The organism is Rhodococcus sp. 008 (genome assembly GCF_001682295.1).
GTDB classification, from domain to species: Bacteria; Actinomycetota; Actinomycetes; order Mycobacteriales; family Mycobacteriaceae; genus Rhodococcus_F; species Rhodococcus_F qingshengii.
The window spans coordinates 345,434-403,104 of sequence record NZ_CP015203.1; the positions used below are offsets into that span (position 1 = coordinate 345,434).

A 57,671-nucleotide genomic window follows, 5' to 3' on the forward strand; every position below is an offset into this window, starting at 1 on the left:
CATACAAACGGCACCGCTATCCTGCGGAGATCATCGCGCACTGCGTGTGGCTGTACTACAGGTTCACCTTGAGCTTTCGCGACGTCGAGGAGTTGATGCTAGCCCGCGGCATCGTCGCGCACGAGACGATCCGCACGTGGTGCGCGAAGTTCGGACCCGAATACGCGCGTGGCCTGCGCCGACGCGCTCCCGAACCTGGCGATACATGGTTTCTGGACGAGGTGTTCGTCAAGATCGGAGGCATCCGACACTACTCGTGGCGGGCGGTCGATCAAGACGGCAACGTCCTCGACGTCCTAGTCCAGTCACGACGCAATGCGAAGGCAGCGAAACGCTTCTTCGTCCGTGCTGATGCGCAAGCAGGCCCGGGCGCCGAGGGTGCTGGTGACCGACAAGCTCGCCAGTTACGTTGTGGCGCATCGGGAGTTGATACCATCGGTCGAACACCGGCGCTCGAAGTACCTCAACAACCGGGCCGAGAACTCGCACCAACCCACCAGACAGCGCGAACGCGCCATGAAGTTCTTCCGCTCACCTGGTGCCGCACAACGGCTCCTGGCGGTGTTCAGCGCGATCTCGCCGCACTTCCGACCCGGCCGACACAAGCTCACCGCGAGCGATTACCGCTCCGAAATGACCGACCGATTCGCCACCTGGAACGACGTCACCGGCGTACCCGCCGCCTGAACCTGGTTTCCCATCAACAGAATCCGCCCCAGTATGATCGAATGTTGTTGATTCCCAATTATGTTCAGTTAAGTTGACAGAGCCACCGCCAGTTCGCCCTGATTCTAGGGTCTATTCTCGAGCCCACCGAGCGAAAACACTACGCAAAGCTGCTTCACTGAGCTGCTCGTGCCTTCGCCGCTTCTCAGCGTGAACGCACGTGGCGTTCGCTCGATGACCGAGGGCGGGCACTGTCACGTTGTTGAACCCAGCAAGCTGGGAGAATGAGGCGTGAGCACCGCAATGCCGTCGTACAAAGGTCACCGCCACCCGGTCGAGATCATCAACCACTGCGTGTGGTTGTACTTCCGGTTCCCGCTCAGCTTCCGTGATGTCGAGGAGATGATGCTCGAACGCGGTGTCGTGGTCAGCTATGAGACGATCCGGCGGTGGTGCGCCAAGTTCGGGCAGGCCTATGCCAACCAGTTGCGCCGCCGACGCCCACAACCCGGTGACACATGGCACCTCGATGAGGTCTTCATCCGGATCAATGGCCGGCAACATTATCTGTGGCGCGCGGTCGACCTGCACGGCAACGTGCTCGATCTGCTGGTTCAGTCACGCCGAAATAGCAACGCCGCCAAGCGATTCTTCCGTAAGCTGCTCAAGGGCTTGCGCTATCTGCCGCGGGTGATCGTCACCGACAAACTCGGCAGCTACCAGGTCGCCCACCGCGAGATACTGGCCTCGGTCGAGCATCGCCGGTCGAAGTATTTGAACAACCGGGCCGAGAATTCTCATCAGCCGACCCGACAGCGGGAGCGGGCGATGAAACGGTTCACCTCGCCCGGGCACGCGCAACGATTCCTGTCCGCTTTCTCGGGTATCTCACCGCATTTCCGGTCCGGCCGACACAGACTCTCGGCGTCCGAATGGCGTGCTGAGATGGCCGACCGGTTCGCGGTCTGGCAGGAAGTCACCGCGACCGATGTTGCCGCCTGAAAGTGAACGGCCCAGCGGTGCCCTGTAATAGCCTGAACCAAACATGCTTCGCCGCTTAACTTTTCGATTAACGTGACAGTGCCGGAGCGATGGGTCAACATTGCGCCTTTGGGATATCCCGTGGTTCCAGAGGTGTACAGCTGCAAGAAACAGTCGTCCGGTGAGACCGCATGTGTCATGGCAACGTCTGGCGCATTCTGCAGCCAGCCTTCGTACTCGTCGGCATCTCCCCCCACCACGATGGTCTTCCGCAAATGCAGTAGTTCAGGCTTGATCAGCTCGAAAGTTTCGACGAACTCCGCACCGACAAAAACCAATTCGGCTTGGCTGTCGTTGAGGACGTATACAAGCTCTGATGGAGCCAGACGAAAGTTCACCACTGCGTTGACCGTTCCCACCAAAGCGCAAGCGAGGGTGGTTTCGAGACAGGCGGGATGATTTTTGTCGAGGAAAGCGACCCTGCCGCCGGCGGCCAGTCCGAGTGCCGACTGCGCAGCAGCGTTGCTGTGCACGCGATCTGAAAGTTGTTGCCATGTCCACGACTGGTTCTCGAATCGAACCGCCACTCGGGCGGGATCCTGCAGAGTCGAGTGCGAGATCGGTTCGAAGACATGGTGAATGGGTGAAGTCATCAGTCACCTCTCGATGTGATTGGTCCGTTCGTACCGGCCGAAATCAAAACTACCCGTACGCACGGTCAGTCAATCAGGGCGTGACCCGCGACACAAGGGTCCATCTCGAATTGCCCGACCGATCCACGTCCAAGCCTGGTCAGCTCACCGAAGAAACGTCCCTAAAACCGCATGTCAGCCAGCTTGAACAGCACTTCGACCAATATTGGCCCCGAAAGCGACACGAACTGGGGCGACGTCGCCGGCACGCTCGAACTTCGCGACCGGCGACGTCGCCCCGACGCCTCAGATGTCAATCAGCCCCACCAAATCTGCGGCGTCCTCCTGCCCGGCAATATTCGTGCGCACAAGGGTTGACACCCGACGGGCGACTACGCGCCCGCCCAGTGCGCTTGGCGCTTTTCGGCAAACGCGGTGGTGCCTTCCTTCGCGTCGGCACTGGACCGAACGGCGTCGAACTCCTCCGAGTTCATCGCCCAGAGTTGAGGGCCCCAGTCGGAACCGAACTCGCGCCGCCGGGCCATGACCCTTTTACTTGCTCGGACAGCCACAGGGGCGTTGGCCGCAATCGCGTGAGCTAGCCGAAGAGCTTCCGGCAGCACGTCATCCGGCGATGTGATCGCGTTGACCAGGCCCCATTGCAGTGCAGCGTCGGGAGAAATCGGCTCACCTGTGAAGACTGCGTGCGCGGCTACCTTGGGGGGAATCTGATCGGGAAGGCGCAGAACGCCACCGGCACCGGCGATGAGTCCTCGCGTGACTTCAGGCAAGCCGAGGCTGGCCTCGGCACTGATCACTGCCAGATCACATGCGAGGACTATTTCGGTGCCGCCGCCGAGAGCAAAACCGTTGACCGCCGCAATGAGGGGTTTGGTGACGTAGTGCTGCACGATGCCAGCGAAACCCCATTCCGGATGCTCGGTGGGAATGATCGATTTTCCAGCGGACAGCGCCTTGAGATCTGCGCCGGCGCAGAATGCACGACCGGCGCCGGTGATGATTCCGACACGCAAGTCAGGATCGTTGTCGAGGTCGCGAAGCGCAGACCCGAGCGCATCCGAAACATCCGAGTTCACGGCATTGAGCGCTTGTGGCCGATTGATGGTGATGATGCCGACGGGGCCGTCTCGATGGAACAGAACAATCTCATCGTCCTGAGAGTTGGTCATATGAGTCTCCTTCTTTCGGGTAGGGCTCAGCGCGCGGATGTCCACGTGAGATGGAACCGAACCTAGTATTGACCGCTCGTACGGTCAAGACTAGGTTGTTGTCTAGATCGCACTCGAGAACGAGGAAACTGATGCACATTCAGGCCGCTGTACTTCGGGCCAATGACGGCCCCTTCACGTTGGAGACCGTTGAAATGACGGCCCCACGGCGCCACGAGATTCTTGTTCGAATCGTGGGCACCGGTTTCTGCCACACCGACGTGCTTCCCCGAAACCCAGCGTTCCTGGCACAGCCGCCGATCATTCTCGGACACGAAGGCTCCGGCATTGTCGAATCCGTGGGCACGGACGTCACAGACTTCGCAGTGGGTGACCACGTTCTCGCGTCCTTCGACTCGTGCGGACGTTGCGAGAACTGTCGCCGGTCTCACCCTGCCTATTGCCGAGAGTTCTTCGCACGCAACCTCACTGGGCGGGCCGTCGACGGCATCGACACAGTGCACGACGCCGAGGGGACGGCCATTGCATCACGCTGGTTCGGGCAGTCGTCGTTCGCCTCTCATGTTCTGCTCACCGAGCGCAACGCAGTCAAAGTGGACAACAGTCTTCCCCTCGAACTCCTCGGCCCCCTGGGGTGCGGCATCCAGACCGGCGCCGGTTCGATCCTCGAAGCACTCAGGGTTGGCGCCGGAAGCACAGTTGCAGTCTTCGGCGCCGGAGGCGTCGGATTGTCCGCGGTCATGGCGGCACGGGTCGCCGGCGCCGCACGTATCGTCGCCGTAGACCTACACCCCAGCCGACTCGAGACCGCGCTCGAACTCGGCGCGACGGATGTCGTACTCGGATCGGATCCTGATGTTGCCAAACAGATCCGAAAGCTCACCGCCGGAGGTGCGCAGTTCGCACTCGATACCACTGCCGTTCCCGAAGTCGTGACGTCGGCATTGTCCGCACTACGAACAACCGGGACACTCGGCCTCGTCGGCGCCGGAGCTCGTCCCATCACGCTGGCACCGGACGCACTGTCTTCAGGCAAGAACATCATGGGGATCCTCGAAGGCGACGTGACACCGCAGATCTTCATCCCCCAACTGATCGAACTCTGGCAACAGCGCAGATTCCCATTCGATCGAATGATCACCACCTATCCGATGACGGAAATCAATGCAGCAGAGTCGGATTCCGCTAGCGGTGCAACCATCAAACCTGTCCTTGTGAACGTCTGAGAACCGGCCGGAGAACGAGAATGAACTACACACGATCTCAGCATTTCATCGGCGGAAAGTTCCAGGACTCCACCGGAAGCGACACGATCACGGTGGTGTCGCCAACGACCGAGGAGCCGATCGGGACGGCACCCGACACAACATCGGAGGACCTCGATCGAGCGGTTTACGCTGCTCGTCAAGCACTTTCGGATTCCACGTGGCGCGACATCTCGCCCGCCGAACGGGCCACACTACTCGACCGGTTCGCCGACTCGATCGAGTCACGCGCGCAAGAAACCGGCACTGTGGTCACCGCCGAGAACGGGATGCCCATTTCCCTGTCAGTAGTCGCCGAAGGACAGGGCCCGGCAACAACCCTGCGGTATTACGCCGACCTCGCTCGCAACACTCCGCAGGAATCCGAGCGCACCTCTGCCGACGGCCGATCGACGACCATCGTGCGACGTGAGCCCATCGGGGTCGTCGCAGCGATCATCCCCTGGAACTTCCCGCAATCACTGACGATGTTCAAGCTCGCCCCCGCTCTGGCCGCGGGCTGCAGCGTTGTGATCAAACCTGCCCCCGAAACAGTCCTCGATGCATTCCAACTTGCAGATGCCGCACAAGAGGCAGGACTACCCCCCGGAGTGATCAACGTCGTCACCGGTGGCCGTGAGATCGGCGCGGAATTGGTGGCCCATCCCGGCATCGACAAAGTGGCATTCACCGGTTCCACTGCCGCAGGCCGGGCCATCGGGGAGGTGTGTGGGCGCTTGCTGCGTCCGGTCACCCTCGAACTCGGAGGAAAGAGCGCCGCGATCGTCCTCGACGACGCCGATCTGACCAGCGTGGCGCGAGGACTGTCCTGGGCGAGTCTGCTCAACAACGGGCAGACCTGCTACTTGTCCTCCCGCATTCTTGCCCCGCGATCCCGATACCGGGAAGTTGTCGACGCGGTGGCGGATTTGGCCCGTTCGATGCCCGTCGGTGACCCGACTGATCCCGCGACGCGAGTCGGACCGTTGGTTTCGAGTGAGCAGCGTGACCGAGTGGAGTCCTACATTGCCACCGGGATTCGCGAAGGCGCCACGGTGGCCGCGGGTGGCGGGCGTCCCGCCGGCCTCGACCGTGGATGGTTCGTGGAACCGACGGTATTCGCCGACCTGGACAACAGCGCAACCGTGGCCAGGGAAGAGATCTTCGGACCCGTGCTCGCGGTGATTCCGTACGACACCGTCGACGACGCGGTCGCTATCGCCAACGACTCGGACTACGGACTCGGCGGAACGGTCTGGACCACAGACCCGGACCGTGGGCTCGACATCGCACGGCGCGTGCAGACAGGAAGCATCGGAATCAACTTCTTCAATCTCGACATCGGTGCGCCCTTCGGCGGCGTCAAGTCCAGTGGGCTCGGTAAGGAACTCGGCCCCGAAGGACTGAACGCGTACGTTTCGCTGAAGTCCGTCTACACACTCTGATATCTCAAAAACATCAACTGATACAACAACTCTGAAGGAGTCGATATCATGGCCGAATCACCAGTGACAGGTGGAATCGCCAACTGGATCACCCGTCGGGCCGAGCGCTCACCGAACCAGATCGCACTCATCGACGCTGAAACCGACGCGCGCGTCTCCTACGTCGACCTCCTGCAGCGCATCACGGATACTGCAGTGAAACTGAAAGATTCCGGCGTCCGGCGCGGTGACCGCGTTGTCATGGTAATGGACAACAGCATCGAGTTCGTCGAATACTTGTTCGCCACTGCTGCTCTCGGCGCCATTGTGGTTCCGGTGAATTTTCGTTTGGCAGCACCCGAGATCGCCTACATCCTCGACGATTGCCGACCCGAGATTGTCGTGCATTCGAATCGCCTCACCGAACTCACCTCGAGCGCCCTGCAATCGGCGACCATCGACGTTCGAACAATCGTCAATTCCGATGCCGCAGGCACAGTCGAGCGCCGGAATCCGTTCGCGCGCCTGGCATTCGAGCATGTCGGCGACGACGACGTGTGTATGCTCATGTACACGTCCGGGACGACGGGCCGCCCCAAGGGAGCGATGATCACACACGGTCACCTGCGCTGGAACGCAATCAACATGGCCATGGTCCACGGAGGCCTCAACAGTGACGACGTCACGGTCACCGTCGCTCCCCTGTTCCACATCGGCGCCCTCGGCCTGCTGACCACCCCGCTGCTGTACGTCGGTGGGTGCGTTGTCCTCGAAAAGTCGTTCTCGCCGAGTGCGCACCTCGCGACAATGGCGAAATACAAGGCGACCGTAGGGTTTCTCGTCCCGGCGATGTGGGCTGCACTGAGTCGAGTCGAGGACTTCGACGATCACGACGTGTCCTCCGTCCGATTCGTGATGAGCGGCGGCGCGCCGTGCCCGCTGCCCGTGATCCGGTTCTATCAGTCCAAGGGGTGGTCGTTCCTCGAGGGCTTCGGGATGACGGAATTCGGCCCGTCCGCCTTGCTGCTGGACAACGATCACATCCTTTCCCATGCGGGAACCGTCGGACGACCATTCCTGCACACCGACATCTCGGTCGTCGACGAGAACGATGCCCAAGTACCGACAGGCACTGTCGGGGAACTCGTTCTTCGCGGCCCAACGACATTTGCCGGCTACTGGGGACTACCTGAAGCGTCACGAGAAGCGCTGCGCGGCGGATGGTTCCATTCGGGCGATCTCGCACGTATCGACGAAGACGGATTTGTCACTCTCGTCGACCGTAAGAAGGACATGATCATCAGCGGCGGCGAGAACGTGTACCCGATCGAAGTCGAACGGGCACTCTTCGAACATCCCGCGGTAGCCGATGTCGCGGTGATCGGCGTGCCGGACGCACGTTGGGGTGAGTCGGTCACGGCAGTCGTCGTTCTCCGGCCCGACGAGAATGCCGACGAACAAACGCTCATCGAATTCAGTCGCACCCGCATCGCCCAATTCAAAGCACCCAAGCACGTGGTATTCGTCGAGGAACTCCCCCGAAACGCCACCGGAAAGCTTCTCAAGCGAACCTTGCGTGAGCAGTACACAGGAACAGCGGAGGCAGTTACCCGATGAACGCACCCACACCCCGCATCGCCGACTGGTCGACACCTGAGCGTGATGCGCTTCGCGACATGGTCGATCGTTTCACGAAGAAAGAGATCGTCCCGTTCCTGCCGCAGTGGGAGAAGGACGGCGCACTACCTCGAACCTTGCACAAGAAGGCTTCCGACCTCGGACTGCTCGAACTCGGGGTCGACGAAAAAGCTGGCGGCGTCGGCGATTTCATCGACTTCTTGATCGCCAACGAGCAGATTATTCTCTCCGGCGGCAGTAGCGGTTTGTGCTCGGCGTTGATGACCCACAGCATCAGCACACCCCACATCGTGGCCAGTGGAAACGCTCGACTGATCGACAAGTACGTCCGCCCGACCCTGGCCGGCGATCTGATCGGTTCTCTCGGCGTCACCGAACCCGGCACAGGGTCGGACGTCAGCGCGATCACCACCCGTGCAGTCCGCGACGGTGACGCCTACGTGGTTACCGGAGCGAAGACATTCATCACGTCCGGAACGCGAGCGGACTTCGTCACCACTGCTGTCCGAACCGGCGGAGACGGACACCGCGGGGTGTCACTGCTTGTGATCGACACAACCAGTGAAGGGTTCCGCGTCGCGTCGAAGCTGGACAAGATGGGCTGGTTATGTTCGGACACAGCTGAATTGACGTTCGACCAGGTACGGGTACCGGCGGAAAACCTCGTCGGGGACGAAGGAACCGGTTTCATCCAGATCATGCGCCGGTTCGAGTCCGAGCGCCTCCTGATGTCGGTCCAGGCCGTTGCGACAGCTCAGCGGAGCTTCGACTTGGCGGTGGACTGGGCACACAATCGCCATACGTTCGGCCAGCCACTCGATTCGCGCCAGGTCATTCGCCACCGACTGGCGGAGATGGCTCGACAGGTCCACAGCGCACGGGCATACGTCCGTGACGTGGTAGCCCGGTGGGCGAACGGCGAGGAGGTCGCCGCAGAAGTCGCGATGGCGAAGAACACCGCGGTGTACGCCTGCAATTTCGTGGTGGACGAAGCTGTGCAGATCCACGGCGGAATGGGATTCATGCGTGAATCCGAGGTGGAGCGGCACTACCGTGATGCCCGTGTGTTGGGAATCGGCGGCGGTACCAACGAGATGATGAACGAGATCATTGCCAAGAAGTTGCTTCACGGGTGACTTGTTCGGTCCAGCTGAGATATGACGAAGGCCGCCTGCTCAGCAGGCGGCCTTCGTCATATCGTTCGTGGAGAAGGTAAGTGCTAGTGCGCAAGTCGCACGTCGAGCTGGTCGGAGTCGTAGCTCTCGCGGACGCGGCGTTTGTCCAGCTTGCCGACGCTGGTCCTGGGGATCTGATCGATAAAGGTCCAACGCTCGGGGAACCACCACTTGGCGACTTTCCCGTCGAGGAACTCTCGGAGTTCGTCGACGGTGACGGTGCTGCCGTCCACCACCGTCACGCAGGCCAGTGGACGTTCTTCCCATTTGTCGTCCGGAACACCGATGACGGCAACCTCGGCGACCGCGGGATGTTCGAGGAGTGCATTTTCGAGTTCGACGGTCGAGATCCATTCGCCGCCACTCTTGATGCCGTCCTTGAGTCGGTCCTTGATCTGCACCCAACCCCCGGGATGGATGGCACCGAGATCGCCTGTGCGCAGCCATCCGTCGTGGAACTTGTCCGCGGCGTCCGCGCGGAAGTAGCTGCCCGTGATGGTGGCACCGCGCAGCTCGATTTCGCCGATCGCCGAACCGTCCTGTGGGAGTTCGTGTCCGGCGTCGTCGACGATCCTGGCCTGCACGCCGGGAACGATTCGCCCGGTCAAGCTGCTCCAGTACGCGATATCTGCCTCCGGCGTTCCCGCCGCAGGTCGCGAGAAGGTGAGGAGTGGGCTGGTTTCGGTCATTCCCCAGCCTTGGGTGAGGCGAACGCCGTGATCGTCGTAGAACGATCGTACGAGGGCGGCCGAGAGGGGCGATCCGCCGGACACTGCGAGCCTCACACTGCGGAAGTCCGTGTTGTGCTCGGTTCCGTAGGCACCCACACCGGTCCACACGGTGGGGACTGCGGCCACGGCGGTGACGCCGACCTCGGCAATCAGACGGGAAAGATGTTCCGGCTGTAGGTACTTGTCGGTCATCACGAGATCCGAGCCGTTCGTCCAGGCGGCATGCGGCCAGCCCCAAGCATTGGCGTGGAACATCGGAACGACGGGCATGACGCGGTCGGCATCGGTGAACGCGAACGCGCTGCCGGACGAAATCTGAAGACTATGAAGGTAAATCGAGCGGTGACTGTAGGCCACCCCTTTAGGATCACCGGTGGTGCCGGTCGTGTAACACAGGGCTGCTGCAGTGCGCTCGTCCAGCGCCGGCCACTCGAAATCGGGAGATCCGGTTGCGAGCAGATCTTCGTATCGGTGCAGACGTACTCCCTCCGGCATCTCGAGTTCGGCGTCGCCGATCACCACGACATGTTCGATGGTGTTGAACCGATGCAGGATTCGGCTCAATTGTGGGACCAGGTCGGAGTCCACGAGAACAACTTTGTCGCCGGCGTGGTTGGCGATGTAGACGATCTGGTCGTCGTGCAGTCGCAGATTGAGAGTGTGTAGGACTGCTCCCATGCCGGGGATCGCGAAGTACGCTGCGAGGTGCGCGGGCGTGTTCCAGCACAGAGTGGCGACGATGTCGTCGCGCCCGACGCCGAGCGCCGCGAGCCCGGAGGCGAGACGACTCACCGATTCACCGAGCTCTGCATAGGACTGCGATGTGATGTCGTCGCCGCGGTAGTGGAACACCCGACTAGCCGGATGAGTCCGAAGGCCGTGGCGGAACAGATCTGAGACGAGCAGATCGACATCTTGCATTGTGCTGTCCATGAGACTCCCGTTCTGAAGGCGTGTAGTGGATGTGTCGGGGTTTTCCGGAATAGACCTCGAGTGGGGATGTCACCCCTTGGAGGCTTGACCGGCCGTGCACCTGGACTTACTATAGACCGTACGTACGGTCAGTACCAGTGGTTACTGGCACCATTCCATCAGGCACCAGAGGAATCCCGCAATGACACAAACCGGCACGCACCTCGATCTCGGCAGTCCTGACGCCTACAGCGAGGGAATCCCGCACGACACCTTCAGCGAACTGCGTCGCAACAATCCGGTCACCTGGATCGAGGAACCCGCCGGCGACGGATTCGAGGGGGGTCCCGGATTCTGGGCCGTGACCAAGTACGACGACGTCATGGCGGTGTCGAAGAATCCCGAAATCTTCTCCTCCCAGCGCGGCGCATCGTTCCTCCGCACTCAGCGCCCCCAGGATCTGGTGGCGTTGCAGCAGATGATGCTCAACTTCGACCCGCCGGAACACTCGAAGATGCGCTCGATCGTGAGCAAGGCTTTCACCCCGAAGATGATTCAACGAATGTTCGACGATGTTGCAGCCCACGCGCATTCCATCGTCGACGGACTCGAGTCCGGGGCCGAGATCGACTTGGTCGAGAGCGTCTCGTCCGAGATGCCGTTGCGAGTTCTCGCCGATGTTCTGGGTGTTCCGTCCGAGGATCGTCATCTGCTCTACGACTGGACCAACCGGATGGTGGGTCTCGACGATCCGTCCTACGGTGGGCGCGCGGCATTCATCTCCGCTTTCATCGAGATGTTCAAGTATGCAGCCGACAAGACTCGCGCCAAACGCGCCGAACCCAGCACCGACATCTGGAGCACGATCGTCAACGCCGAGGTCGACGGAGAGCAGCTCACCACCGAGGAACTCAATCGTTTCTTCCAGCTGCTCGTCATCGCGGGCAACGAAACCACGCGGAATCTCATCACCGGCTTCTTCCTCACGCTCTCCGAACACCCTGACGAGCGGAAGAAACTTCAGGGTGATCCCGCCCTGCTGCCCAAGGCGATCGAAGAGGTACTCCGATTCCACTCGCCGGTCATCCAGTTCCGCCGAACGGTGACGCAGGACATCGAACTCGGCGGCAAGGCGATCAAGGAAGGCGACAAGGTTGTCATCTTCTACGTCTCGGCAAATCGCGACGAGGATCATTTCGAGGATCCGGATGTCTTCCGGATCGAACGAGGTAGCGCAAAGCATCTGGCGTTCGGTGCCGGAACGCACTTCTGCCTCGGAAACAGCCTGGCGCGCATGGAAGCCAAGGTCTTGCTCGAGGCGTTCTTCACCCGCTTCCCCGACTGGGAGGTCACGGGTGCACCGGACCGCTTCCGCTCCAATTTCATCAACGGCATCAAGGGTTTGCCCGTCAATCTCGGAAAGGCGACATCATGAAAATCATCCTGGACCGGACCAAATGCACAGGACTGGGAATCTGTGAATCCCTCGCCCCGGACAAGTTCGAGATCGATGACGACGGCAACCTGATGCTGCTGTCCGACACCGTGACCGACGACGAACGTGATGACGTCGAGGCTGCCATCGCCGGCTGCCCGACCGAAGCCCTGCGTCTCGTGACCGACGACGATGGCCGGTAGTGAGGTGGACATCGACAACCTGGTGATCGTCGGAGCCTCCCTGGCCGGACTCCGAGCAGCAGAGACCGCCCGAAAGGTCGGCTTCGAGGGAGAGATAACCCTGATCGGCGCGGAGACTCATCTGCCCTACGATCGACCGCCGCTGTCCAAGGCGTACCTCGACGTAAGTCCCGGCGGGGCGCCGGACACGACCTTCCGCAGCAAAGAGACCTTGAAGGATGAACTCCGCCTCAATCTGCAGTTGGGGGCCGAGGCAACAGCGCTGGATCCGGAATCCCGCGTCGTCGTCGTTGGTGGACGCGAAATCCCTTACGACGCTGTTGTTGTCGCGACCGGGGCACAGGCACGCACCTTGCCCGGCACCGAACACTTGGGAGGCGTCCACAGTCTGCGCACCATCAACGACGCGCAGGCGGTTCGAGCGAAGTTGGATGCCGGTGCCCGCACGGTTGTCATCGGCGCCGGATTCATCGGTTCGGAAGTTGCATCCGGCGCCCGCAAACGCGGACTGGAGGTGACCGTCATCGAGGCTCAACCTGTACCGCTCACACGGGCAGTCGGTGCGGAGATGGGTAAAGCGTGCGCTCGTTTGCATCACGTCAACGGCACTGACCTGCGCCTCGGAGTCGGTGTCGACGCCGTCGAAGGTACAGACACGGTGGAGCGTGTTCGTCTGACCGACGGCACTGTGATCGATGCAGATCTCGTAGTGGTGGGGATCGGCGCCGATCCTGGCACCCGGTGGCTCGAGTCTTCCGGAATTGCCCTCGACAACGGGGTGGTGTGCGACGAGTTCCTGGCGTCATCCCTGCCTGGCGTGTACGCCGCCGGTGACGTGGCGCGGTGGATCAATCCGTTGTTCGGACATCCGATGCGCCTGGAACATTGGACGAGCGCGGCGGAGCAGGCGACTCAGGCAGTCAAGAACATCTTGAATCCCGCCGCTGCCAAGGCATACACAACTGTCCCCTACTTCTGGTCCGACTGGTATGACACCCGAATTCAATTCGTCGGAGTCACCGATGCAGACGAGATCGTGATCGTCAGCGGGACCGTCGACGCAGGACGGTTCGTTGCTCTCTACCGACGCGGAGATCGTGTTGTCGGCGCGCTCGCGATGAACTATCAAACGCACATCATGAAGTACCGCACCATGATCGCCAAGGGTGCCACCTGGTCGGAAGCAGTGCAGTTCGCCGAGGCACGCAACGCAAAAGACCTCACAACAGCTTGACGAGCCCCACCCCCGGAGGAAACTGATCATGACCGAACGCAAGGCCGCCATAGTCGGACTCGGACTGACCGAGGTCGGCAAGGTATACGGGCGAACCGCTCGGAAGTTCGCCGCAGATGCGGTCCGACTGGCCGTCGCCGACGCGGGTCTAGGCCTCAGTGACGTCGACGGCTTACTGATCAACTCCCGGGGTGGGACAGACCTGAACCTGAGCCTCGCCGGCGAACTCAACCTCCACGACCTTCGGATATTGTCCGAAGTCAACGCCTTTGGCGCTTCGGCGAGCATCATGGTGGCCCAGGCCGCCAAGGCAGTGTTAGCTGGTGAAGCAGAAGTGGTCGTATGTGCGTTCGGCGACGATCCACGCCAGTTGGGTGCATCCACCGGTTCGACGTACCGCCAGAGTTCGCTGGCCGCTACAGGATTCCGTAGCGCCGAGACCGCCAGCGGTTTCCTCAGTGTCAACCACCGGTACGCGGTCGCCGCGCGTCGGTACATGGAGTACTTCGGTGTCGATCAGGACGCTCTGGGCGCTGTTGCGGTGTCACAGCGTGCGTGGGCGTCGATGAACCCCGATGCCCAACTCCGCACTCCGTTAACACTCGACGACTACCACCAATCCAGGTGGATCGTCGAACCGCTGCATCTGTTGGACTGCTGCCTGGTCTCGAACGGCGGAGCCGCTGTCGTGGTCACCACGCCCGAGCGTGCTCTCTCGCTCGCACAGACCCCCGTCTACGTCCGGGGTTGGGGACAGGCACACCCCGGCTACTCCTACGAACGAGGCAGCGACTTCGGTCTGGTTACCGGAGCGAGCGTCTCCGGACCTTCCGCCATGAAAATGGCGGGAGTGAGTGTGGGAGACATCGACATTCGCGAGATCTACGACTGCTACACCTACACCGCGCTCGTAACCTTGGAAGACTACGGATTCTGCGAAAAGGGCGAGGCCGGACAGTTGGCGCTCTCCGGCGCCCTCGCACCCGGCGGCGAACTGCCGACAAACACCGGGGGCGGCCAGTTGTCGTCGTTCTATCTCTGGGGAATGACGCCGTTGGTAGAGGCAGTCACGCAGGTCCGTGGCCAGGCCGGTGAACGTCAGGTGGCTCGGCACAACGTGGCTATCGTGAGCGGCAACGGCGGAATACTCGACCATCACGGCACGCTCATCTTGTCCGATCAGAACGACTGAACTTCGAGGGATGCAACCCATGACACACTCCTCATCGGCGCGACCACTCGCACTTCGCGACGAGCGTTCCGCCGAATACTTCGATTCCCTGGCGCGGGGAGTCTTGCAGGTTCGCCGGTGCCGGTCTTGCGAACATCTGAGCCCGCCGGCGGCGCAGAGCTGCTCGAGATGCCATGGCGACTCACTCGCATGGACTGCTACCGCAGGGCGCGGCCACGTAGTTGTGACTGTCGTCGACCGTACCGTTGCAGGTGAACCACAGGTGGTCGGGTTCATCGAGCTCGACGAGGGACCGTGGATCGCCGCACGTATCCTCGGGGCCGACGGCGCCGTTCCCGCAGGCGCCGCGGTGACCATGGTGATCACAGCGCCGGCCGGGAGTCAGGGGGAGCCTGTACCCGCCTTCACGATCGATGCGAGCGGCCCCTCAGCATGAACCTGCCGTAGACTGTACGTACGGTTAACAGGATCTATGGAGGTATTCGTGCTCGAACGGCGCGCTGGAACCCGCTCGACGGGCAAGGCCGATGAGATCCTCCAGGTTTTCACCCGCAACGTGGCCCAATTCGGCTACGACGGAACAAACTTCAGTGAGATCGCACGCGAACTCTCGATCTCCAAAGGCACCATCGTTCACCATTACGGAACGAAGGATCGACTCCTCGCCGCGCTTCACGAGTCCTACATGCGCAGGCGCCTTTCGGAAGCGTCGTCGATTCTCGAACGACTCGACTCACCTGCAGAGCAACTCGCCGCCCTCCTCTACACGTTCGTGCTGTACCAGGAGTACGACCGGGATGCGACCGTCGCGTTTCAGCGGGAAACCATGCGTCTACAGGGCCTCGAAGCGGACGTCGACGGCGTTCCTCTGCGTGCCGAGTATCTGGACTTGGTCCGAGGCACCATCAAACGTGGCATCGCCATCGGCCAGTTCCGCGACGTCGACGTACGGCTACAAAGTCTGCTGATTTTCGGCTCGGCTCAGTGGACCTACACGTGGTTCGACCCCCAGCGTGAGGTGAATGCCGTCAGCGTCGGTGCCGAACTGGTTGATCTGGTTCTCGCCGGCTTGCTCGTAGACCGAGATTCTCTTGGCGCCCTTCGCGATCCGAAAGGTTCCGTGGCGCACACAGCCATCCAATGCCTCGACGATCATCAGGCAGCGGCAACAAATCTGATCGCCTGAGGCAATATCGACGCAATGCGCCACAGCTGACAACGGACATCCCAGGAGCTCATCGGCTGGTTCGCCCACAACGAGTGAGACAGCGTCACCTTGGCAAAGTATCCAGTTTCGTTAGCGGGCAAGACGTCTGATTTCTCGTGACTCTGCCGCAAGCCGACATTCCGGTGCGCAAACCATTGACAATGGCAACTGACCGCCTGTACGGTCATTATGCGAAAGTGGCGTGGCCCACAAGGCAACGGCTATCTACAACGGTAATTACCTATCGAGCTATCCCCTAGCACCCCAGGACGACAACTTCACGACGCGCCTACCGACGTCGAATCGGCGGGGCGAAGCTACGTCCAGGAGTTGAGGATCAGGATGTTAATCTGCCGAAAATTGCACTAGCACACGAGAGCTATCTGATCGGTTGAATACTCGACAGCCTTCTGCGATTCAATCACAGAAGCGTTCGTGACCCTGTGCACCTCCGGCGCGGATATGACCCTCGAACCATGTCGGGCAGCCAGCTCCTATGCAGCAACCCGACAAAATCTCTGCATAACCGTCGGCTCTTGCCATAACTGCGGCACCGTCGGCCCTGGGCCGACGTCAACGCTCACCATCCACTTCAGCAAGGAGCACTGCCATGCCCATCACCACGCGCGGAGCCATCCTCCGTCAGGCCCCCGGCATCTACGAGATCGCCGAACTCGAACTCGACGACCCTCGCCAGGGCGAGGTAACGGTCAAGTTGGCCGCCGCCGGACTCTGTCACTCGGATGACCATGCCGCCACGGGCGATATCCCTGTCGGCATCTACCCGTACTGTGGCGGACACGAAGGTGCCGGTGTCATCACAGCAGTCGGTCCGAACACCCCGGGCTACGAAATAGGCGACCATGTCGTGTTCTCGTTCCTGCCGGCCTGCGGCAAATGCGAGTTCTGCGCTCAGGGCATTCAGAACCTGTGCGATCTCGGCGCCAGCTTGCTGACCGGCGCTCGCGCCAATGACCCGACCAGCTTTCGACTAAGCCTCGATGGCGCACCGGTGGGCCAGCAGTGCGGCATCTCCACCTTCTCCGAATACACCACTGCCTCAATCGATTCTGTAGTCAAGATCGACAAGAGCATTCCCCTAGAGATTGCTTGCCTGCTGAGCTGCGGTGTGCCCACCGGTTGGGGATCAGCGGTAAACTCGGCCAATATCCGACCTGGCCACACAGTCATCGTCATGGGCATCGGCGGCATCGGCGCAAACGCACTCCAGGGTGCTGCCCACGCCGGGGCCTCGACGATCATCGCCGTCGACCCCATTCAGTTCAAGCGCGACTCGGCAAAGACGTTCGGGGCAACACACTCCTACGCCACCATCGAAGAGGCCGCCGACTACGCTCGGTCGATCACCAATGGCCAAGGCGCAGACTCGACCATCGTCACCGTCGGAGTCACCGAGGGCACCCACGTCGCCGAAGCCTTGGCTTCAATCCGCAAGGCAGGAACAGTCGTGGTTACCGGACTTGGTGACATCACCACCGTCGGCGCACCCATCGCACTGGGCGAGCTGGTCCTTTTCCAGAAGCGGATCCAAGGCTCATTGTTCGGGGAGGCAAACCCTCTGCACGACATCCCGAACTTGATTCGCCTCTACCAGCGCGGCCAACTCAAACTCGAAGAGCTCATCACCACTCGCTACCGCCTTGACCAGATCGCGGAAGCCTACGAAGATATGCACGCCGGCAGAAACATTCGCGGCGTCATCATCTTCGACTGACATCCGGTCTTCATTCCCTCCAGGCCGCGAAACTGGCACGACCGGTTCGGTTCAGGCCGCCGACTGCGCAGTCGGTTTGACCAGACAGATACCGGCGCCCGGATCAAATGTCACGTAGTTCAGCGGCACCTTGCCGAGATTGAGAGATAGTGGATCCATACCGGCGCCTGCTCTCGATCTCGGCACCCGCTCGGCCCGAGTCACAGGGACGCTCCCGCAACATAATCGGCGAGCGTTACTCGGACTTCACCAAAGAAGCAGAGGTCACCAGATGTCCACCGAAACTCCCGACGTGATCGAATCGATCGAGGTCCGTAATCCGGCAGACGGCACTGTCGTCGGGCATGTACCGAACGACTCGCCCGATATCGTTGCCGCAAAAGTGCGCGCACTGCGACAGGCGCAACCAGCCTGGGAGTCGCTCGGGCCCAAAGGCCGTAAAAGATGGTTGCTGAAATTGCAGGAATGGGTCCTTGACAATTCCGAGAGGATCAACGACGTACTGCAGTCCGAAACCGGCAAGTCTCGCGTGGATGCCAGCTTCGAGCCAATTGTTACTGCTGACTTGATCAACTACTGGTCGAGCAATGCCGCAAAGTTCCTGGCCGACCGACAGCCGAGATCGCACGGCCCGCTCGGAATGGTGAAGAAACTCGAAACCGTCTACCGACCTTACCCAGTGGTTGGGGTGGTGACACCCTGGAACTTTCCGTTCCTCGCGCCCACCTTCGATGTAATCCCTGCTCTAGCCGCAGGCGCTGCGGTCCTGCTCAAGCCCTCCGAAGTGACGCCCCTCTCTGCCGTAGAACTAGTGCGAGGCTGGACGGAAATCGGTGCTCCACCGGTACTCGCCTTGGCCACAGGATACGGTTCCACTGGCGCTGCACTGGTCGACAATGTCGATTACGTCCAGTTCACCGGATCCACCAACACTGGTCGGATCGTCGCTCAGCAATGCGCCGGACGACTCATCCCGTACAGCCTCGAACTCGGCGGTAAGGATCCGGCGATCGTGCTCGCCGATGCCGACATCGACCGTGCGGCAAACGGAATCGCCTGGGGCGGAATGTTCAATGCCGGTCAGGTGTGTATCTCGATCGAACGAGTGTATGTAGAGGAATCAATCTACGACGAGTTCGTCGCCAAGCTCGCACACAATGTCGGCGAGTTAAGAGTGGGCCAGGACGACAGAGGCTACAAATTCGACGTTGGAGCACTCGCCACGCCGGCGCAGCGCGACATCGTGCAGCGACACGTCGACGAGGCGCTCGCCGCCGGTGCGAAAGCCGTGACCGGCGGCGCCCCCAGCGGTGTCGGCACATTCTTCGAACCGACAGTTCTCGCCGATGTGGACCAGTCGATGTCGTGCATTCGCGAGGAAACATTCGGACCGACGCTGCCGGTCGTCAAGGTCCGCGATGAGCAGGAAGCCATCGCGCTGGCCAACGATTCGCAATACGGACTTTCTGCCACGGTGTGGACCGGCAGCAAGAAACGTGGGCGTAGGGTTGCCCGTCAACTCGACGCTGGAGCGGTAAACATCAATGATGCGTTCGCAAACGTGTTCAACTTCGTCCTGCCTATGGGCGGATGGAAAGAATCCGGAGTCGGCGCCCGTTGGGGTGGACAGAGCGGGATTCTCAAGTACTGCCGACAGCAGGCAATAACCACACCGCGACTCCCGATCCAGAACAAAGAACTGATTTGGTACCCGTACGTACCGAAGAAGGTCAAACTCGCACTCGGTCTCATGCAGGCCGGAGCAGCCAAGGGGCGGCGACGATTCAGTCTCGACCGGCGATAAAACGCTGGGGTGCGGTGTGCGATTACCGCACCCCAGTGCGTCCACTCCCGCGAACAACCACGCTCGACTACCGGATGACCGGCCTCTCAAGGCGAACCGCCAGTCACCGATACTCCGAAATGCGTTCAGGTTGAACGCCGTTGAACAAGGAAACAGTGCGCGAGAGACCCCGCTTGTGCTGTCGTTCTCAGTAGTGACGTGTCCACACTCCGTCACCACGAACGGGTGGATCTAGGCACTCGGAAACAATGGATCAGCCACAGAACATCATCGAAACCACAGGCGGAAGCCTGCCGGCTTCCGCCTGTTCGTCTCAGAGTTTCGCAAGATTGCCGTTATGCGCGAAGCAATAACGATCACTATGTCCACTGCCTCGACTGTCGACGCACACACCCTCATGCAATGAATACCGAAGTGTATTGGCGGCAACGCTTCTCGCTTTTAGGCCGCTAACCTTTGGCGCCTCACCCGGACCGAAAGATCGTGCGCTCGAGAATCTTTCAGGCGCTGAGTCGTGCCCCTTCGACCAAGTCGATCATCTCTGCAGAAACCTTCTTGGCACACGTGACGAATGATTCGACTTCCTCGGTCCGGTCGCTTTTAAGATACGACACACTGATCTGAGTCGGGGTCACCTCGTCTAGTGGAACCGCCTTGAGAAACGGATTCGCAATTCCCATTCTCCAGCCACTCTGCGCGACCGAGATAACGCACGGTGAATCAGCGAGCCCCATCTGCATCTCCGACACCGTTACAGCAGGGTTGGTGACAAACTCTGCAGGACTATTCCGTAGGTCGCCGAGTTCCCAATAGTCCGCCCATCGGGAGGGGGCATTCGTCAATCTCAGAACTGGTTGATCGAGAGCGTCCGCCAGTAACACTGGACGCCGCAGTCGCGCCAGCGGATGATCGGCGCTGAAGCAAAGCATCCGCGGCTCAGAGAAGAGCGGTATCAGCTCGAGATTCGGCTCCTCGTAGGGGGGACGCACGATTGCCACGTCCACGCGCTTTTCACGGATGGCTTCCACCTGGTCCGAGAAGCTCAGTTCGACGATCGAGACGGCAAGTTCAGGATGATTGCGCCGAAACGTCGTCACAATGATGTTCGTCAACTCTCCAGCGGAGAGCCTTCCCGCCATCAGTCCCACCGTGAATGGGAGTTGGTGAGTTGCCCGGCTGCGAGTGTCGATTAGTGCAGCTTCGATGTTGGACAGAATCGCCCGACAATGCTCGAGGAACACAACCCCCGAGTCCGTGAGTTCGACTCCTCGCGGACTACGAATCAGCAAGGTCACACCGATGCGTCGCTCGAGTTTGCGGAGAGCCTGAGAAAGAGCTGGCTGTGAGAGCAGCATCTTCCGGCCGGCGGCGTGAATACTTCCCTCGTCAGCGACCGCGACAAAGATTTGCAAATGCTTCAGGTCCACGACAGAACCTCTTTCCCCAAGTGACACATGAATGTGCATGCAGTGACTTGCATCACTATATACGCAACCGTACGTACGGTCAAGACCTGTCACGCCCATCTCTTCCACTAGCAATAACCAAAACGGATCACCGTGAACAGCAAAAAGTCTCTACCGGCAATCCTTCACCGCTGTGATGCTAGCTACACATCACGGACATTTGAGACCGGTCACACACTCCGGCCGGAATATCAGGATTGGACCGCAGCCGATGACCCGCACCACGAACACCGCCGCAGCTCTGGACCGCCCGACCTTTTACATCGACGGACAATCAGTCACTCCCCGGGGAACCGACTCGTACCATGTCCTCGAGGCCGCTACCGGGAATCCCCTGGGCCTTGCGGCACTCGGGTCGGCAGAGGATATCGACGCTGCCGTCCGCAGCGCTCGCACCGCCTTCGACCACGGCCCCTGGTCGAGAACCTCAGCAGCAGAGCGCGCCGCCGCGATGCGACGTTTCGGTGACGCACTCGCCACCCGAATAGAGACCACTTCTCACCTCGTCAGCCAAGAAAACGGTATGCCGATCACCATGTCGGCTGCCTTCAACGGCACCGCCCCCGCCGGCCTGATGCACATGTACGCAGACATCATCGAGAACTACCCTCTCGAAGAAGTACGGCAGAGCCTGGCCGGGGCAACGATCGTCCGCCGTGAACCGATCGGTGTCGTCGGCGCAATCACGCCGTGGAACTATCCCCAGGCGATTGCAGTATTCAAAATCGCGCCGGCCCTTGCCGCTGGTTGCACCGTGGTCCTGAAGGCCTCCCCCGAAACAGCCTTGGACGCTTACGTTTTTGCCGAGGCAGCAGAGGAAGCGGGCCTTCCCGCGGGCGTACTCAACATCATCCCCGCCGGCCGCGATGCAAGCTGGTCACTGGTCCAGCACGAACTGGTCGACAAGATCGCCTTCACGGGTTCGACGACTGCCGGCCGGCTGATCGGCGCCGAATGCGGTCGACTCCTTCGCCCGTGCACGCTCGAATTGGGTGGCAAGTCAGCCTCTATCGTCCTAGACGATGCAGACCTGACCACGTTCACCACCGGACTGGCGGGGGCTTCGTTCATGAACAACAGCCAGACATGCACCACGCAGTCGCGCATCCTCGCACCGCGATCCCGGTACGAAGAAGTCGTCGATGCCGTTCGCGACTTCGCCCGCGCCTTGACTGTCGGCAATCCTCTCGACCCCGCAGTCACCTGTGGGCCGATGGCAACGCGTACCCAAAAAGAGCGGGTCATGGGCTACATCGACATCGCCAAGGCCACGAACGCACGACTGGTCACCGGAGGTGGAACACCTCGCGGAATGGATCAGGGATGGTTCGTCGAACCCACAGTTTTCGCCGATGTCGACAACCGCGATCGCCTCGCGCAGGAAGAAGTGTTCGGTCCTGTCATCGCGGTTATCCCATACGACGATGACGACGATGCCGTACGGATCGCGAACGAGAGTCAGTACGGACTAGCGGGTTCGGTGTGGACCTCCGACGAGAACCGCGGTATCGACATCGCACGCAGGATCCGCACCGGCACAATCGGAGTCAACTACTACGACATCGACCTCGGTTCACCCTTCGGCGGCATGAAGGACAGCGGTATCGGCCGCGAACTAGGCCCCGAAGCCATCTCGCACTACCTCGAATACAAGTCGATCTATACCAGCGCCGACCAGCTTCCCCGCAGCTAACGACGGGCTCTCCATCGTCTGTCCCGTCCCAGGCGCATGTCGACCGCAGCATGCACCAACATCCACTACCCCGAACCAGGAGCTTTCTGCAGCCATGTCACGTCCAGCCGTAGATATCGAACTCGCAAATCGTGCCCGCACAGAACTCGCGCACGCCATCAGAGCATTTCTCCGAGAACGTACTGCCGTCGACTCCCCACTATTCGACGTCTCCGCCAAAATGGTCTACGGCAACTACGCCTCAGCTCGGAGTCTTCCTCTGTTGATGGATCTGGTCAACGCCAAGGCCACCCCTGAAGAGATCGGAGAACGACTCAAGACCGTCGGGGTCCAACTCGGCTTGGTCATGAACGGAATCGGCTGGGTGTATACCCTCGGGCGCATCCAACAGTATTTGGATGCGGGATGGCCGCAGCAGACCGTCACGATTGCAGACGACGATCGCGCCGCCGAGGTCTTCACCTGGTGGGCGCGGATCATGCAGTGCTACCGCAACGACGGGCACCTGGTTCCCGGCTACGGCGGCGCAGCGCCGATCTTCACCACCCTGTCCGAGGACACAGTGCGCGATCTCGCCGCCGCTGCGGCGGCACGAGGACCGATCACCGATCCGGGAACCCTCCGCCGAGCTGTCGCCGAATTGGACATGTACGAATTCGTCACTCATGCCGAGGCGCGCGACGGCATCCATCACCACGGCCCTTACCCCCTCGGCGACGGTCGGGTAATGCTTGTCAAGGAATTCACCGACCTGCAGGGCCAGTACATGCCGTCGAAAACGGATGAGCACCGACTTGACGTGTCCCGCATAGTCATCGCACTGGTCCTGCGCGACGTCGATATCCGATTCGACATCTTCGCGATCTTCGCTGAGCCCGAAAACTACCTCGATCGCGCAGAAGCGGTCCAGATCCTCGCCGGGGACGATCTCGAACCGATCACCATCGATCAGCTCGGCGTGATCGCCGCCAGTTCTGTTCACGCCCAGCGGAAGTACTTCCTGGCAATGGCCGGCTGGGACGAGCGCACCAAGGTCACTCATGCCGCAAGCCAGTACGCCAATGACTTCCACGCACTGATGTTGCTCGCCGGATACACGCAGGACGAGATCAGTGATCTGTTCGTCACCCCCTTCGAGAAGAACGCAGAAGAGTTCTTCGACCGATCAACCGGACCCGAGCGCATGCAGATCTTCGAGCATGTTCTCGGAGACAGCGAACCCATTTCCCCCAACTTTCAGGAGTAACCATGAGCACCAACATCGACAGTATCGAGAAATGGACCACCGCGGGAACAGGCGAATTGGTCTCCGGTACCGAACCAGTGAGCGGAACCGTGGTGGAGATCCGAACCACCGCCGACGTACTCGCGCTCTTCGACAACGCCCCGGCGGACATGATCGTCCTGCTTCACACGTCCGGAGGGACCATCTTGTCCCCGCTCTTCTCCGATCTTCGAGGAATCATTTCGACTGTTGGATCCAAAGGATCACACGTCGCTATTCTCGCCCGTGAGTTCGGCGTCCCCTGCGTCATGGGCACCGAATTGCAAGTCGAGAACCTCAACGGAAAGCGTGTACAGATCGCCACCGACGGATCCGTATTGGTGGAGCCGTGACGAGCACCGTGACAAGTCGTCAGCCAATCGAAGCATTCGAACTCCTCCACCTACTGCGTATTCGGGGACGTGTCGCCGCTGACCAACTCGACACCGACGATGCGGTTATCGAGGCACTGTCCGAAACCGACCTTATTCGGATGACGGAACGTGGTGCCGTCCTGACCAGCAAGGGTTTTCAACAGCATCTGCTGCATCTCGAGGACGAACGGGCGAAGATTGACCTCGATCTCTTCGCTGGCACGTACGACCGCTTCCTGCGGGTCAATCAGCCGATCAAGGACGTGTGCGCGTCCTGGCAGGCACGTGGAACCTCTGCGTCCGAAGACGATTCGTTCAAGGCACTCGACGCGCTCGAAGACTTCTTTGAACGGATCCGTCCGTCCCTATCGGCTGCGGCGGACATCGTTCCCCGGTTCCAGCGTTACCTCGATCATCTCGCCGCGGCACTGGACCGAGTCGCCGAAGGTGAACGGAAATTCTTGGCCGACCCCCATTCCCCGTCCTTTCACACCGTGTGGTTCGAATGCCACGAGGACTACCTACTGACCCTTGGGCGTGATCGCGACTCCGAGGAGAAGGAGCTCGGATGACCGGGCCTGTATATCCACCCAGCGCGATCACATCAGATTCGCGCGACGAACAATCGAAAGAGATTCCGATCATGGCACTGCACTTCGACGACGATGCAAAAGCACACACCGCCACCGACGCAGTCGACTGGCGAGAGAGCTACTACCTGAACTTCGCTGATCCGACGAGTGGTCTTCACGGTGTCGCATGGCAAGGCGTCCGTCCGAATATGGGACACGGCGAAGCCGTTTTCATTCTGTACGACGGCGCGACCCCCCTCATCCATTCGGTGAACATGGCGGTGCCCGTCTCTGCCGATATCGGCGCCGAACGCACAGAACTCGGACACCAGCGATTCGACTGCGTCGATCCGTGGAAGCATTGGGACGTTCACTACGACGACGGCGCTAACTCAGCGCACGTCACGTGGACTCAGATGACCGAAACATGTGACTGGGACTGGGAAGAACTGACCGGCGCCAAGCATTACCAGGGGGCCGGCCGCATCGCGGTCACAGCCATTGTCGACGGACGTGAAATCTCGTTCACCGGCTATGGCGAACGAGATCGTGCCTGGGGACCACGCAACTACGATCCGATCGAATTCAGTTGGTGGACAGTCGCTCAGTTCCCCGACGAGGTAGCAGTCCACGGGTTCGTTCAGTTCGCCGGCGGGGACTACCGCCTGCACGGATTCCTCCATGCCGATGGCAGGACTCGGCCACTGGCCGAGTTCCGCGCCAGCGATGTGGTCTACGACCCCGCCAACGGACCTGCCCAGTCGAGTAGGCAGACATTCATCGACGACGAAGGCCGCACCGTCGAGACACTCAACGAGCGAATCCACTACCTACAGTTCGGAACTTCGGACGATGGTGCCCAACTCGAGGAACGCGATCCCGGCGATCAGGCCACTGGACGTATGTACTTGACCTTCCAGAAGTACACCCGGGTCGACGGTGTCGAAGGGCGAGGCATGATCGACAACAACCTGCGTATCGGCACTGCTCCGACAGAGTTTTCTGCACAACTGCCGAACTTTTCCAACCTCTACGACTACGGCCTGGCGGCCGTCTCCGAGAGCGCCTCAGCCGAGAGGAATTGACGAAATGACTGTATCGACCTGCCCCGTCTACGCATTCGACGAGGCACCGGAGGCCTCCGAACTGTTGTTGGGCGGCAAAGGTGCAGGTTTGGCCAGAATGGTCGCAGCCGGGATACCGGTGCCTCCCGGATTCATCCTGACCACCGAGTGCGGCAAACGGTATCTGGAAGAAAATGAACTGACCGCAGGCCTCGAACAAGAAATAGACCTACATCTCGAACGTCTCGCTCGCGCGACCGGTCGACGGTTCGGTGATCCGCGCAATCCCCTGCTGATATCTGTGCGCTCGGGTGCGCCGGTGTCCATGCCCGGAATGATGGATACCGTGCTCAACGTCGGACTCACAGCCGAGTCGGTCGAGACGCTTGCGGTCGAGACCGGCGACGCGCTGTTTGCCTATTCGAGCTTCGAGTACCTGTTGGAGGGCTTTGCCCGCACGATCCGAGGTATCGGAATCGAGGTGATCGAGGACACCGCGCCTCTGGCCGAACATCGGTCGGTTGACGGGTCCGCCGAGCGTTGCCGCGCGCTGTTACACCTAATCGAGGAGCAGTCCGGTAACCCGTTCCCCGACGCCCACGGGCAGCTCAACGAATCTATCGGTGCGGTGTTCCGGTCCTGGAACAGTCGACGAGCGAAGGCGTATCGCAGACACAAGGGAATCGACGATTCACTGGGCAGTGCAGTGGTCATTCAGGCAATGGTGTTCGGCAACCGGAGCGACACCTCAGGAAGCGGGGTCGTGTTCACCCGCAATCCCGCGACCGGAGAGACCGGTTCGTGCGGCGAATTCCTTTTCCGGGCGCAAGGAGAAGAGGTTGTCTCCGGTGAATACGGCGCCGGCTCACTCGAGGACCTCACGCACTCTCTCGCCGACACCGCTGCCGAACTCGAGACCGTCCTCCAGGGTCTCGAACGGGCCAGCAAAGACATGTGCGACGTCGAGTTCACTGTCGAGAACGGCCGGCTCTGGATTCTGCAGACCCGGGTCGGGCAACGAAGTGGCCGTGCCGCACTGCGGATTGCGATCGACATGGCAGACGAAGGCTTGATTTCACGAACGGAGGCCGTCCGTCGGGTCGAAGAGCGTGGACTGGCTTCGGTGGCGTCCCCGACATTCACAGCTGCACCCGATCCAGACCGGTTGTTGGTCGCCGGCATCGCAGCATCCCCTGGCGCAGCAACCGGTATCGCAGTCTTCGATCCTGTCCGCGCCACCGATTTGGCTGCCGGCGAAACCGACGTCGTTCTGGTTCGACCCACCACCTCACCCTCCGACATGGAAGGGCTGCTGGCGTCCGTTGCCGTGGTCACCGGACGTGGCGGCCCGATGAGCCATGCCGCGGTCGTTGCCCGCGGTATGGATCGGCCTGCCGTGTGCGGTGTCGGTGACGTCGTCGTCGCCTCCGATCTGAAGTCCGCCGTCGTCGCCGGAGTAACAGTGCACGAAGGTGACATTCTCTCCGTGGACGGCGACCGCGGCACCGTGGCGTGGGGTGCACTCGCACAAGTCCCTGCTACCGAGGACGAACGCTACCGCCGGTTCCTCGAATGGCAAGGCTCAGCGGACGAGATCGCAGGCTCCTGATCGCAACGTCCCCCGAATCCGTCCTGGCTTCCGTAGACAAATCTCGCGGAAGCCAGGGCCGCGGGGACTTCGAAGTCCCGAACGAAGAGAACATGATTGGCCCCCGCTCGAACCTGGCGATGAACGACTAGATGCGCAAGTGGCCAACGATTCCGCAGGTATCGAGTGTGCTGATGCGCTACCCATCATTAGATGCAGGTTGAGGACTACGAACCTCGATTGTCAATCTTTGAATCGCTCTGGGTCTGATGGAGACTCTGGCTATTTGATTTCGGCCAGGGTCTGGTTGCCCTGTTCGGTAGCGTAAGACCTCTGTTCGTACTCTGCTGGTGGAAGATCGTCGCAGTAGCCGTGGAGGCGTTGGTGATTGTGCCAATACACCCAGGACAAGGTTGCGAGTTCAACATCGTCGATGGTCTTCCATGGTCCGGAATGTGCTGGTCCGTAGATCAGTTCAGCTTTGTAGTAGCCGTTGACGGTCTCGGCGAGAGCGTTGTCGTAGGAATCGCCGATGGTCCCGATCGATGGGGTCGCGCCGATCTCAGCGAGGCGTTCGCCGTAGCGCAGGGACGTAAATTGACTGCCCGCATCCGAATGGCACCGCAGCCCGGTCAAGGTGGTGCCGCGTGACCAGCGGGCCATTTCGATTGCATCTAGGACCATCTCAGTTCGCATATGTGGTGCGACGCGCCAGCCGACGATCATCCGACTGTAAGCATCGGTGATGAAGCAGACGTACGCGATCCCTGCCCAGGTAGCCACGTGCGTCAGGTCGGTGACCCACAGCTGGTTCGGCGTGGTGGCGGTGAAATCTCGTCCGACCAGGTCAGGGTGCCGATCCGCGCCGGCGGTGGGGCGGGTGGTCCGCACCCGCTTGCCACGGCGGACACCTTCGATGCCCTCGGCGCGCATCAGTCGGGCGACCTGATCACGGCCGATCTCGAGCCCGGCTCTGCGAGCGGTTTTCCACAGTTTCCGGATCCCGTAGACGCGGTAGTTGTCTTCCCACAACGCCCGAAGCGTCGGCCGCATCCGGCCATCCCTCACCTCCCTCGCTGATGGTGGCCGTGATCTGGCAGCGTAGTAACTGCTCGGAGCGATCTGCAATGTCCTGCAGATGGGCTCGACCCCGAGTGGGCGTCCCGCGACGATATCGTCGCGGTTGGCGTCGATAAACGCCGTCACCTCTTGTGCTGGCGGTCGAGCTCCGCCCCGAAGAAAGACGCTGCACGCTTCAGTATTTCGTTGGCCCGCTTGAGCTCTCGATTCTCTTGCTCCAACTCCCGGATACGTTGGGCCTCCGACGTGCTCACCCCTGGCTTGGTACCGTCGTCGATATCGGCCTGGCGGACCCACGCTCGCACCGACTCGAGGCCGAACCCCAGTTGCGACGCAACCCGCGACGCCGCCCCATGCTCGGTCCCGAGCTCTGCCCGCAGGGCTCGGACCATCCGCACCGCACCGGCCTTCTCCTCCGGCGAATACCGACGCGTCGTCGGTCTTCCTGGCACCCGTTCATTCGGCATGACTTCATCCTCGTTTCCAAGGCCAGAAGTGATGTGCCCCGAGTTTCGTGGAGTCGTCATATTTGACTTCAGGCTACGGGTTGACGTGTGAAGTGTACGTTCTCGAACTCGATCGGGGTCAGCATCCCGAGGGCACTGTGCCGGCGTTGGCGATTGTGGAAGATCTCGAGGTACTCGAACATAGCGTTGGCCAGTTCGATCCTCGTTCTCCATCGTTTCCGATTCAAGAGTTCGGTTTGCATTCTGCCCCAGAAAGATTCGATCACGGCATTGTCATAGCAATCGCCGATCGATCCCATCGACGGGACCAGGCCCGAGTCGTGGGCCCGGCGGGTGAACGCCCAAGATGTGAACTGATTGGGCTCAATCGGTGGACGCAACATTCGAGGTCAGGAGGGTGTTGTGGGTCGTCCATCGGATTGGGTGCGGGAAGTAACGGGCAGGGCTCCGATGAGGTCACCGGGAGCACCGGGCCATCCTCGGTCGAAGGAACGGCAGTTTTGGGACCAGATCGCCACAGGCAAGCTTCCTCGTGAGGCAGCTGACGCTGTCGGCGTGGGACAGCCTGTGGGCCAGCGGTGGTTCCGGCACGCTGGCGGGATGACGCCGTATTCGTGGCCCGCGCCGGCAGGCAGGTACCTCTCTTTGGCAGAGCGTGAGGAAATCGCGATCCTGCACGCCACAGGCCATGGGGTGCGCGCGATAGCGGGTGCCATCGGGAGGAGCCCGTCGACGATCTCGCGGGAGCTGCGGCGTAACGCTGCCACGCGTGGCGGCAAGCTCGAGTACCGCGCCAGCGTGGCGCACTGGAAAGCCGAGTTGTTTGCTCGTCGCCCGAAGACCGCCAAGCTCGCGGCCAACGATCGGTTACGGCACTACGTCGAGGACCGACTCTCAGGCCAGATCACCAAGCCGGGCGGCGATGCGGTCGCCGGACCGTTCGAACGGCAATGGAAGGGCTTGAACAAGCCGCATCGTCAGGACCGCCGATGGGTGAAAGCGTGGAGCCCTGAGCAGATTTCGCACCGGCTACCGATCGATTTCCCGGATGATGAGTCCATGCGGATCAGCCACGAAGCCATCTACCAGTCCCTATTCATCGAGGGTCGCGGTGCGCTGCGCCGCGAACTCATCTTGTGCCTGCGCACCGGCCGCGCTCTTCGGATGCCACGCGCGAGAGCGAAACGCGTTGCCTGGGCCCATGTGACACCGGACGTACTCATCAGCGAGCGTCCCGAAGAAGCCGACGACCGTGCGATCCCCGGGCACCACGAAGGTGATCTCATCATCGGCACGGACAGGTCCGCGATCGGCACCATCGTCGAGCGCACAACCGGATACACCACCCTCGTGCACCTGCCTCGGGAACAAGGGTGGCGACAGCAACCGATCACCAAGAACGGGCCGGCACTGTCGGGATACGGAGCGGTGTCGATGAACAGAGCGTTGGCACAGGCACTGGCGTCGATGCCCACCGAACTCAAACGCTCGCTGACCTGGGACCGAGGAAAGGAAATGTCCGCACACGCCCAGTTCACCATCGACACCGGGCTGAAGGTCTACTTCGCCGACCCACACAGCCCATGGCAACGAGGTACCAACGAGAACGCGAATGGACTACTGCGCCAATACTTTCCGAAGGGAACTGATCTCTCGCGATGGAGCCCAGACGATCTCGCGGCAGTCGCACACGCTCTCAACACGCGACCACGGAAACGACTCCAATGGCGAACCCCCGCTGAAGCCTGGGACGAACACCTACGATCAATTCAACAGCAACGTGTTGCTTCGACCAGTTGAATACGCCCTGAACTCCGTGGTCAGAATGTATCAACGTACCGGGCGTCGGACCCCGATTCGAAATAGCCATTCCCAGAGCGTTCGTCACCAACGTCGCCGTCTGAGAACTATCGATAGACCACCCCACGACTCGCCTCGAAAACGTATCCAAGACAACAGCGCAGTAGATTTTCCCTTCGCGCGTGGGATGTTCCGTAATATCCGTGACCCACAGCTTGTTCGGCTCGTCGCGGGTGAACTTGCGGTCCACGAGATCGCTCGCGGTCGGAGTCTGATGCTTGGAACGCGCACGTTTGTTTCCCGGAAGTCCTTTCACACCAGCAGTTCTCATCAAGAGTTCGACACAGCCGTGTCCAACAGCAATGCCGTGACCAAGGGTAAGTTCGGCATGAACACGCCGGGCGCCGTAGGTGCCATGGGAGGCGGTGTGAACCTCGGTGATCAGCTGTGTCAGCCAGGCATGTCGCAGTGAGCGTTCCGAGGGTGGCCGGTTTCGCCACTCGTAGAAACCGGACTCGGACACCTCCAGAACCCGGCATGCCGTCTGCACGGGTAGTCCTTCCTTGGCCATCACTTCGATCGCTTCGAACCGCCTTTTGGGAGCACCACCGACTTCAGTAACTCGGTGGACCGTGTGGCGATGGCGAGTTCGGTCTCCAGCTGAGCGATGCGGCGGCGGGCGGCGGCGAGTTCGGCGCTCTCGATCGAGCTCAGCCCCGGCTTCTGTCCGGAATCGATGAGCTCCTGGTTGCGCCAGTTGTAGATGGTCTGTTCGGTGACATCGAGACCTGCGGCGACCTCGGCAACCGTGCGTCCTGACTTCAACAGATCGAGAACTTTCCGGCGGAACTCGGGTGGATAACGTCGGGGCATCGTGAACCTCTCTCGGGTGCATCAATGCCTGAAGTAAAACAAACGAACTCCGGAAAACTCGGGGCACATCAAAGTCTCCACCGAACTCAGGGCGATTCACTTTCACGACCGGTCGATGAAAGCCAATGACGGTGCCGTCGCCATGAAACCTTCTGCGCGCGTGCGCTTTGAATCAAAATTAGTCGAAGGGATTACCATGAATCAGAAAGTTCCAGGGGCAACTCTGGTCTACGAAGACGACGCTTCTATTCACGAAGTCGGCCCCGAACCCGATTGGCGCGAGAGCTACTACCTCAATTTTGCCAGCATCGATGGAGACATCAGCGGAATCGTATGGCAAGGCGTCCGGCCCAATAGCGGGGTCGGGGAGGCAGTTTTCGTCCTATACGAAGGCGATACCCCTTTACTGCACTCCGTCAACATGCAGGTGCCTGTACCCGAGGACATCGGCACGGAGCGAATGACACTGGGCCACCAGGGATTCGAGTGCATCGACCCGTGGCGTCATTGGAAGGTCCAATACGACGACGGGACGGACCGAGTTGCATTGGACTGGACGCAAATATCAGACACGTGTAACTGGCACTGGCAAGACCTCCAGGACTCCATCCACTACCAAGGGTCGGGTCGAGTCGAGGGCGTTGCGGTGATCAAAGGGCGCGAGATCCCGATCGTCGGCTACGGTGACCGCGATAGAGCCTGGGGAAAGCGCAACTACGGACCACTCAAATTTGCAGTCAACTTCTTCTCGCAGTTCGAGGACGACACCATGCTGCATGCCTTCGTCATGCTCGACCCTGCGGGTCACGAGCGTCTTCACGGTTACCTGCACCGCGACGGACTGACTCGCGACCTGGTGGAATACGACGCCGACTTCACCTACGACGAGGAAGGAAGACCACCGACCACTGCGCGACACCGAGCAAAAGACGTCGATGGCCGAGAGATCGAGATCTCCGAAACCCACTTCAGGCATGCCTTGGAATTCGCTACTGCACCCGACGGTGCAAACCTCCAAGGAGGCAAGGGCATTCCGGAGCATGCCGGCAGTCGCATGTTCTTGGGCTCGCACCAGTACCGTCGACCAACTGGCGAGCACGGCGTCGGATGTATCGACATGAATTTCTGGATCGGACACCAGCAAAAGCAGGTACGTGCCCGAAGCCCTTTGTTCTCAAAGCTATACGGTTTCGGTCGCGGCGCAGAACCGAAGGACGCCGCAACCGACTGATCCCACAGGAAACCACGAGCGCGACCAGATGTCGACGGACTTACGCTCGGTTCAGCTGATTGATTGTCAGGTACGTGTGGGACCCTTTGTCGTGATTCCGATGAAGGGTCCCACGATTTTCGCTTGGTCCAGATCACAACTAGGTCTATCGGCGTTCATCACACGCAGAGAAGATTTATCCCTGGCCAAAGACTTTTCGTCGGCGTGGTCGCCGCGGTCATTACCCGCCGCCACGGTCGCGGCAGTCTACGGACACATGTTGTGGGAGAAAGTGATCGGCGATCTGTGGCTCCGCGACCGAGCGAGCACCACAACCGGGTTCAGCAAGATTACAGCCGTCTTCGTTCCTGCACGCTAGCCGACGACTACAAACCTGGACCTTGTTGATCGTTATCCGTAGACGGCCGTATGCAATACGTCCCTCCTCAGGCACCGCGATCCCGGATCTGGTCATTGGCTCGATGACAACGCTGCCCCAGTTGAGATCAGGTATTCCGATCACAACTGGGGCAGCGTATTGCGCTCGACCTCTATCGTTAGGCATTCTTGCTGCCATCGATGGCGACGCCTTCTTCCTGTCGACAAGGGGTCCCGAACCCTCCTCGGTCGGTGCGTGCGAGCTGAGGGAACCATGGCCCGCACACCGCAGCGTCGGGCTGCGTCGGCGCACCCGGTATCCGGTGGCCTAGTGGTCCTCAGGAATGGAGTCCGCCAATTTTGGTGAGAACTTGCAGCATTACCTCGTCTGCACCGCCACCGATGGACGTCAGTGCCATGTCCCGAAGGAATCGGGCCGTCCAGGTTTCCTCCATGTACCCGATGCCACCGTGGTACTGCAGGCATGTCGTCGCCACGTCCCTGGAGAGACGACCAATTTCGAGCTTCGCCACCGTCGCGTAGCGTGTGGTGTCTTCGCCGCGCATGTACGCCTCTGCGCAGGCGTAGTTGTACTGTCGCAGCATGTCGAGGCGGGCGTACAGTTCGGCCAGCTTGAACGCAATATGCTGGTTGTCGATGAGCGCCTTGCCGAACGTCTTCCGCTGCTTGAGATAGTCACAGGTGCGGTCAAGGGCCTGCTGCAGGCCACCGACACGGTCGTACGCGGCACTCATTCGTTCATTCTGGAACTGAGTCATCTGCTGTTGGAAACCACGGCCGATCTCACCGATCGTGTTGGTGATCGGTACCCGCAGATCCGTGAACGCCAACTCCGCCGTGTCGGAGCACCGCATTCCCAGTTTGTCGAGCTTGCGCGAGACCGTGAATCCCGGCAAATCGGTCGGCACCACGATCTGAGAGAAACCCCTGGCCCCCGGCTCATCGGAGGTGCGAGCAAGCAGACAGATCCAGTCCGCCTGGGTTCCATTGGTGATGTACAACTTCGATCCGTTGATCACCCAGTCGTCACCATCACGCACCGCGCGGGTCCGCAAATTCGCAACGTCCGATCCGGCGTCCGCTTCCGTTACCGCGATCGAACACACCGCTGTACCGGCAATCGCCGGGGCAAGGTACTTCTGCTTCAGCTCCTCGCTTCCGAACCGGTGCAGTGAGGGGGTCGCCATATCGGTCTGCACGCCGATTGCCATCGCCACACCACCGGCGTCTTTCCGTCCGAGTTCTTCGCGCAAGATGACCGTGTACAGGTGCTCCGCATCTTGCCCTCCGTACGCGTTGTCGTATTCCAAGCCCAACAATCCGAGCGAACCGAGCTTCGGAAAGAGCTCATGAGCCGGCAAGCCGCCCGCAGCCTCCCATTCGTCAACGTGCGGCTGGATTTCCTTGTCGACGAACTGGCGAACCATTTTGCGGAACGCGATGTGCTCTTCGGTGAACGTCACCATTGTGGGCGACTCCTCTCTTATTGTTATCTCTGTTTTTCGGCCGCATTCGCAGCTACCCCGCTGAATGAACAACGAGTCGCTGGGCATCAAACCCGTACTCGTTTGCAAGCATTTCCGGACATGCGACCGCAGATCAGGTGCTGCGCAGCTTGTGCTTCTCGATCTTCCCAGTGGCTGTCCGAGGCAACGTATCGACGAATACGATTTCCTTGGGAACCTTGTATCCCGCTAGTTGTTTCGAGCAGAAGTCAAGGATCTCGGCCTCGGTAATCGGCGAGTCGGCCTCAACGACGACGACAGCTGTCACCGCCTCACCCCAACGCTGATGCGGGCGACCCACTACCGCGCATTCAAGGACTCCGGGACACCTCACCACTGCTTGTTCCACTTCAATGGAGGAGACGTTCTCGCCGCCGGACTTGACGATGTCCTTCAAACGGTCGGTAAACCAAACCACCCCATCGTCGTCGATGTGGCCGATATCGCCGCTGTGGAACCAGCCGTGTGCGAAACTGGCATCGTTCGCCTGCGGATTGTTCCAGTACTCGGTCATCAACTGTGGTGTACGATAGACGATTTCACCCTGCTGCCCACGATCGAGCAATGTTCCAGTGGCATCCATGATGCGGACATCGGTGGTCAGAGCGGGCGATCCCCACGCGCCGTGCTTGGTGCGCTGGTGCGCCGGAAATTGCATCTCACTGGCCGGAGTAGTTTCAGTTTGCCCCGAAGCAATCACGATGTCAGCGTTCGGGAAGGCTGTGCGCACTGCGTCGACGCGTTCAAGTGCCATCGGCGCCATCGCGTAAAGGCCGAGTTTTACCGAGTCCGTGCGCGTCTTTCGCTGTCCCACTTGAACGAGTAGCGCTTCCCACATCATCGGAAGCAATACCAGATGGGTGACCGCGCGCTGCTCGATACCGTCAGCGATAGCAGCTGGGTCGAACGCCCGGTACAACACTGCGGTGCCGCCCGTCGCAAGCAGGGGCAGCAGCAGAGCGTCAAGGCCGGTGACGTGAAACATCGGAAGCGTAATGGCCATAATCGATCCCGATACATCGCGCTGATGACGCATTTGAATTGCAGTGCTCAACAATGCGATGAGTACCGCGTTGTGACTGGTGAGGACACCCTTAGGGTTGGACGTGGTCCCCGAGGTATACAGACAATGCACAACATCGTCGTCCTCAACGAGCACTTCCACCGGCGCGGAGCCACACTCCAGCAGGCTCTCCCATGACGTCAGGCCACCACCGTCGAACGATTCTGGACCCTTGCCGATGACCAGCAGGTGCGCCGGCAGGGATGCCAGTTCCACCGCATCGAGGATCTTCTGAAGATGCTCATCTGCAACTGCGACGGCAGCCACAGCAGAATCAGAGAGCTGAAACGCAATCTCTTCCGCCGACAGGGCGAGATTGATAGGCATGAACACGATGCCAGTCTTTGCGCAGGCAAAGAACGTGACGACGAACTGCCAGCTATTGGGCGCGACCATAGCCAGTCGATCGCCACGTGACAGTTTGGCGGCCAGCAGACCTCTGGCAACAGAGTTTGCCTGCGCGTCGAGTTGACGGTAGGTGACGGCGACGTCTCCATCGACCAGGGCCACACGATCACCGAAATGTTCTGCTCCGCGCGTACTGATGTCTCCGATACAGGATCGGCGGACCAGGTTGACGAGGAGAGCCGGGTTAAGTTGCGAATCAGTAGCTTTCGAGGAAGTCATGGGTTTCCCTGTCGAAGTGAGGAGTCGATAGCGACCAGAACATGATGGACGGCGTGCGGGAGGTGCGATTCGCGCCGGATTGTGCACCACATCACATGCTGACCGTACAAGCGGTCAGTAGTAATTGACAATGCCATCCAACTGTCGGTGTTAACCGACATCGACTTGACCGCCGCTTTCGTCCCCTCCGCATAGAAGCAGTGGAGAACATTCCGAGTTACACCGAAATCGAGCGGCGAAAAGATGTTCGAGGGATCACAGGTACGGCCTCGAAACGAAGAACTAGATGGGCCCACCGGAATAGTGAGAACAAGTACGAATCACCGTGATAACCAATCCCCTAGTACCGAGACTGGCCTGCGGTACGGCAAGGTTCATGCAATCCAGACAATCCACAGGACAAGTCTTCGAGCCAGGCGAATCGCGCAACTCGGCCCGAGGAGGCAGTGAAGGGATCGATTGCCACGTCTTCAATGACAAGAAGTCGCTCTGCAATCGGACTTCGACTCGCGTCCATAAAGGCGATCACGCTCATCGCCTAAATCAACCGTTCTCACAGCCTGGAGGGGCACAAATGCCGAAGCTGACGAACAAAGCGGTTCTAATAGTTGGTGGCACGTCCGGCATCGGAGCTGCCACCGCAAGATTGTTCGCACACGAGGGTGCGGACCTGACGCTCGCGGCACGCAAACCCTGGAGCGATGAGCTGGCTGCAAGCATCCACAACAGCGGCGGTCGAGCTCAGTTTGTCGCTACCGATGTGCGCAAAACCGAAGACATCCGCACTCTCTTCGAGCTACATATGAAGCTGCACGGAAAGATTGATGTGCTATTCAACAACGCCGCCTACGACGGACCAGGCACTCCTGTCCGGGAAACCCCCGACGACGAACTCGACAAGGTCCTTGATACAAATATCAAAGGAGTATTCATCTCATGCCGGGAAGCCATCCCACATATGGAGCGTGCAGGTCACGGGATTATCATCAATACGACAGCAGGATCGGCTCGCGAAGGGTTGGCATGGCCGAACCTAGCCGCATACATTGCATCCAAGGGCGCGATAATTTCATTCACGCGAGCCCTCGCCGTAGAACTTTCCAAACATAATATTCGAGTGAACTCCCTCAACCCAGGCGTAGTCGAAACGCCACTATTGAACGATTTCATAGGCAAGAGCGATGACCCCGAATCGTTCCGAGAGTCATTGAACTCCATGCATTTGATGGGACGAATCGGACAACCAGACGAAATCGCACGTGCTGCACTTTTTCTTGCCTCAGACTCGTCATCATTCATGACCGGCACGGACCTTCTGGTCGACGGCGGACTAGTACTCGGCTGATCAAGGAATACGGCCTTCAATCGGCACTGTCGCGTTGATTGAAAAGTGTAGCGGCACAGTCGATTATTGAGATGTCGAGATGGAACACCGTCGGGTTGTTTGCCTTTCAGGCGGCAACATCGGTCGCGGTGACTTCCCGCCAGACCGCGAAGCGGTCGGCCATCTCGGTACGCCATTCGGGCGCACGCTTGCGCCGGTGAGCTTCCCACCGCAACGGGGCGGCCAGCCGTCAGCATCTGCGGAGTTCCGCACGCCGGGTGTAGCGCTGACAGACACATGTGATGCCGGAACCCGCGCAGAGCATCCACCCGCAGCGGGGGACATCACCTCTAGCCAGGGCACCAGCAGGACGCACGTGGACTTGTTGATGAAGCCGAGCCGGTCTCGACGGCCACACACAACAGGGGACCGACGAGACCGGGAAGACGCCGACTACGACATCAACGCTTACACTTCGACCATACATGTAAACATCACTGGACGATGATGCGCCGCACCTTCCACAGCTCCCAGCCGCTTTATACAGCGCACTCGCTCATACGGCACGGTGGTATCACCGAGCAGCACGCGGACAAGGGATCACGCTGTTCTCAAGTGTTTTCCGCAGCGATGAGTGTAAATCCGCCACCCTCGGCTAACTCGATGATGTTGGGCCGGTTACGGCTTCGGCGAAAGAAGCCTCGGCCCCGAATGGGTGTGACGGCGAAAACGTATCGTCGGTCGTCGTCGATGACGCAGGACGTCGTCGCGGTGACAGAATCGGTGTGTAATTCGAGCGCGGCCCAAAGATCCGTAACGTCGGTGTGGAGGCGCACGAGAACGTCTTCAGTAATCAGAGCTGTGGCGACACGTTTTTCGAAGACAAGGTCGCCACAGGACTGGTGATTGGTGATGAAGGTTTCTACTCGAACCAGTGCTTCTCGAGATGATTCAGGCGCGCCGCGCCACCACCCCCAACGCGCCTGCGCCATGCTCACCGAACTCGGCCGCCACCTCGACGCCGGGCATCCGCCGCATCCGCAGACGCTGCTGCAACGCGTCACCGCCAACGTGCCGCTCTCACGAGCCCTCGAGGACTTCCTCACCGGCCGGCAATTGGCGCTGCCGCTGGACCGCGAGGAACAACGGGCCGCTGCCCGGCGGCAACGCCGCATCGACGTCGTACCCGAATCGCTGCGGCCAGCGGCCGAAGGATTCGCCGACCATCTCGTCACCGGCCGCGACCGCGCCCGCCGCAGCGGAACCCACCCGCGTAGCCACGCCACCATCGAAGCCCGACTGAGCGCGGTACGTGACCTCGCCTGTTTCCTGACCGCCGAGCGCGGCACCACCGACTGGGCCACCGTCAATGTCGGCGACATCGAAGCGTTCCTACGCACCCGCGGCAACCGACGCGCCCACTACCTCACCGGGCTGCGCCAGTTCTGCCGCTACGCCACCCGGCGACGGCTGATGCTCGTCGATCCCACCGCTGGTTTGAATGCACCACAGCCCTGGGGCTTTCGCGGTTCGACCCTGACCCTCGAGCGGCAACGTGAACTGTTCGCTCGCTGGACCGGCGCCCCCGACGTTCACCCGCACGAGGCGTTCGTCGGACTCGCCGCTCTGCTGCACGGTGCCACCACCCGAGAGCTGCAACATCTGACCGTCGACGCCGTCGATCACGACCAGCAGCGTATCCACTTTCGCGGCCGAGCTCACTCGACACCGCTGGACCCGTGGACCTGGACCGCGTTGGCGCACTGTCTCGATCACCGCAATACGTTACGCAGCAACAACTCCCATGTATTGATCACCCTGCAAACCAAAGCCACCTGCGCGCCCGCCTCCGACGGCTACGCCAAGAACACCCTGCGTGCGGTCGGAATCGGGCCCCGGATCCTGCGTTCCACCAGGCTGGTCTCCCTGATCACCACCGTCGACGCGAAGCTCGTCGCCGCCGCCTACGGTATGACCAACGGTGCCGTCATCGCCTACCTTGCCGACCACGTCGACCCCACCCGGCTGCCGAACCCGTGACAATTCAGGTGCCACCTCGCACAGGTTCGCGCGAACCTGTGCGCCTTCGCCAAATTCTGGATGTCAGCCTTGACTGACATTCGAAATCGGGGCACCCGGGACGTGTTCTTCCTGGTCTGCGACGGGCTCAAGGGATTGCCGGAGGTGGTCGAGCACGTGTGGCCGGCCACGACGGTACAAACGTGCGTCGTGCATTTGATCCGAAACACGTTTCGGCTCTCGGGTCGTCAACACTGGGACGCGCTCAAACACGATCTCAGACCGATTTACACGGCACCGACCGAGGCTGCTGCTCAGGCAGCGCTGGACGAGCTCGCCGAGCACTGGGGACAGAAATATCCGGCGATCATCCGATTGTGGACCAATGCCTGGCAGGAATTCATCCCGTTCCTCGATTACGACACCGAGATACGCCGAGTCCTGTGCTCCACCAACGCGATCGAGTCCCTCAATGGCCCGCTATCGGCGGGCGGTGAAAGCGCGGGGTCATTTCCCTACCGAGGTCGCTGCGCTGAAATGCCTCTACCTGGTGACGCGTTCACTCGACCCGACGGGCAAGGGCCATGCACGATGGACAATGAGGTGGAAGCCTACTCTGAACGCGTTTGCGATCACGTTCGCTGACCGTTGGCCGGGATCGGAAACTTACTGATGGAAACCGGCCGAAACACCGTTATCGAGACAGACCCCCATGGTCAGGGAAGCGTTCGAAATGACCCAGATCCGACGATCTCGTCATCGGCTTCCAGGGTGTAGTTGTAGCTCGTATTCGGTGTGAGACTCGTGACGATGCTCAAAGTGCGCAGTCCGGTCCGGGTTGTGTAGTTGTAGACGTAGAACGGGCCTTGGGTGGCTGTGACTCGGAACGTCGTTCGACTGGTTCCGGCGGGAATGGTGACGACCATGTTTGCGCCGGTCCTCGTCGGGGTCAGGGTGTAATTCCAGACGTCGGAGGTCGGCTCTGTGGTGGTGGTCGATGCCTGCGTCATCGGTGGTGTTGTTGCGGTGGGGGGAGTTCCTGTCGTAGTCGTTGTCGCCAATGTGGTTGTCGTCGAGGTCGTCGACTCGGGGGCAGCGGTGACAGTGGTGGGAAGGTGGTTGTTCGGCACGTGATCGTCGAGGTGACTGGCCAGAACTGCGCCGAAGGTACCGGAAAGGTTGTGCCCGATACCTGTTGGAGACTCCAGATCCGCGGTAAAGCCGTGTGCCGAGTACCAAGCCGAGCCTTTCTGCGCATCCAAGAGTGCGTTGTAGCCGTCGCTAACAGTGGTGCCGTTGTCGGCGCCTCCGGTGTACCAGTGCATGGGTAGGTCGGCGATCAAGCCGCTGGCGAAGGGCTGAGCAGATACACGTGGCGCACCGCCGCCACCGAAGACCACGGTGCCGCCGCCGTCGATCTTGCTGGAGTACTTCGGGAGGAGGAATTGGGTGATGAACTGGGCGCCTCCGCTGTAACCGACGAGCCAGATGTCCTCGGTGTCGATGTTGTAGCCCGCCTTCAGTGTGTCGAGCAGGTCGGCGACGAAGTCGGCGTTCGCGCTTCCGTTTTCCCACCACGTGATATCCCCGGCCGAGTCCGGAGAGCGCACCGGAACGGTGATGTAGCCCCGCGAGCGGGCTTGAGCCACGATGCCCGACGGACCGCCGAGGCTGTACGACGAGGTGGGGTTCGCGAATTCGTACGCCCCGTCGCCGTGGAACTGAAGCACCAAACCGGCAGCGTGATCCTGCGGGATCCCTGCGGAGTAGACATGGTACTTCGACGAAAGACCGTTCGAGGCGGTGAAGGGCTGAAAGGTCCGATCCGAATAGGCCATACCGGTGCCGTAGGTGTTCTCAGCCGAGGCAAACGAGGACGGGACGACGATTGAGATGAGGCCGGTCAGCGCCGCCAGTGCCGCTGTAGCCAGGGCAGTTCGGGCGGGCGCGGCGGAGGCCGTCGATCCGAATCGGGGCATGGGCACTGCCTTTCCTCTCGAGGCCGCGGCGTAGCCCGCGTGACTCACACCTCGAATGAAAGAATGCCACCTCGGGTACCGCACGGTCGGCATTTCCCGATAGTGCCCCGAGAGTGGCTGGTGTCGGACGGAATGCTTGGCTTCGCGAACGCCGAGTCATGTTGACAGTGAACCGCTTTAGTGTTGTCGGCAAAGAACCTGACGATAGTATGGCAGCCGGCCGCTCTGGCGAGCCTGCATGCCCTGATCAGGTCGGCATCACCCGGCGTTCCATCACGGACCACCCGTCCACGCTGTAGTGAAGGTATCGGGGACTTTTCGTCCTGCCGCGCGTAACGCGCATCCCTCACCGCGTTCCTGACTCGCCGAGAACGCTACCGCCTGGCCCCTCTTCCTGTGATGCGTCGCCCATGAAGTGGTGCTACCTGCCGGAACGCAACACCCGATTCGAAGCAACGATCTTCCTTCCCATTCCATGACCCACCACGGACTCGTGCGACCAGGTGACAATGCCACCCCTCATGCTCGGTATGACAACGGACAGTGCCGTCGTCCCCGGCTGCACCGTATCCGCTGTCGGCATCACCTGGCGAGTAAGCCTGAAGAGACTCGCTGACGAACGGTCTGATCCATCGCACATCGCTCCGAGGACGGCAGCGGTGTCGGGTTCCGGCTCCGGATCTCCTGGAAAGCGCGTGGTAGACCGCGCGAACATCTCGTGGGTAACCTCTGGTGCAGAAGACTTTTTCAGAGTTCAGTAGCAGTTGGGCGCCCGCCGACCGGCTGGTCACTCGACGGGAGGCGGGGCGCCCGTCTCTTGACCAGGCCCAGATCCTGTATCCGCAAGTCCGCTCCGACGGTTTCGGTAACGGCGATCAGTCACGCGCATCGCATCGCGTCGAACCGAACCGACCCGTCGAGCGAGTGCCGTCATCTCGCGGTCGGTATTGATATCGCCGGAATCGACGCGCCCGCCCGATTCGGTCGGCTTCCGATCGATATTCGATCAGCGACGGCTGCACACGAGAGATCCGCGCGGGTGGTGTCGTTTCGAACAGTCGCTGGTTACTCCTCGGCAAGAGTCGGTGTCGGTTCCTTCGCTCGGTGGTGCGGACCGCCGAGCGAGCCACCACAAGGCAGTTGGGGTACTTGCGCGCTGTCTCAGTGATTCTGGGGACACGAGCCTGCGTGCGAAGTGATCGCTGGCTGTTGCCTTCGCTGCCGCGCACGAAAAACGAAGCAGTCGCACTGACGATTTCGGTCACAATTCTCGACGTGCATGGCCCAGCCGAGGTCATCTGTGTTCGGGACCTTCGGCCCTCCTACATCGAGTGGTCACGCCCCTCGATGATGCTGCGCCAGCGCCTAAATCGGACAAAAGATGTGTACTGCACTGCACGAACCGGCAACGGCACTCCGGCGAGATTCGTCCGTCGCCGGACATTGGCCTTCTCTTCGACGACCTCCCGCCACACCGTTGGGACTAAAGTCACATTCTTATTTGCGGGGACTTTGCGACAACTATTCACAGCCTTATTCCACCGGCTTATCTGTGAGTTACCTGTAACCCTGCTGGCAGTGCCCCTGCACCAAATCGCGCCCCAACTCCCGCTGAAAGAAACTGGACGGTTTCGGAGACTCCACTCTTAATTCGAACATTTCCGGCGCTAGTGTTTTCCCCGCAACCGTCGTAGCGTGTGTCAGCGCAATCACTCAGCTAGTTAAATAGCGAAATACACCGCCGTGCCCGGACGAACCTTCGGAGCACGCGGTAGGACGGCGAGATCGCTCTCGCGAAGGGAAAATCATGTCGGATCACAAGAGTCTGTGGGCGGGCGCCTGGTCCGGCATGGAACCCGCACGCAGGAGTTACGCTGCGCTTCCCCGCCGCCTCAACCATGTCTTCGAAGCCAGCGCAGACTCGACCCCGGCCGCCATTGCGCTCGAGTGCGACGGGTACGCGATCTCCTACCGCCAACTGGATGAGCGGTCGAACCAGTTGGCGCATGTGTTGGTCGGCAAGGGTGTGGGGGTCGGGTCGCGGGTTGCGATTTTCCTGCATCGTTCCGTCGACACTTACGTGAGCTTGCTCGGTGTGCTCAAGGCTGGTGGAACATTTGTGCCGATCGATCCCGGTGCGCCGCCGGATCGTGTCGCCTACGTTGTCGAGGATGCCGGCGTTCAGCTCGTGCTGACCTCGACAGCGTTGGCTCCGAACACCGCGGACTGCACGGTCGAACGTCTGCTCGTGGACGACGCTGCGGCGGTGTTGGATGAGCAACCACGCCATCGACTCGCCCTCGATTCGCGGTCGGATCCGGATCCCGCCTGCTACATCCTCTACACCTCAGGCTCGAGTGGTCGCCCGAAAGGGGTGGAAGTCGCCCAGTCGAGTATCTGCAATTTCCTCGACGTAGTACCGGGCGTCTACGATGTCCGCCCTGACGATCGTGTCTACCAAGGTATGACGATTTCCTTCGACTTCTCGATCGAAGAGATCTGGCCTACGTGGGCCCGCGGCGCCACCATCGTCGCTGGTCCCACCGACAGTCGCCGACTGGGCGGTGAATTGGCCGATTTTCTCGACGTGAACACTGTCACGACGCTGTACTGCGTTCCGACTCTGCTTGCCACCATCCCGCGCGATCTCCCCCTCATTCGCAATCTGCTGGTCGGTGGGGAAGCGTGCCCGCGTGAGCTGGTGGAGCGATGGGCGCGGCCGGGCCGGACGATCCTCAACACCTACGGGCCGACCGAAGCCACTGTCACCGCGACGTGGGGGGAGCTTCTGCCCGGACGGCCGGTGACGATCGGGCGGCCACTGCCGACGTATTCGGTCGTCATTCTCGACGAGGCCCGTGGGCTGGTTCCCCGCGGCGAGGTAGGCGAAATCTGCATCGGTGGCCGCGGTGTCGCACGCGGATACGTCGGGCGCCCCGACCTGACCGCCGACCGCTTCATCGACCACTTTTCCGTGCCCGCAGGCCAGAAGCTCTACCGCACTGGCGATCTCGGCCGCTGGACGGATGCGGGTGAGATCGAGTACCTGGGCCGCGCCGATGCCGAGGTCAAGATTCGCGGCCACCGCATCGATCTCGGTGAGATCGAAAGTGTGCTCCTCGAACACCCGTCGGTGTCGGAAGCCGTCGTAGCGCTGGCGGCGGCAACACCCGGTGACACCACGCCGTCGGAATTGTGCGCCTACCTCGTCCTGGCCACCCCCGGCGAGGGCAAGGACCTCGTGAAGGAACTGTCGAGAGCTCTCTCGCAGCGCCTTCCGGGGTACATGGCGCCGACCTTCGTCGACGTCATCGCTGCGGTGCCGGTGATGCCAAGCGGAAAAGTGGATCGATCGAAGCTCCCGGAGCCGACCCGCCGACGCTTTTCCGCTTCGACCGGCCCCGTCATCGCACCGCGCAACGAGCACGAGCGAGCCGTGCGGGCGATCTGGGCGCGCGCTTTCGGCATTCCGGATGATGAGCTGTCGGTCGACGCGGACTTCTTCGACGATCTCGGCGGACACTCGCTACTGGCCGCAACAGTGGTCTCCGCGCTACGGGAGGGCGATATCGGTGCCTCGTTCTCGATCCGCGATCTCTACACCCACCCCACTGTCCGCTCGCTCACTCAGGCACTGGCAACAGAAAAGCCCTCCCAACCGGTGGCCGCGAATGTCGCAGTCAGGCATGCCGATACGGACGTCGCACGAGCGGGCGGTATCCAGTTGGGGGTGATCTACCTGTTCCTGCTGATCACCACACTTCCCGTCTCGTACGTCTACACCAAGAACGACGGCTTCGTATCCGTGCCGGTTCTGCTCGAGATGCTGATCGCCATCATGGCCACCTATCTCTGCGTGCGTTGGTTCCTGCCGGTGATCAGTGCGCGCCCTTTGGCCGCCGGCATCAAACCCGGACACTACAAGCTCTGGGGTCCGACGTATCTGCGATTGTGGACCCTCGATCTTCTTCTGGCGGTCGGCGCCCTGCCTGTGGTCAGCGGATCGCCCTTGATGTCGATCTATCTGCGCATTCTCGGTGCGGACATCGGTCACCGCACAACCATCGCAACGTCCTCGATCTCCCTGCCGGCCCTCGTCGAGATCGGCGACGGCGCCTCCATCGGATACGGCGCCACCATCCGGCCGTGGCGCGTAGAGTCCGGCGTGGTCACCGTCGGGAAGATCGTCGTCGAAGCCGGTGCGTTCGTCGGCGCCAACGTCGTACTCGAACCCGGATCGACCGTCGGAGCTCGCGCCGCGCTCGGCGACCAGTCCCTGTTACCGACGGGAAACACCATCCCGCAAGAAGCCCGCTGGGCCGGATCGCCCGCCGCGCCAGCCGAGGCGGTGGATCCGGCAGTGGAGACGATGATGCGCGCCGAAAGCGTGCGCGCCCGGTGGAAAGCACGCCACATCCTGGCAGCCGTCGCAGCATTGGCGGCGCTCGAATTCGGCGCCATCGCGTTGATGATCCCCGGCATCGCACTGGTGTGGGGCGCCCTGCTCACCTGGGGTGTGCTGGCGGGACTGGCGGCGACCTTGCTCACCGGCCCGATCTTCGTGATCTCGGTCTGCGTGTTCGTCGCCGTCAACAAACACCTCGTCCTGCGCAATGCCCCCGCCGGAATGCATCCCGTCCGCTCGGGTCTGGGTATCCGCAAGTGGATGGTCGACAAACTGCTCGAGTTCAGTCTGTTGTTCACGAACTCGCTGTACGCCACTCTCTACACCGCGCCGTGGCTACGGTTGCTCGGCGCAGACATCGGCCGCGGCGCCGAAGTCTCCACCGTCTCGCACGTCGACCCGGACATGCTCACCATCGGCAAGGACAGTTTCGTCGCCGACATGACCAGCGTGGGCAGTGCCAGCTTCGCGAACGGTCGAATCATGTTCCAACCCACACGAATCGGCGAACGCACCTTCATCGGCAACGCCGCCGTCATCCCGTCCGGAATGGAGATCGGTGACAACGCACTGATCGGCGTCGCCACGGTACCGCCCGCCGCCGGCGTCCCCGACGGCACCTCCTGGCTCGGGTCCCCCGCCATCTACCTGCCCAACCGACAAGACAGCGGCGACTACGACGACGAACTCACCTACACGCCCCCACGTGAGGTGGTACGTGATCGCTACGTGATCGAGTTCTTCCGCGCCACCTTGCCGCCGACAGTTCTCGGGATCAGCTTCTACCTGTACCTGCTGGTGTTGTCCTCGCTGGCGTTCGGGCGCGCACTCGCCATTCCGGCGCTCGTCGCGCCCCTGGTCGCGATGGCCTCGAGTCTCGCGGTGATCGGATTCTGCGCAGCAGTCAAACGCAACATGGTCGGCCGCTACCGCCCACGTGTGGAACCACTGTGGAGTAAGTTCGTCCGCCGCTCCGAGTTCGCGACCGGACTCTACGAGAGTGCCGCCGTACCGATCGGTGTCGGCATGCTCGTCGGAACCCCGTTCCTGCCGATGGTGCTGCGCTGGTTCGGTGCCACGATCGGGAAACGCGTGTGGTTCGGAACCACCTACCTCACCGAATTCGACCTCGTCCATATCGGCGACGACGCCACCATCGGAACAGAATCCTCACTACAAACACACCTGTTCGAAGACCGCGTCATGAAAATGTCCACAGTCACCATCAGCGCCGGCGCCAGCATCGGAACCCGGTCAATCATCCTTTACGACACGATCATCGGCGAACACGCCTCCCTCAGCCCTCTCTCGTTACTCATGAAAGGCGAAGAACTTCCGCCGAACACTCGGTGGCGCGGCATCCCCGCCGAAGCCGTTCTCGCCGACGACCCCCATACCCGCGGCATCGAGGACTCGGTCCTGCGCCAGAGCACCACCCACCCCGGTAATGCTGCGCGTACTCTCATCGCCGCTCAAGGAGTATCCGCATGAAATGGGTATCGCTGGCCCGCAACACCTCCCGCCGGGCAAGGATCTCCAGCACCCGGCCACACCCACGCGCGCTGGTCTACCGCGGCCCGGCGTCACTTCCGGGATGCCCGGAAGCCGTCGCGGACCTCCTGGCGTCGAGCGTGTGGAACTTCGACGTCCACTTCGTCGGCCCGGACGAGAAGTTGCAGATCGACGAGTCGACGCTTCATTCGGCCGCGCTCTATGCCCAACCCGGCGGTGGCGATCTCGGCAGTGCATTCGCTCACCTGCGTCGGCATGTTCCCGCAATTCAACACTTCGTCCGCTCCGGCGGACGGTACCTCGGCTTCTGCCTCGGCGGATACCTCGCCGGCCGCAGCCCAGGATTCGAATTGCTTCCCGGCGACGCCGACCAATACGTCGCGACTCGCAGTGCCGAAGTGCACACGACCAGAAGCACTGTCCTCGAGGTTGATTGGAGCGGACAGGTCGAAGAGATGTACTTCCAGGACGGCCCCTACTTCTCACTCGATCGCCACTACCGCCGCTACTACGACTGCGAAGCGAGCATTCTCGCTCGCTATCGCAACGGAAGCATCGCAGCGCTGAAAATCGACTACGGTCAAGGCCGCGTCGCCGTCGTAGGGCCACATCCCGAAGCGGACGAAAGCTGGTATCGAGGAGACGGTTTGGATGCGCCCGAGCACCTTGCCACCGACCTCGGGCACCGCCTGATCAACGCGGTGATGATCCGATGACCGGTAATGACCTGGTCGCCACCAGCCCCACTAAGCCGATCAACACCACCCGCGCCGCCGTCTCGGCCCCACGACTTCTCGGCATCGACGCCGCCCGCGGAATCGCGCTGTTCGGGATGATGGCCGTGCATTCGCTCGTCGCTGTCGGTGAGGACGGATCCCCGACGCTGTCCTACAGCATCGCAGCAGGACGATCCTCCGCCTTGTTCGCGGTCCTGGCCGGAGTCGGAATCGCCTTCACCACCGGACGAGCCCGCGTACAACGCGGACAACGGGGCGCTACCGCGGCAGCGCTGGCAACACGAGCCGGCGCAGTCGGAGCTATCGGATTGCTCCTGGGCTACACCGACGCCGAATACGCCGTCGTGATCCTCCCGTACTACGCGATCCTCTTTCTCCTCGCGATCCCACTCGCCTTTCTCCCGACCCGCACCCTCGCCGCGCTCGGAGTGCTGATCGCGATCGCGGTGCCAGCGGCCATCGAACTCGTCGGCTCCTCGCTCCCAACCCCAAGCTTGGACAATCCCACCCTCAGCGCCATCATTGACAACCCGGGACGCTGGACAATCGAACTATTCCTCAACGGCGAATTCCCGGCACTGCCCTGGGCCGCATACATCTGCGCCGGCATCGTCATCGGCAGACTGCGCCTCACATCGGCGAACGTCGCCGCAGCACTGCTGGTCACCGGTTCCGCGATGGCAGTCGGCGCCCGAATCCTCTCCGAGATCCTGATCTTTCACCTCGGCGGCCTCGAACACCTCGTCAGCGGCAGCAAGCTACCCCGCGAAGACATCCTCGACCTCATCTCCTACGGAGCCGACGGTTCGGTAGCCGGTTCGTCGTGGTGGTGGCTTGCCGTCGACGGCCCCCACTCCAGCACACCCCTCGATCTGCTGGGGACAATCGGCTCCTCCGTCGCAGTGATCGGAGCGATGCTCTTCCTCGGTCACCTGGCAGGCACAAGACTGGAAAAGATGACGCGCCTCGTCATCGTCCCGTTGGCAGCCGCCGGCTCGATGACATTGACCCTGTACGTGCTGCACATCTGGTTCATCAACTCCCCCTACGACACCTACGAGCCCTGGACGGGATACATTCTGCAAGTGTGTGCCGCGCTCAGCCTCGGGATGTTCGTCAAACTCACCACAGGACGAGGACCACTGGAAGCATTCGTCACGATGCTCGCCAATCGCAGCAGGCGCGCAGTCACGGAAAGGACGTCGCAGAGCGCTGCTGCGCACCATCACTGACCGACTCGATCAGGTCCACACCGAGGTCGAATCGGATACCGTCAGGATTGGTGAGACCGCCTGTGTACCAAAACTGGTCAGCTTCGGGGTGCGGACCGACGACACCGACCCGTCCGCGGCCGAAGTCGGCAGCCACCGCCGCGACCCGACCGTTGCGGTAGCGCGCCAGAACCTCCGTCGGGGCATCGCCGCGAAGGACGAAAATCGGCCCATCCTGGAAAAACATCCACCGCTTGTCTCCACGCCATGTCACCTCGACTACCGTGTTGCCAGTGGTGTCGATCTCGGAATTCCGAGAGGAGATGTACCGCGCAGAATCACCTGGCAGAAGTCCGAAACCCGGTGTCGCGCCAGCCAAATAGCCGCCCAAACAGAACCCGAGATACCGGCCGCCCGCGTGAACCCACTCCCGGATCAACGGTGCGTGTTGCTCCATATGCACCCACGCCGAGGCAAGCCCCCCACCACCCGGTTGCGCGTACATAGTCGCACTGGCCAACGATTCCCGCGTCAACGGGACATCCTCGTCCGGGCCGCAAAAGACGACGTCATACGGATCGTCCGCCAACGTGAGCAAACGCGCCACCGCCTCGGGGCAGCCCGGCGACGAAGCCGGACCGCGATAAACCAACGCGCGCCTCGACAGCGCCCGCGCGGAATTTGCTGACGCAACACTTGCCCCGCCGATCGCCACTACCGCCGCCGAGCCGAGGAACGCACGTCGATTCATCACACTGGCGCTACCATCATCGACACAAATAACATTGGACCGACAACCATGGGATCAGCCTAGCGAACACTTGCGAATGCCCCTCGCCGCACGCTGGTCGAGTTCCACAACCCACCGCCCCGTATCACTGCAACGGCCATGTCGGCGTCATGTTCGACTCGAACGAGACCCGGTTCCTCACCGACACCCATGCGTGCGACCTCCTCAATTCCATCCCGAATCGGAGTTCGCACAGGGTCTGTCCAGAAAACGGTGTAATTGATTGGTTTCTAACTACTTTCGTCCGGCAGACAGCCGTCCGTCGAACGTTATCTCGAAGGCATTCAGTGCTGCCTTCCATCGGTTGGACCAGCGCCTGCGGGCGGTGCCTTTGGGATCGAGGCTCATGATGGCCAGATACACGCATTTCAAGGCCGCGGCCTCGGTCGGAAAGTGTCCACGGGCCTTGACAGCCCTGCGGATTCGAGCGTTGACACTCTCGATGGGGTTGGTCGTGTAAATGACCTGCCGGATGGCGTTGTCGAATTGTAGGAACGGCACGAACTCAGCCCAGGCGTTAGTCCAGAGCCTGATGATCGCGGGATAGCGTTTCTCCCATTTGTCACTGAACTCTGCGAATCGGTCGAGCGCGGCCTGCTCCGACGGAGCCGTGTAGACGGGTTTGAGGTCCTTGGCGATCTCGGACCAGTCCTTGCGGGAGGCATAGGCGTAGGTGTTACGGAGAAGATGGACCACACAAGTCTGCACGATGGTCTGTGGCCACACTTGCTCGATCGAGTCGGGTAGATGCTTGAGACCATCGCACACGACGATCAGAACATCCTGCACACCACGGTTTTTCAGCTCGGACAACACCCGAAGCCAGTACTTCGCTCCCTCCCCGTCGCCGTGCTCACCGACCCACAATCCGAGGATGTCGCGGGTGCCGTCGACAGTCACCCCCATCGCGACGTAGATCGGCCGGTTAGCGACGTTGCCCTCGCGAATCTTGACGTGGATGCAGTCGATGAACAACACCGGGTACACAGGATCCAACGGCCGGTTCTGCCACTCGGCCATGCCTTCCATCACCCGCTCGGTGATCGTCGAGATCGTCTGCTTGGACACATCAGCTCCGTACACCTCGGCCAGGTGTGCAGCGATCTCACCGGTCGTCAAACCCTTGGCCGACAATGAGATCACCATGTCCTCCACGCCCGACAGCCGACGCTGCCGCTTGGCCACGATCTTCGGCTCGAAGGAGGAATCCCGGTCACGGGGCACCTCGAGTTCGACCGGGCCGGCCTCGGTCAACACGTTCTTGGCTCGTCTGCCGTTGCGGGAGTTGCCGCTGCCCCTCCCTGCCGGGTCGCTCTTGCCGTATCCGAGGTGGTCGTCCATCTCGCCTTCGAGCGCGGACTCCACGACTAGCTTGGTCAGCTTCGACAGCAATCCACCATCTCCGGTCAACTGCAGCCCTTCGGCTCGCGCCTGCTCGACCAGCTCTTTGAGCCGCGCATCGCTGATACCCGGCTGAGCCGAGTTCGTCTCTGTCTCACGTTCAATCACGTCAGTCATAGTGGCGTATCTCCTTTCAGAGTTACACCGTTGTTCTTACAGTCCCTTCGCACATAAACCTTTGGTGTGACTTTCGGCTGAATGTGGCATGGTTTTTGCTGCCTAATTTGGCATGCTGTGAGGTTTGTCGATTTTTCCTTCAGTTCTCCAAGGGAATTTTGGATACCAGTGAGCGGAGTCGATCGGTCAGGCGTACAGGTCGCTGATCTTGGTCTTGTGAGCTTCGTGAATGATGTTGCGCTTGAGCTTGAGCGTCGGCGTCAATTCACCGGTCTCCTGGGTGAAGTCGACCTCGAGGATCGTGTACTTCTTGATCTGCTCGGGGTTGGAGACCTTCTTGTTCGCGTCGGCAACGGCCGAGTCGATCTCGGCGATCAGGTCGGCGTTCTTCACCAGATCGGCAATCGGGGTGCCGGCGGGCAGGCCGTTGCGCTCGACCCAACCGGGCAGAGTCTCCGGATCGAGGGTGATCAGTGCACCGATGAACGGCTGACCGTCGCCGACGACGAGGCACTGGCTGATCAGTGCGTGCGCGCGCAGGGAATCTTCGAGGCCTGCCGGTGCGACGTTCTTGCCGCCCGCGGTGACGATGATTTCCTTCTTGCGCCCGGTGATGGAGACGTAGCCCTCGTTGTCGATCGAGCCGAGGTCGCCGGTGTGGAACCAGCCGTCGACGATGGATTCGGCGGTGGCCTTCTCGTTGTGCCAGTAGCCGGCGAACACGACCGGGCCCTGCAGGAGGAGTTCGCCGTCCTCGGCGATCCGTGCTGCATGGCCGTTGATCGGCTTGCCGACGGTGCCGACGCGCTGCGCGCTCGAGGTGTTGACGGTGATTGCGGCGCTGGTCTCGGTGAGTCCGTAGCCCTCGTAGATCGGGATGCCGACGCCGCGGAAGTAGTGGCCGAGGCGCGCGCCGAGGGCTGCGCCACCGGAGACTGCACGCTCGCACTCGCCGCCCAGAGCTGCGCGCAACTTCGAGTAGACGAGCTTGTCGAATACCGCGTGCTTGAGTTTGAGTGCCAGTCCGGGGCCACCCTTTTCGAGGGATTCGCTGTATTCGATGGCGGTGGCAGCAGCCTTGTCGAAGATGCTGCCCTTACCGCCGTCGACTGCCTTCTGGCGAGCCGAGTTGTACACCTTCTCGAACACGCGGGGCACCGAGAGGATGAAGTTGGGCTTGAAACCGGCGAACTGCTCGAGCAGCGTCGTCAGGTCCGACGTGTGGGCGACGGTGACCTTGGCGTCGAAAGCGCCGAAGGAGATCGCTCGCGCGAATACGTGGGCAAGCGGCAGGAACATCAGCGTCTTCTTGCCGGGGACCATGGACTCCGGCATCGCCAGGCGGCAGGCGTTGGACTCGGCGTAGAAGTTGGAGTGCGTCAGCTGGACACCCTTGGGGCGTCCGGTGGTTCCGGAGGTGTAGATCAGGGTCGCGGGCGAGGCAGCGGTGACCTGGTGACGACGAGTGTGCAGTTCTTCGTCGGTGATTGCCGAACCGCGACTGGACAGCTCGTCGATAGCACCCGACTCGATGACAAGAACCTCGCGGAGGGCTTCTGCACCGTCGGTGACTTCCTTGTGAGTCTCCGCGTGCTTGGCCGTTTCGACGACCAGAAGTGTTGTCGCGGAATCCTCGAGGATCCACTGCGCCTGATCAGGGGAGGAGGTCTCGTAGATCGCGACGGTGCATCCGCCTGCAGTCCAGATGGCGTAGTCGAGAACGACCCACTCGTAGCGAGTCGCTGACAGGATAGCGACGCGGTCGCCGAGCTCGACACCTGACGCGATCAGGCCCTTGGCAACTGCGGAGACCTGCTTCGCGAATTCAGCTGCAGTGACGTCGACCCAGCCGCCGTTCGACGGCCTCTTGAACGGCACGAATGTGGGGTCTTCTTCGGCGTGACGGAACACGGAGTCGGCCGTGGAAATGTTTCCAGGAATTGAGAACGACTGTGGAACTGAGAACTCGCGCACTATTGACCCCTTCAGTGACAGCTCTGTGGCCGCTTCGGTAAATGAAAACCCCCGTTCTTCTTGGAATCGGGGATGGTGTCTGCCGCATGAAACGCCGTGAAGAGTTCGGACACTTCTGGGCATATTCAGGTGTTCGAGCACTCAGTTCACGTGGATTCGACTCAGTGGGTGCGGTCGGGCTCGGATGCCTTCAGCATGTCGTGACGCTCGACGACCTTGATGCGCTCACGGCCTTCGGGCTCGCCCAGGCTGCGCTCGTGCGCGTCGAGGCGGTACCAGCCCTGCCAGGTCGTGTACGGAACCTGCTTGCCTTCGAGGAACTCGATGACGGCGTTCTCGTCGGGGTTCGCGGCGCCCGCGAAGTCGACGGAATCCTCGAGAAGATTCGCGACGGTTTCGTTGGCGTCACCCTTCGTGTGGCCGATGAGGCCGACGGGGCCGCGCTTGATCCAGCCGGTGACGTAGGTGGCCGGCATGAACCGGGCTGCGCCCTCGGCGTTGTCGTCGGCGACGACGCGTCCGGCGTCGTTGGGGACGGTGCCCGCCTGGTCGTCGAACGGCAGCTGCGTGATGTTCTGCGAGAGGTAACCGACGGCGCGGTACACGGCCTGGACATCCCAGTCCTTGTACGTGCCGGTGCCCTTGACGTTGCCGGTGCCGTCGAGCTGAGTGCGCTCGGTGCGCAGGCCGACGACCTTGCCGTCTTCACCGAGGATCTCCGTGGGAGATTCGAAGAAGTGCAGGAACAGCTTGTGGGGGCGGGCTCCGACGTCGCGAATTGCCCAGTCCTGCAGCGTATTCGCAACCATGTCGACCTGCTTGGAGTTGCGGCGAGCCTGCTCGGAACCCTCGTCGTAGTCGATGTCCTCGGGGTCGACGATGACCTCGATGGTCGGCGAGTGGTCGAGTTCGCGCAGTTCGAGAGGCGTGAACTTGGCCTGGGCCGGGCCACGGCGTCCGAAGACGTGAACCTCGACGGCCTTGTTGTTCTTGAGGCCCTCGTAGACGTTGGCGGGGATCTCGGTCGGCAGCAGTTCGTCGCCGGTCTTGGCGAGGACGCGGGCGATGTCGAGCGCAACGTTGCCGACGCCGAGGACGGCGACCTTCTCGGCTTCGAGCGGCCACGTACGCGGTACGTCGGGGTGGCCGTCGTACCAGGAGACGAAGTCGGCCGCGCCGTAGCTGCCGTCGAGTTCGATGCCCGGGATGCCGAGCGCGCGGTCGGCGTTGGCGCCGGTCGAGAAGATGACCGCGTCGTAGAACGACTGCAGGTCGTCGAGGGTGATGTCGGTGCCGTAGTCGATGTTGCCGAGCAGGCGGACCTGAGGCTTGTCGAGCACCTTGTGCAGGGCAGTGATGATGCCCTTGATGCGCGGATGATCGGGCGCGACGCCGTAACGAATCAGGCCGAAGGGCGCGGGCATGCGCTCGAAGAGGTCGATGCTGACGCCGCGGCCGGAAACTGCGGTGTCGGATTTCATGAGGGCGTCGGCGGCGTAGATGCCGGCGGGGCCGGCGCCGACGATCGCGACCCGGAGTGGGCGTGGAACATCGTCCTCGGGCGACATCGGTGTCGCGGAAATGGAAGCTTCGGTGGTCATGAAGATCTTCTGCGCCTTCTGTCGTTGACTGAGATGAAGTGCTGTCATGCCGACTCCGGAAGAATCGGAGCGACGACCGAGACGAAGTGCCCGCGCATCGCGGACACTCTGGCTCAGCTGTGACGAGCCCGCTCTTCGTAGGCCCGCCTGGCTGCGGTGTCGACGTCCTCGAGAAACACTCTGTCCGTGTGAAGCGCTCGGGTGAGCGCTTCGCTGACCTGGCGGGGGAAGAACTTCTGACTGGCGGCGAGAGCGCCGACGAGCTTGGTCACCCGCACCTTCGGCTTGGGGCGTTCGATCAATGCCACGACGGCACGTGCGATGTCTTCCGGTTCGGCGTTTTTGAGTCCGGGAAGCCCCTTGGTACCCGCCGTCAACTCAGTGTTGACGAAGGATGGCAGGACCGCGGAAAACTTGATTCCCGTACCGCGGTGCTCCACCCGCGCGGCGTCGGTGAAACCGACGACGGCATATTTGCTGGCGCAGTAGGTGGCCAGTCCGGGCGTGTAGATTTCGCCGGCGAGTGAGGCGATGTTGACCACGTGTCCGCGGCCGCGCGGCAGCATTCGCCGAACAGCGAGTTTGGAGCCGGTGATCACCCCGAGGACGTTGATATCGAGGATCCGACGGGTGACCGCGTCGGGTTCGTCCGCGATCCGGCCGGCGGGCATGATGCCGGCGTTGTTGACGAGCACGTCGATAGGCCCGAGCGTTGCTTCCACGTCGTCGAGGAAGGCCTCGAAGGATTCGGTGTCGGTCACGTCGAGCTTGCGGTAGCTGGTCAGCCCGAGTTGGGTCGCGGACTCCTTGAGTTTGGCCTCGTCGATGTCCCCGATCGCCACCTTCGCGCCGAGTCTGGTCAACGCGGTCGCGGTCGCGAACCCGATTCCGCGGGCACCGCCGGTGATCGCGATGACGCGACCGTGCAGAGATTGTGTCATTTTCCTTGTGTCCTTCAGTCGTCGTTACAGGGAGTTCGAGCGGCTTGCTGCGGACAGTCGGCGGCGCGGGTCACGCGCGACGAGGGCGCGCAGCAGCCGGCCGACGAAACGACCACGGAAGGGGGTGTACGGATACCAGAGCAATTCCCGCTTCATCACGGGTCCGCGCGGCATCGTGATCGCCTGCTGCCGGGTGTACTTGCGGATTCCGTATTCACCCCCGAATCGTGCGCCGAGACCGGATTGCTTCCAGCCTCCGTGCGGTAGCCCCAGCGCGAACAGATTGGAGAAGGCGTCGTTGATGTTCACCGCGCCGACGTCGAGTCGGCGGGCGATCTCCTCGCCGCGGGTTCTGTTCCCGCACCACACCGTCGCAGACAGGCCGTACTCGGAATCGTTGGCCAAACGTACGGCTTCGTCGGCGTCGGCGACCTTGACCACGGGGATGGTGGGCCCGAAGGTCTCTTCCCGGATGCAGGCCATCGAATGGTTTACGTCGACGAGGACAGTCGGCTCGAAGAAGGTGCCGGTGCTCCCGGCTTTTCCTCCGGTCAGGGCCGTGGCGCCGCTGTCCACAGCGTCGGTGACGTGACGGGCAACGAGGTCACGTTGCGCCTCGGTGGCCAGCGCGCCGACATCGGTGCGATATCCGTCGTCGCCGGTGCCCTGTCGGAGCGAGCCGACGAGTGCCACCAGTCGCGCGACGAACTCGTCGTGGACGGGGGCCTCGACGTAGACGCGTTCGATCGACACACACACTTGTCCGGCATTGAACAGGCCTCCCCAGGCGATTCCGGCTACCGCGCGGTCCAGGTCTGCATCCGCCAACACGATCGCTGGGTCTTTGCCGCCCAGTTCGAGGCTGCACGGCACCAGTCGCTCGGCAGCCCGCACCGCGATCGCTCGACCGGTTGCGGTGGAACCGGTGAACTGCACGAAGTCCACCGAATCCACTACCGCTGCACCGGTGTCGCCGCGGCCGGTGAGGACCGAGAAGACAGGGGGCGCACCAATGTCCGACCATCCCCGTGCGAGTTCGACGGCTGCCAACGGCGTCACCTCGGACGGTTTGAGCAGAACCGCCGCGCCGGCGAGCAGAGCCGGGATGATGTCCATCGCCGGCATCGCGAGCGGGAAGTTCCACGGAGTGATCACACCGACTACCGGGTAGGGGCGGACAGTTTTGATCAGTCGCTTGGTCATCGAGAGCGG

General features: G+C 61.4%; 41 protein-coding genes, 6 pseudogenes and 1 other annotated feature (2 of these 48 running past the window's edge). Of the genes and pseudogenes, 28 read left to right on the plus strand and 19 right to left on the minus strand.

Annotated features, from left to right (window positions below):
• Window positions 1–687 (plus strand): annotated as a pseudogene (locus AOT96_RS32005) (IS6 family transposase) (it extends 43 nt beyond the left edge of the window).
• A gap of 282 nt (window positions 688–969) precedes the next feature.
• Window positions 970–1,668, plus strand: a complete 699-nt coding sequence (locus tag AOT96_RS32010) for an IS6 family transposase (protein WP_141695805.1) — start codon at window positions 970–972, stop codon at window positions 1,666–1,668.
• A 92-nt stretch (window positions 1,669–1,760) separates the two neighbouring features.
• On the opposite strand, the pseudogene AOT96_RS35040 reads toward AOT96_RS32010, so the two are convergent.
• Window positions 1,761–2,300: pseudogene (locus AOT96_RS35040) on the minus strand (AMP-binding protein); the annotation flags it as partial.
• A 371-nt stretch (window positions 2,301–2,671) separates the two neighbouring features.
• Entirely contained in the window at window positions 2,672–3,469 is a 798-nt protein-coding gene (locus AOT96_RS32020) for a crotonase/enoyl-CoA hydratase family protein (protein WP_058227894.1), read from the minus strand.
• A gap of 131 nt (window positions 3,470–3,600) precedes the next feature.
• Between AOT96_RS32020 and AOT96_RS32025 the strand changes: the two genes are divergently transcribed.
• The 4 genes from AOT96_RS32025 to AOT96_RS32040 are packed head-to-tail and all read left to right on the plus strand — an operon-like array spanning window position 3,601 to window position 8,911.
• Window positions 3,601–4,695, plus strand: a complete 1,095-nt coding sequence (locus tag AOT96_RS32025) for an NAD(P)-dependent alcohol dehydrogenase (protein ID WP_058227895.1) — start codon at window positions 3,601–3,603, stop codon at window positions 4,693–4,695.
• 20 nt (window positions 4,696–4,715) lie between these two features.
• Window positions 4,716–6,158: an aldehyde dehydrogenase gene (locus AOT96_RS32030; protein WP_058227896.1), complete on the plus strand. Its 1,443-nt coding sequence runs from the start codon at window positions 4,716–4,718 to the stop codon at window positions 6,156–6,158.
• Between the two features lie 48 nt (window positions 6,159–6,206).
• Window positions 6,207–7,754 (plus strand): acyl-CoA synthetase, encoded by a 1,548-nt coding sequence (locus AOT96_RS32035; RefSeq protein WP_058227897.1) that lies wholly within the window; start codon window positions 6,207–6,209, stop codon window positions 7,752–7,754.
• Entirely contained in the window at window positions 7,751–8,911 is a 1,161-nt protein-coding gene (locus AOT96_RS32040) for an acyl-CoA dehydrogenase family protein (RefSeq protein ID WP_074447131.1), read from the plus strand. The genes AOT96_RS32035 and AOT96_RS32040 overlap by 4 nt, the downstream gene beginning before the upstream one ends.
• Window positions 8,912–8,994: 83 nt before the next feature.
• Here the strand turns inward: AOT96_RS32040 and AOT96_RS32045 are convergent, their stop codons facing one another.
• Window positions 8,995–10,614, minus strand: coding sequence for a long-chain fatty acid--CoA ligase (locus tag AOT96_RS32045; RefSeq protein WP_058227898.1), 1,620 nt, complete (start codon window positions 10,612–10,614; stop codon window positions 8,995–8,997).
• 181 nt (window positions 10,615–10,795) lie between these two features.
• Here AOT96_RS32045 and AOT96_RS32050 point away from each other — a divergent pair, with 181 nt between their 5' ends.
• The 8 genes from AOT96_RS32050 (at window position 10,796) to AOT96_RS32085 (ending at window position 19,403) form a co-directional block, all read left to right on the plus strand.
• The gene (locus tag AOT96_RS32050; protein WP_058227899.1) at window positions 10,796–12,028 is read left to right on the plus strand and encodes a cytochrome P450; all 1,233 of its coding nucleotides are present in this window, start codon (window positions 10,796–10,798) and stop codon (window positions 12,026–12,028) included.
• Window positions 12,025–12,231, plus strand: coding sequence for a ferredoxin (locus AOT96_RS32055; RefSeq protein WP_058227900.1), 207 nt, complete (start codon window positions 12,025–12,027; stop codon window positions 12,229–12,231). Before AOT96_RS32050 ends, AOT96_RS32055 begins: the two co-directional genes overlap by 4 nt.
• Before the next feature lie 4 nt (window positions 12,232–12,235).
• Window positions 12,236–13,465, plus strand: coding sequence for an NAD(P)/FAD-dependent oxidoreductase (locus AOT96_RS32060; protein WP_141695801.1), 1,230 nt, complete (start codon window positions 12,236–12,238; stop codon window positions 13,463–13,465).
• Between the two features lie 28 nt (window positions 13,466–13,493).
• Window positions 13,494–14,657 (plus strand): thiolase family protein, encoded by a 1,164-nt coding sequence (locus tag AOT96_RS32065; RefSeq protein WP_058227902.1) that lies wholly within the window; start codon window positions 13,494–13,496, stop codon window positions 14,655–14,657.
• Between the two features lie 19 nt (window positions 14,658–14,676).
• Complete coding sequence (locus AOT96_RS35560; protein ID WP_063892141.1) at window positions 14,677–15,093, plus strand: Zn-ribbon domain-containing OB-fold protein; 417 nt, start codon at window positions 14,677–14,679, stop codon at window positions 15,091–15,093.
• A gap of 48 nt (window positions 15,094–15,141) precedes the next feature.
• Window positions 15,142–15,843, plus strand: a complete 702-nt coding sequence (locus tag AOT96_RS32075; protein WP_231917473.1) for a TetR/AcrR family transcriptional regulator — start codon at window positions 15,142–15,144, stop codon at window positions 15,841–15,843.
• Window positions 15,844–16,474: 631 nt separating this feature from the next.
• Window positions 16,475–17,599, plus strand: a complete 1,125-nt coding sequence (locus tag AOT96_RS32080) for an NDMA-dependent alcohol dehydrogenase (RefSeq protein WP_058227905.1) — start codon at window positions 16,475–16,477, stop codon at window positions 17,597–17,599.
• Between the two features lie 271 nt (window positions 17,600–17,870).
• Window positions 17,871–19,403, plus strand: a complete 1,533-nt coding sequence (locus AOT96_RS32085) for an aldehyde dehydrogenase family protein (RefSeq protein ID WP_058227906.1) — start codon at window positions 17,871–17,873, stop codon at window positions 19,401–19,403.
• A 500-nt stretch (window positions 19,404–19,903) separates the two neighbouring features.
• Here the strand turns inward: AOT96_RS32085 and AOT96_RS32090 are convergent, their stop codons facing one another.
• Complete coding sequence (locus AOT96_RS32090; RefSeq protein WP_167349897.1) at window positions 19,904–20,923, minus strand: LysR family transcriptional regulator; 1,020 nt, start codon at window positions 20,921–20,923, stop codon at window positions 19,904–19,906.
• A gap of 157 nt (window positions 20,924–21,080) precedes the next feature.
• Between AOT96_RS32090 and AOT96_RS32095 the strand changes: the two genes are divergently transcribed.
• From AOT96_RS32095 to AOT96_RS32120, 6 genes are all read left to right on the plus strand, one after another.
• On the plus strand, window positions 21,081–22,562 hold the full coding sequence (locus AOT96_RS32095; RefSeq protein WP_058227908.1) for an aldehyde dehydrogenase: 1,482 nt from the start codon (window positions 21,081–21,083) through the stop codon (window positions 22,560–22,562).
• A 94-nt stretch (window positions 22,563–22,656) separates the two neighbouring features.
• Window positions 22,657–23,808 carry a hypothetical protein gene (locus tag AOT96_RS32100; protein WP_058227909.1) on the plus strand — a complete coding sequence of 384 codons (1,152 nt, stop codon included), beginning with the start codon at window positions 22,657–22,659 and terminating at the stop codon, window positions 23,806–23,808.
• 2 nt (window positions 23,809–23,810) lie between these two features.
• A complete protein-coding gene (locus AOT96_RS32105; protein ID WP_058227910.1) occupies window positions 23,811–24,179 on the plus strand; it encodes a PEP-utilizing enzyme in 369 nt (122 codons plus the stop codon).
• On the plus strand, window positions 24,176–24,772 hold the full coding sequence (locus AOT96_RS32110) for a hypothetical protein (RefSeq protein ID WP_058227911.1): 597 nt from the start codon (window positions 24,176–24,178) through the stop codon (window positions 24,770–24,772). Before AOT96_RS32105 ends, AOT96_RS32110 begins: the two co-directional genes overlap by 4 nt.
• Window positions 24,769–25,857, plus strand: coding sequence for a DUF7065 domain-containing protein (locus tag AOT96_RS32115; protein ID WP_058227912.1), 1,089 nt, complete (start codon window positions 24,769–24,771; stop codon window positions 25,855–25,857). Before AOT96_RS32110 ends, AOT96_RS32115 begins: the two co-directional genes overlap by 4 nt.
• Window positions 25,858–25,861: 4 nt before the next feature.
• A complete protein-coding gene (locus AOT96_RS32120; RefSeq protein WP_058227913.1) occupies window positions 25,862–27,445 on the plus strand; it encodes a pyruvate, phosphate dikinase in 1,584 nt (527 codons plus the stop codon).
• 261 nt (window positions 27,446–27,706) lie between these two features.
• On the opposite strand, the gene AOT96_RS32125 is transcribed toward AOT96_RS32120, so the two are convergent.
• Both AOT96_RS32125 and AOT96_RS32135 read right to left on the minus strand, forming a co-directional pair.
• Window positions 27,707–28,971 (minus strand): IS3 family transposase gene (locus AOT96_RS32125; protein WP_141695803.1). Its coding sequence is split into 2 segments (ribosomal slippage): window positions 27,707–28,668 and window positions 28,668–28,971, totalling 1,266 coding nucleotides; the frame shifts between segments, so codons are not numbered across the junction.
• Window positions 28,538–28,672, minus strand: a sequence feature (AL1L pseudoknot). Its footprint overlaps the gene before it by 135 nt.
• A 68-nt stretch (window positions 28,972–29,039) precedes the next feature.
• Window positions 29,040–29,327: pseudogene (locus AOT96_RS32135) on the minus strand (transposase); the annotation flags it as partial.
• 94 nt (window positions 29,328–29,421) lie between these two features.
• On the opposite strand from AOT96_RS32135, the gene AOT96_RS32140 reads away from it, so the two are divergent.
• The gene (locus tag AOT96_RS32140; RefSeq protein ID WP_065352991.1) at window positions 29,422–30,771 is read left to right on the plus strand and encodes an IS30 family transposase; all 1,350 of its coding nucleotides are present in this window, start codon (window positions 29,422–29,424) and stop codon (window positions 30,769–30,771) included.
• Here AOT96_RS32140 and AOT96_RS36685 read toward each other — a convergent pair.
• Both AOT96_RS36685 and AOT96_RS36690 read right to left on the minus strand, forming a co-directional pair.
• Entirely contained in the window at window positions 30,668–31,528 is an 861-nt protein-coding gene (locus AOT96_RS36685) for an IS3 family transposase (protein WP_412778668.1), read from the minus strand. The two genes, AOT96_RS32140 and AOT96_RS36685, sit on opposite strands and share 104 nt — an antisense overlap.
• Window positions 31,474–31,644 (minus strand): annotated as a pseudogene (locus AOT96_RS36690) (transposase); the annotation flags it as partial. The pseudogene AOT96_RS36690 and the gene AOT96_RS36685, both read right to left, overlap by 55 nt.
• Before the next feature lie 196 nt (window positions 31,645–31,840).
• Between AOT96_RS36690 and AOT96_RS32155 the strand changes: the two are divergent.
• The gene (locus tag AOT96_RS32155; RefSeq protein ID WP_058228498.1) at window positions 31,841–32,875 is read left to right on the plus strand and encodes a DUF7064 domain-containing protein; all 1,035 of its coding nucleotides are present in this window, start codon (window positions 31,841–31,843) and stop codon (window positions 32,873–32,875) included.
• A 695-nt stretch (window positions 32,876–33,570) separates the two neighbouring features.
• Here the strand turns inward: AOT96_RS32155 and AOT96_RS32165 are convergent.
• Complete coding sequence (locus AOT96_RS32165) at window positions 33,571–34,716, minus strand: acyl-CoA dehydrogenase family protein (protein ID WP_174519530.1); 1,146 nt, start codon at window positions 34,714–34,716, stop codon at window positions 33,571–33,573.
• A 136-nt stretch (window positions 34,717–34,852) separates the two neighbouring features.
• On the minus strand, window positions 34,853–36,448 hold the full coding sequence (locus tag AOT96_RS32170; RefSeq protein WP_058228501.1) for a class I adenylate-forming enzyme family protein: 1,596 nt from the start codon (window positions 36,446–36,448) through the stop codon (window positions 34,853–34,855).
• A gap of 574 nt (window positions 36,449–37,022) precedes the next feature.
• Here AOT96_RS32170 and AOT96_RS32175 point away from each other — a divergent pair.
• On the plus strand, window positions 37,023–37,793 hold the full coding sequence (locus AOT96_RS32175; protein ID WP_058228502.1) for an SDR family NAD(P)-dependent oxidoreductase: 771 nt from the start codon (window positions 37,023–37,025) through the stop codon (window positions 37,791–37,793).
• A gap of 106 nt (window positions 37,794–37,899) precedes the next feature.
• Here the strand turns inward: AOT96_RS32175 and AOT96_RS36695 are convergent.
• Window positions 37,900–37,986 (minus strand): annotated as a pseudogene (locus AOT96_RS36695) (IS6 family transposase); the annotation flags it as partial.
• A 397-nt stretch (window positions 37,987–38,383) separates the two neighbouring features.
• Complete coding sequence (locus tag AOT96_RS35895) at window positions 38,384–38,770, minus strand: hypothetical protein (RefSeq protein WP_167349923.1); 387 nt, start codon at window positions 38,768–38,770, stop codon at window positions 38,384–38,386.
• On the opposite strand from AOT96_RS35895, the gene AOT96_RS32185 reads away from it, so the two are divergent.
• Both AOT96_RS32185 and AOT96_RS32190 read left to right on the plus strand, forming a co-directional pair.
• A complete protein-coding gene (locus AOT96_RS32185) occupies window positions 38,763–39,812 on the plus strand; it encodes an integrase (protein WP_231917474.1) in 1,050 nt (349 codons plus the stop codon). The two genes, AOT96_RS35895 and AOT96_RS32185, sit on opposite strands and share 8 nt — an antisense overlap.
• 48 nt (window positions 39,813–39,860) lie before the next feature.
• Window positions 39,861–40,464 (plus strand): annotated as a pseudogene (locus tag AOT96_RS32190) (IS256 family transposase); the annotation flags it as partial.
• A gap of 43 nt (window positions 40,465–40,507) precedes the next feature.
• On the opposite strand, the gene AOT96_RS32195 reads toward AOT96_RS32190, so the two are convergent.
• Entirely contained in the window at window positions 40,508–41,776 is a 1,269-nt protein-coding gene (locus AOT96_RS32195) for a hypothetical protein (RefSeq protein ID WP_141695873.1), read from the minus strand.
• A gap of 1,801 nt (window positions 41,777–43,577) precedes the next feature.
• Between AOT96_RS32195 and AOT96_RS32205 the strand changes: the two genes are divergently transcribed.
• Genes AOT96_RS32205 through AOT96_RS32215 form a run of 3 tightly spaced genes read left to right on the plus strand, consistent with a single transcriptional unit; the run spans window position 43,578 to window position 49,656 of the window.
• A complete protein-coding gene (locus tag AOT96_RS32205; protein ID WP_063892187.1) occupies window positions 43,578–47,666 on the plus strand; it encodes a Pls/PosA family non-ribosomal peptide synthetase in 4,089 nt (1,362 codons plus the stop codon).
• Window positions 47,663–48,403 carry a BPL-N domain-containing protein gene (locus AOT96_RS32210; RefSeq protein ID WP_082654969.1) on the plus strand — a complete coding sequence of 247 codons (741 nt, stop codon included), beginning with the start codon at window positions 47,663–47,665 and terminating at the stop codon, window positions 48,401–48,403. The genes AOT96_RS32205 and AOT96_RS32210 overlap by 4 nt, the downstream gene beginning before the upstream one ends.
• The gene (locus AOT96_RS32215) at window positions 48,400–49,656 is read left to right on the plus strand and encodes a heparan-alpha-glucosaminide N-acetyltransferase domain-containing protein (protein ID WP_058228506.1); all 1,257 of its coding nucleotides are present in this window, start codon (window positions 48,400–48,402) and stop codon (window positions 49,654–49,656) included. Before AOT96_RS32210 ends, AOT96_RS32215 begins: the two co-directional genes overlap by 4 nt.
• Here AOT96_RS32215 and AOT96_RS32220 read toward each other — a convergent pair.
• The 6 genes from AOT96_RS32220 to AOT96_RS32245 form a co-directional block, all read right to left on the minus strand.
• Window positions 49,613–50,386: a BPL-N domain-containing protein gene (locus AOT96_RS32220; protein ID WP_082654970.1), complete on the minus strand. Its 774-nt coding sequence runs from the start codon at window positions 50,384–50,386 to the stop codon at window positions 49,613–49,615. The two genes, AOT96_RS32215 and AOT96_RS32220, sit on opposite strands and share 44 nt — an antisense overlap.
• 273 nt (window positions 50,387–50,659) lie before the next feature.
• Window positions 50,660–51,943 (minus strand): IS256 family transposase, encoded by a 1,284-nt coding sequence (locus AOT96_RS32225; protein ID WP_065352562.1) that lies wholly within the window; start codon window positions 51,941–51,943, stop codon window positions 50,660–50,662.
• A gap of 186 nt (window positions 51,944–52,129) precedes the next feature.
• Window positions 52,130–53,917, minus strand: coding sequence for an AMP-dependent synthetase/ligase (locus tag AOT96_RS32230; RefSeq protein WP_065352992.1), 1,788 nt, complete (start codon window positions 53,915–53,917; stop codon window positions 52,130–52,132).
• A gap of 161 nt (window positions 53,918–54,078) precedes the next feature.
• On the minus strand, window positions 54,079–55,485 hold the full coding sequence (locus tag AOT96_RS32235) for an FAD-dependent oxidoreductase (RefSeq protein WP_065353027.1): 1,407 nt from the start codon (window positions 55,483–55,485) through the stop codon (window positions 54,079–54,081).
• Window positions 55,486–55,631: 146 nt separating this feature from the next.
• Window positions 55,632–56,459, minus strand: a complete 828-nt coding sequence (locus tag AOT96_RS32240; RefSeq protein WP_058228580.1) for an SDR family oxidoreductase — start codon at window positions 56,457–56,459, stop codon at window positions 55,632–55,634.
• A gap of 24 nt (window positions 56,460–56,483) precedes the next feature.
• Window positions 56,484–57,671, minus strand: partial view of an aldehyde dehydrogenase family protein gene (locus AOT96_RS32245; protein WP_058228579.1) — the 3' portion only. The gene runs 366 nt beyond the window's last position; only the last 1,188 of its 1,554 coding nucleotides appear in the window; the start codon falls outside the window, past its right edge; the stop codon is at window positions 56,484–56,486.

Coding starts and splice junctions, on each gene's coding strand:
- AOT96_RS32050 (WP_058227899.1), top strand. CDS start 10,796: ATGACACAAACCGGCACGCACCTCGATCTCGGCAGTCCTGACGCCTAC.
- AOT96_RS32235 (WP_065353027.1), bottom strand. CDS start 55,485: ATGTCGCCCGAGGACGATGTTCCACGCCCACTCCGGGTCGCGATCGTC.
- AOT96_RS32095 (WP_058227908.1), top strand. CDS start 21,081: ATGACCCGCACCACGAACACCGCCGCAGCTCTGGACCGCCCGACCTTT.
- AOT96_RS35560 (WP_063892141.1), top strand. CDS start 14,677: ATGACACACTCCTCATCGGCGCGACCACTCGCACTTCGCGACGAGCGT.
- AOT96_RS32215 (WP_058228506.1), top strand. CDS start 48,400: ATGACCGGTAATGACCTGGTCGCCACCAGCCCCACTAAGCCGATCAAC.
- AOT96_RS32170 (WP_058228501.1), bottom strand. CDS start 36,448: ATGACTTCCTCGAAAGCTACTGATTCGCAACTTAACCCGGCTCTCCTC.
- AOT96_RS32185 (WP_231917474.1), top strand. CDS start 38,763: ATGCTCACCGAACTCGGCCGCCACCTCGACGCCGGGCATCCGCCGCAT.
- AOT96_RS32155 (WP_058228498.1), top strand. CDS start 31,841: ATGAATCAGAAAGTTCCAGGGGCAACTCTGGTCTACGAAGACGACGCT.
- AOT96_RS32065 (WP_058227902.1), top strand. CDS start 13,494: ATGACCGAACGCAAGGCCGCCATAGTCGGACTCGGACTGACCGAGGTC.
- AOT96_RS32030 (WP_058227896.1), top strand. CDS start 4,716: ATGAACTACACACGATCTCAGCATTTCATCGGCGGAAAGTTCCAGGAC.
- AOT96_RS32240 (WP_058228580.1), bottom strand. CDS start 56,459: ATGACACAATCTCTGCACGGTCGCGTCATCGCGATCACCGGCGGTGCC.
- AOT96_RS32115 (WP_058227912.1), top strand. CDS start 24,769: ATGACCGGGCCTGTATATCCACCCAGCGCGATCACATCAGATTCGCGC.
- AOT96_RS32040 (WP_074447131.1), top strand. CDS start 7,751: ATGAACGCACCCACACCCCGCATCGCCGACTGGTCGACACCTGAGCGT.
- AOT96_RS32080 (WP_058227905.1), top strand. CDS start 16,475: ATGCCCATCACCACGCGCGGAGCCATCCTCCGTCAGGCCCCCGGCATC.
- AOT96_RS32210 (WP_082654969.1), top strand. CDS start 47,663: ATGAAATGGGTATCGCTGGCCCGCAACACCTCCCGCCGGGCAAGGATC.
- AOT96_RS32205 (WP_063892187.1), top strand. CDS start 43,578: ATGTCGGATCACAAGAGTCTGTGGGCGGGCGCCTGGTCCGGCATGGAA.
- AOT96_RS32225 (WP_065352562.1), bottom strand. CDS start 51,943: ATGACTGACGTGATTGAACGTGAGACAGAGACGAACTCGGCTCAGCCG.
- AOT96_RS32140 (WP_065352991.1), top strand. CDS start 29,422: ATGAGGTCACCGGGAGCACCGGGCCATCCTCGGTCGAAGGAACGGCAG.
- AOT96_RS32175 (WP_058228502.1), top strand. CDS start 37,023: ATGCCGAAGCTGACGAACAAAGCGGTTCTAATAGTTGGTGGCACGTCC.
- AOT96_RS32055 (WP_058227900.1), top strand. CDS start 12,025: ATGAAAATCATCCTGGACCGGACCAAATGCACAGGACTGGGAATCTGT.
- AOT96_RS32020 (WP_058227894.1), bottom strand. CDS start 3,469: ATGACCAACTCTCAGGACGATGAGATTGTTCTGTTCCATCGAGACGGC.
- AOT96_RS32045 (WP_058227898.1), bottom strand. CDS start 10,614: ATGGACAGCACAATGCAAGATGTCGATCTGCTCGTCTCAGATCTGTTC.
- AOT96_RS32085 (WP_058227906.1), top strand. CDS start 17,871: ATGTCCACCGAAACTCCCGACGTGATCGAATCGATCGAGGTCCGTAAT.
- AOT96_RS32025 (WP_058227895.1), top strand. CDS start 3,601: ATGCACATTCAGGCCGCTGTACTTCGGGCCAATGACGGCCCCTTCACG.
- AOT96_RS32120 (WP_058227913.1), top strand. CDS start 25,862: ATGACTGTATCGACCTGCCCCGTCTACGCATTCGACGAGGCACCGGAG.
- AOT96_RS32035 (WP_058227897.1), top strand. CDS start 6,207: ATGGCCGAATCACCAGTGACAGGTGGAATCGCCAACTGGATCACCCGT.
- AOT96_RS32100 (WP_058227909.1), top strand. CDS start 22,657: ATGTCACGTCCAGCCGTAGATATCGAACTCGCAAATCGTGCCCGCACA.
- AOT96_RS32105 (WP_058227910.1), top strand. CDS start 23,811: ATGAGCACCAACATCGACAGTATCGAGAAATGGACCACCGCGGGAACA.
- AOT96_RS32010 (WP_141695805.1), top strand. CDS start 970: ATGCCGTCGTACAAAGGTCACCGCCACCCGGTCGAGATCATCAACCAC.
- AOT96_RS32220 (WP_082654970.1), bottom strand. CDS start 50,386: ATGAATCGACGTGCGTTCCTCGGCTCGGCGGCGGTAGTGGCGATCGGC.